Genomic DNA, 55,756 nt, shown 5'->3' with positions numbered 1-55,756 from the left:
TGAAACCGGTCGCCATCATCAGCAGGTAGATGATGCAGCCGAGGATCCACAGCAGCTCGCGCGGCGCCTTGTAGGAGCCGTAATAAAGCCCGCGGAAGATGTGGATGTAGACCGCGACGAAGAAGAACGAGGCGCCGTTGGAATGCATGTAGCGCAACAGCCAGCCCGAATTGACGTCGCGCATGATCTTCTCGACCGAATTGAAGGCGAGATTGGTGTCAGCGGTATAGTGCATGGCGAGCACGATACCGGTCAGGATCTGCGCCACCAGCATGATCGTGAGGATGCCGCCGAAGGTCCACGCATAGTTGAGGTTGCGCGGCACCGGATAGGCGATGAAGCTGTCATAGACCATGCGCGGCAGCGGCATGCGAGCGTCGAACCAGCGTTCGATACCGGTCTTGGGCGTATAGGTCGAGTGTCCCTCGCTCATCGAATTATCCCCTGCCTCAACCGATAAGGATTTTGGTATCGGAAATGAACTTGAATACCGGCACGGCCATGTTTTCCGGCGCCGGGCCTTTGCGGATGCGGCCGGCGGTATCGTACACCGAACCGTGGCACGGGCAGAACCAGCCGCCGAAATCGCCTTCCTGGCCAAGCGGAATGCACCCCAGATGCGTGCAGACCTGCACCATCACCATCCAGGCTTCCTTGCCGGGCGTGGTGCGGTTGGCATCGGTCGCCGGCGCATCGGCGGGCAGATTGGCGTTGCGGGCAATAGGATCCTTGAGATCGGCAAGGTTCACGGCTTCGCCGTCCTTCATCTCCTGCTCGGTGCGATTGCGCACCACGACCGGCTTGCCGCGCCATTTGACGATCAGCGACATGCCAGGCGTCAGCGAGGCGACATCAACCTCGACCGAGGCGAGCGCCAGCGTCGAGGCATCGGGGCGCATCTGGTCGATGAACGGCCAGGCAACGGCGCCTGCGCCAACGACTGCGGCCATGCCGGTGGCGACGTAGAGAAAATCACGACGGTTGGGATCCTGGGTGTCGGTTGCGCTCACGGGTGCCTGATCCTTTCGCCTCTTCCGAGCCGGCGGCCGAGCTTTGTCCCCGCTCCATCGCGCCGGCCCGACAGCGCATGGCGAACAAGCTAGCGAATTCCTCCGGCATTTGGATTTCGGTTTATGCGTGAAGCCCGTTTTTGTCCAGCGGGCTGAAGCCACAAGGGCAGATTGTCGCGGGGACAGAACAGCGCGTCAGTTGGCCAGATGCCCAAAGGTCGGCAAAGGCGGCTAAACAACAGGGAAATATCAGCAAATCCGAGGCTCCCCGCCTGTCTCGACAGGACAGGTTGCCGTGGTCTAGTCTCGCCGGCATGGCACATATTATCGACCGCGAGACCTGGACCAGGACGCCCGGCCGCTGGCAGGGCGAACTGCAATGCGGCGCCTACGGCTCCAACTCCTGCCTGATTTTCAACTATCAGGAAGAGATTGGCGGCGGCCCACGCCTGCACACGCATCCCTATTGTGAAATCTTCATCATCCGGCAAGGCACCGGCCTGTTCACGATCGGCGACCAGCAGATCGAGGCCACGGCCGGCCAGATCCTGATCGTCCCTCCCGATACGCCGCACAAATTCACCAATCTTGGCCCAGGCCCGCTCGAAACGACCGACATCCACGAAAACGGCAGCTTCATCACCGAATGGCTGGAATGATTGTTGCCGGCTGGTGACCTCTAGCTTGCACCGAGCCTGACCAGCACGGCCCTTGGGATATCGTATTCGCGGATGGCCGACTCATGCCGGCGCAGGCCGCAGAGTTCACGCTGGATGAAATAGGCGTGCACCGCCGCGGCAGCCTCCTTGAGCAGCCGCGGTCGCTGCTCCTCGTCGCCGTTGTTCTGACGGAGCTTGGCCAGCGTTTCCTCGACCCGTTGGCCGGCACGGCCGAGCGCTGCGGCCTTTTCAGCCAGTATCTCATGGCCGAGGGCGTCGAACGCGGCTTCGGCAGCCGAGGCGCCTAGGGATGGCGGACGCAGTGACATCTCAGCCTCCTTTTATGTCTTGAGAGAGCATCATGCGGTGCGTGACGAATTCTTCGCTCACCACCGGCTGGAAACCAAGCCGTTCATAGAACCCAAAGGCTTCTTGTGGCGCGCGGGTGTTCAGCACGGCAAAATGCTGACGTGCCCTGTCAATGACGGTCTCGACCAGCATGCGGCCAATGCCGCTGCGGCGATGACGCGCGCTGACGAACAGGTGCCTGACCCGGCCGTGGTCCCTGCCTTCGAAATAAGGATCGATGTTCAACCCGCACACACCAGCGAGTTCTCGGCCATGCCATGCACCAAACAGCGCCTCGCCTCGTTTCAGGAACTTGTTGCGGCCGCCCGCCCAGCCATCCGCCAGCCGCACCAGCATCCAGTAGCCTTCCAGCCGGCTCTCCTCCTTCAGCGCATCGAAGGCCGGCGCGGTTGGCCGCAGCCGCTTGAGGACGTAGCCGATATCAGGCGACGCTGCCATGCCCTACTCCGCCGGCCGTGTCTCTTCCAGCACGCTTTCCTCGTGGTAGAGGAAGCCGCCGGACTGCCGCTTCCACAGCCGCGCATAGAGCCCGTCGAGCGCCACCAGCTCGTCATGCGTGCCCTGTTCGACGATGCGGCCTCCGTCCAGCACCACAAGACGGTCGAGCGCGGCGATGGTCGACAGCCGGTGCGCTATGGCGATGACCGTCTTGTTCTCCATCAGCCTGGCCAGATTCTCCTGGATCGCCGCCTCGATGTCGGAATCGAGCGCCGAGGTCGCCTCGTCGAGGATCAGGATCGGCGCATCCTTGAGGAAGACGCGGGCGATCGCGACGCGCTGGCGCTGGCCGCCCGACAGTTTCACGCCGCGCTCGCCGACAAAAGCCTCGTAGCCGGTACGGTCCCGGTTGTCGCGCAGGCCCAATATGAACTCGTGCGCCTCGGCCTTCTTCGCCGCCGCGATCACCTCGGCGTCAGTTGCATCCGGCATGCCGAGCTTGATGTTGTCGCGTAGCGAGCGGTGGAACAGCGCCGTGTCCTGGCTGACCACGCCGATATTGGCGCGCAGCGAGTTCTGCGTCACCTCGGCGACGTCTTGCCCGTCGATCAGGATTTTCCCGCTCTCGAGGTCGTAGAGGCGCAGGATGAGATTGGCTAAGGTCGTCTTGCCCGCACCGGACGGCCCGACCAGCCCGACCTTCTCGCCAGGCTTGACCACAAGGTCGATGCCATTCAGCACGCCAAAACCCTTGCCGTAGTGGAACTCGACATTCTTCACCTCGATGCGGCCGCCGGCGACGACAAGCTCTTTCGCATCCGGCGCATCGACAAGGCCAAGCGGCTGCGAGATCAGCGCCTTGGAGTTTTCCAGGACGCCGAGATTTCGCAATATGCCGTTGAGCTGCATCATCACGCGCCCGAGCAGCATGTTGAGCCGCAAGACCAGCGACAGCGTGAACGCGACGGCGCCGACGGTGATCGACCCTTCGACCCAGAGATAGACGGCAAAGCAGCCAATCGCGGTGATCATGATGCCCGACAGCGTCGTCAGCGCCATGCGCACGCCGGTCAGCCGGCGGGTGAAGGGCCGTAGTGCATCGAGATAGATGTCGAAGCCGTTCTTGATGTAGCGGTCGTCGCCGTCGGCCGAGAATAGCTTCAGCGTCTGCACGTTGGAATAGGAATCGATGATGCGCCCATTGATCATCGAGCCAGCTTCAGCCGTGGCCTCGGCATGCCTGCGGATCGAGGGCAGATAGAGCTTGGCCAGCCAGGCGAACGCGAGGATCCAGATCACCACCAGCACGGCCAGGCGCAGATCCAGCCCGGCGACCAGCGCCAAGGTCGTCACCGTATAGATGAGCATGAACCAGATGACCTCGATGAAGCTCTCCATCAGGTCGCCGGTCGCCTGCCCCGCCTGCCAGACTTTTGTCGCGATACGGCCGGCGAAATCGTTCTGGAAGAAGGTGTAGGACTGGCGCGATACGTGCCGGTGCGCCTGCCAGCGCACCAGATTGTAGAAGCCCGGCGTGATCGTCTGTTCGTTGACCAGCGCCGACAGGCCGACGACGACGGTGCGGATGACCGCCACCACGACGATCATGAAAACAAGCTCAGGCCCGGCGGCGGTCCACAGCGCGTGCCAGCTGCGCTCGCCAGGAAGCTGGTCGAGAATATCGACCAGCCGCCCGACGAAGTAGAAAAGCCCGGCCTCGATCAGCGGCGCGATGCCGCCGATGACAAGCATGGCGAAGAAGGCGAACTTCGCCTGGCCGACATAGTGCCAGAGGAAGCCGCCGACGCTTGACGGTGGCCGAAGGTCCGCCGGCTCCCTGAACGGATAGACCCAGTCCTCGAACCAGCGATAGACGGCTGTCATCATGCTGACGTCATCACTCTGCGGCTTCACCCTTCACGCCGATGTCGTTGGCAACAGCGTCATTGGCGGCATCGACCGGACCGTCATCGAGCAGGAACCCGCCCGACTGGCGCTGCCAGAGCTGCGCGTAGAGCCCGCCGCTGGCGACGAGTTCCTCGTGCGACCCCTCCTCGATGACACGGCCCTTGTCGAGGACGACGAGCCTGTCCATCGCCGCGATGGTCGACAGCCGGTGCGCAATGGCGATGACGGTCTTGCCTTGCATGAGCTTGTAGAGATTCTCCTGGATGGCGGCCTCGGCTTCGGAATCCAGCGCCGACGTCGCTTCGTCAAGGATAAGTATCGGTGCGTCCTTCAACATAACGCGAGCAATGGCGATGCGTTGCCGCTGGCCGCCGGACAATTTGACGCCGCGGTCGCCGACATGAGCGTCGAGCCCTTTACGTCCGGTGTGATCCGAAAGCCTGCCGATAAACTCCAGCGCCTCGGCCCGCCCGGCTGCCTCGACAAGCATTTCCTCCGTCGCATCGGGCCGCCCGTAAAGAATGTTGTCGCGCACCGAACGATGCAGCAGCGAAGTGTCCTGCGTCACCATGCCGATCTGCGCGCGCAGCGAATCCTGCGTCACCGAAGCGATCTCCTGGCCGTCGATCAGGATCCGGCCGTTCTCGAGGTCGTAGAACCGCAACAGGAGATTGACCAGCGTCGACTTGCCCGCACCCGAGCGCCCGACAATGCCGACTTTCTCGCCGGGCTTCACCGTCAGCGACAGGTTCTCGATGACGCCCTTCTGCTTGCCATAGTGGAAACGAATGTCGTCGAAGCGGATCTCGCCCTTGGTGACGGCAATGTCCTTCGCCCCCGGCCGGTCTTCGACCAGGCGCGGCAGCGAGATCGAGGCGATGCCGTCTTGCACCGTGCCGATGTTCTCGAACAGGCTCGACATTTCCCACATGATCCACTGCGACATGCCCCACATACGGAGCACGAGGCCGATGACCACGGCGACGGCACCGATCGTCACCGCCTGGCCGAGCCACAGCCACAGCGCAAGCGCCGTCACCGAAAACAGGAGCAGCGCGTTGAGGATATAGAGCAGGCCGTAAAGCACCGTCACCAGCCGCATCGACCGGTAGACCGTGTCAAGGAAGCCTGCCATGCCTTCTCTCGCGAACGTTGCTTCGCGCCGTGCATGGGAAAACAACTTGACCGTCTGGATGTTGGTGTAGCTGTCGACGACGCGGCCGGTCATCGTCGAGCGCGCATTGGCCTGCGCCTCGCCGACCTTGCCCAGCTTCGGGATGATATAGCGCAACAACCCGATATAGCCGAGCAGCCAGACGCCGAGAGGTGCCGCCAGCCGCAAGTCGGCCGACCCGACGATGAACAGCATGCCGAGGAAGTAGACGATGACGTAATTGACCACCTCGATCACCTTGATGACGCATTCGCGCACGGCGAGTGCCGTCTGCATCAGCTTGGTGGCGATGCGGCCGGCGAATTCGTCCTGGTAGAAGCTCATCGACTGCTTCAAGAGATAACGATGCACCTGCCATCGGATGCGCATGGGGTAGTTGCCCATCAGCGTCTGCTGGTTGAGCAAAGAATGCAGCCATACTGTACCTGGCAGCGCGAACAGCACGACGAAGGCCATGCCGGCGAGCTTCCAGCTCTCGGTCTGCAGGAAGGTTTCGCGGTTCTGCCCGGACAGCCAGTCGACGATGTGGCCCATGAAGCCGAACATCCACACTTCCGCGATGGCAATCGCCGTCACCAGCACCGCGTCGACGATGATGTATGGCCAGGCGCCGCGCGTATAGTGCACGCAGAAGGCAACCAGCGTCTTCGGCGGCTCGACCGGTTCCGCTGCGGGGAACGGATCGAGCCTTCTTTCAAACCAGCTAAACATAGTGATGCTCACAAAACTTTTGTCCGCTCATGCGGCGCGGGAAAAATCCCCGGGGCGCTCCGCGTCCCCAGACCGTACGTCGGCGGGGACCGACGGCCCGGAATCACCCGGGCCATCGGTCCTGCTTCGCGCAATATAGGGACTTGCGGGCTTTTCACCGACAGAAGCCTTCGACTGAGCTGACGGCACGCCGCCAGCAGTCCGGTTTTTCGCGCCCGGCCGGATCAGCCGGATGATCCGGCGCACCAGCGACGGCCGGCTGTGGTCGGGAACCGCACGCGAGAAATCGACATCAGGCAACATGCCGCGATGCGGACGCCGGCGCGTCTCGGCATGAACCGCCGACGAATAGGTCTCGCCGACCAGCAACGCCCAGGTCGCCGTCTTGCGTTCGTGCAGGCTTCTTGAACCAGGTATCTTATAGGGATCGAACATCGGTCCGTCCTCCGTGTGAAAATAGACATAAAAAGGCGAAGCAATGTCATGCGCCGGCATTCGGCCGGAGGCACGGATTGCATCCGTCGAGACACGAGGATAGGCCTCGGTCGCGACATGCTCAGCTGGGGCGCTTGGCCCCTTTAACCGGTTGAAAAACATCGCAGGATTCCTTCGAGAGCCGAAAATTGGGTTCGGCGGGAATCGGTGCGATCAGATCTAAAAAATCAGGTAAATCGTCGTACCGAAACCGCCGGAAGGCAGGTAAGCCCACGGGAGGGGCGCTGGATGTGCATGGTCATCATGAAATACCCCTCCATCGGTTCGGGTTGACAATGCGTGCGGTATAATCGACTTCGCAGAAAATGGCCACCCGCAGGTCCAGCAATTTCCAAAACCAGCCACCCGCTGTGGCCGATCTGCCACTTATTAGAAAGACGCGGAAATGAACCACCGTCTCCGCATCGCCCTCTACCAGCCTGACATCGCCGGCAACACCGGAACTATCCTGCGCTTCGCCGCCTGCCTCGGCCTTGGCGTCGACATCATCGAACCAGCCGGGTTTCCGCTCTCCGACAAAGCGCTCAAGCGCGCCGGGATGGACTACCTCGAAATGGCTGCCCTGACCCGCCATGTCGACTGGAACGCCTTCGAGGATTGGCGCAAGGGCGAAGCCTGCCGGCTGGTGCTGCTCACCACCAAAGCCGCGACCCCCTATGCGGGCTTCAGCTTCGCCCAAGGCGACATCCTGCTGTTCGGCCGCGAATCCGCCGGCGTGCCGGATCCTGTCCATCAGGCGGCGGATGCGCGGCTGACGATCCCGATGCAGCCGGGCACGCGCAGCATCAACGTCGCGCTGTCGGTCGCCATGGTCGCCGGTGAAGCCATCCGGCAGCTCGGCTAGACCCTTCAGCGCGTTGTCGTCATCGCCAACGGCCGTTGCGTCTTGCATCATTCTCACCCAGGCGCACATCGCCTTCTCCTCAATTGCCCTATCGACGTTTCCTGGCTACAAGCTCAACTTAAGTTGAGGTCAAGCGGAAAATCGAGATGGCTCCGGTAAAGGAATTAACGGTCGGCCAGTTGGCGATGCGCAGCGGCGTGGCGGTGTCGGCGCTGCATTTCTACGAGGCGCGCGGGCTGATCCGCAGCCACCGCACGTCGGGCAACCAGCGGCGCTACGGCCGCGACGTGCTGCGGCGGGTGGCGATCATCCGGATCGCCCAGGAGGTCGGCATTTCGCTGGCCGAGATCGGCGCCGCACTTGAATCGCTCCCAGAAGGCCGCACCCCGACGCGCGAGGACTGGAACCTGTTGTCGACCGGCTGGCGCGACGACCTCGATCGCAAGATCACTCAGCTAAAGAAGCTGCGCGACGGCCTGACCGACTGCATCGGCTGCGGCTGCATGTCGATCGAAAAATGCCCGCTGCGAAACAGGGAAGATCGCTTGAGTGCGCAAGGGCCGGGCGCAAGGCGACTGCTGGTGGGATCCTAATCCGCCGCCGGCAGCCGCCGTATCGTGAATTCTATGACATCGCCCGGCCGTTCGAACCAGCTTTCGATCTCGGTCCAGTAGGCCTGCTTGGGAAAGCGTTCGAACCATTCCTTGGCTTTGAGCCGCGCATCGGGGCGCGGCAAGACAAAGGTCTCCCGCAAAAACCCGTCACGCGGCATGCGCTCGCGCTCGGCGCGTGAACGATCGAGCCTTTTCTTCAGGCCATGCAGCGGCGGTCTTGCCGGCGTGCGCATGAAAGAACTCCTGGGCCGAACAGATGACACTTGACCCTTGCCCCTAAGAGATTAGGGATCGCGCCCGGAAAAGGCTAGTGGTCCGATTCCAACATTCGCCTCCCTAATCCCCAAGCGCCGTTGCGAATGTTGGAATCACAAGGACCACTAGCAAGTTTATGTTTCTAGTAGAGTTTTCGAATTTGACATTTGCGTCGTGCCCTGCGCCACGCTGTCTGCAAATGTCAAATTCACTCCACTAGGTCCTTTGTCGGCTGCGACCGGAGACAGCATTTTGGAACGACCAGAAATACCGGCAGGCCTGCCAGCCGACATCGAACAGAAGAAGATGAAGGCCAGGCTCTGGTTCGAGACGCTGCGTGAGCGCGTTTGCACAACCTTCGAGCAGATCGAACAGGAACTGCAGGGACCACTGGCCGAATGGTCGCCCGGCCGCTTCGAAAAGACGCCGTGGGAACGCGACAATGGAAAGGGCGGCGGCGGCACCATGTCGATGATGCGGGGCCGCGTCTTCGAGAAGGTCGGCGTCCATACTTCGACCGTCTATGGCGAATTCTCGCCCGAATTCAGGAAGCAGATGCCCGGCGCCGAGGAAGACCCGAGCTTCTGGGCATCAGGCATTTCGTTGATCGCGCATCCCTGGAACCCCAACGTGCCGGCCGTGCACATGAACACCCGCATGGTCGTGACGTCGCGCCACTGGTTTGGCGGCGGCGCCGATCTGACGCCGGTGCTCGACCGCAACCGCACGGAAGATCACCCCGACACGGTCGCCTTCCATCGAGCCATGCAGTTCGCCTGCGAGAAGAATGCCGCGGTCGCCGACCACCCGAAGTTCAAGGCCTGGTGCGACGAGTATTTCTATCTGCCGCACCGCCACGAGCCGCGCGGCGTCGGCGGCATCTTTTTCGACTGGCTGCATTCGGGGGAGGAGAAAGGCGGCTGGAATGCCGATTTGAACTTCGTCCAGGATGTCGGGCGTTCTTTCCTTGTCGTCTACGGACACCTGGTTCGCGCCCATTTCAACGAGAACTGGACCGACGACGACCGCGACGAGCAGCTCATTCGCCGCGGCCGTTACGTCGAATTCAACCTTCTTCACGATCGCGGCACCATCTTCGGCCTGAAGACCGGCGGCAATGTCGCTTCGATCCTGTCCAGCCTGCCGCCGGAGGTCAGGTGGCCGTAAAAAATCGGTGAGCGAAACGTGAGCCGCATTGACGTCCCATTCGCCGAATCTGGGCAGCCAATGTGGCATCGCCATTATCTTTTTCGTCTAATAGGCAATTGAAATAAAACGACTATTTGTCGTTTCGGGCCGGGAAGCGCCGGCGGTTCAGTCCCGAACCGCGACACGACGCTACCGGACGGCCCTGAACAAGGCGGAGCATTTTCCAAACGGATGCCCGCATTTCCAGGAGTATTACATGCGAAAGCTCATTGTTTCGGCAGCCGCCGCTGCCCTTCTCGCTTCCGGCTCGATTGCCTTTGCCGCGGTCAAGCACACCACGGGCACGGTCAAGACCTATGATGGCACGGCCATGAGCCTCGTTCTGGACGATGGATCGACCTTTACGCTGCCCAAGACCTTCAAGGATCCTGGCCTGAAGGCCGGCGAAAAGGTCCGCGTTTCCTGGGACATGAGCGGCAAGAACAAGGTTGCCGAGTCCGTCAAGATCGTGAAGTGACCGGGACAAGACCGAACGGTCTCGCCTTGGCTTAGCCTGGCAAGAGGGGGCGGAGCAGCGCTGCTCCGCCCTTTTCGCACCCACGGCAACCAAAATGGTCGAACCGTGTTATGCTAGCTCCCCCGTGCGTGCCCCCGAAACCGACTGCTGTGACAGGGCGCGGAACAGAGATGGCGGAGCTTCGTGTGCCCATGAGAGGCACAGGCTCCAAGGAGGAAAGGAGAAAATCCCATGAAGGAATTCCATTGCGGCTCGCTGGTTCCCGGCTGTGAGTGGCACACGCGTGCCGGTGAGGAAGCCGAGGTCATGCGCCGCGCCGTCGACCATATGCGCGAGACACATGGCGAAACGGTCATTCGCGAGACGATGATCGAGGCGATCCGCTCGCGCATCGAGAAAGTTCGCGACGCGGCCTGAGCAGTCCTATCTGGCCTTCAAGGCTTCCGCGGCGCGCTCCAGCAGCGCGTCGCGATCGAGCGCAAAGCCGGACCCGATCCATTCCTTTTCCAGGTTTTTCAGGATCGCACCGAGTATTGGCCCCGGCGACGCGCCAAGCGCCGTCAGATCGCCGCCCTTGACTGGGAACACCGGTTTTTCCCATTTCAGCGCAAAAGCGAGCAGGCGCGAAAACCCGCCGGCCTGAACCAGCGCGTCATTGTCCTCGAGAGCCCGCGCTCGCGCCGACGCCAGCGACAGCCGCACGCGATCGAGAAAACCCTGGCGCTCGCCGGAATAGAGTTTCTTGGCCAGTTCCGCTTCGCTTGTCTTGGGCTCGACGGCAGCCGTCAGCGCCCAGTGGCGCAGGCGCTCCGCCTCAGTGGTCGAAAGTTTCAGCCGCTCGGCCAGTGTCTTCATCCTCGCCGCATCGGGCGGCACGATCGCCTCCAGCCTGAGCAGCGGGTCCGGCGCCCAGCCCAGATCCTTTTCTGTCTTGGTCAGCCCATGAATGGCATCGATGCCCCATTTCTCGCTTTCCGGCAGGGCGCTGGTGAGCACGCCGGCCTGGCGCATCCACAGCAAGGCGCGCGACGGATCTGGGGCCGATAACAACTTCTTCAGCTCGGACCAGATGCGTTCGGCCGAGAGATGGGCGAGACCGTCCTTGAGCCGGGCGCAGGCCTTCAATCCCTCGGCATCGGGCCGACCCTCGCCATACCAGGCGAAAAAGCGGAAGAAACGCAGGATGCGCAGATAGTCTTCGCGGATCCGCTGCTCGGCATCGCCAATGAAGCGCAGCCTTCGTGCCTCGATATCGCCGACGCCGCCAACCAGGTCGACCACCGTCCCGTCAGCCTCCGCATAGAGCGCGTTGATGGTGAAATCGCGCCGTTCGGCGTCGGCCTTCCAGTCGCGGCCGAACGACACTTTGGCGCGGCGGCCATCGGTCTCGATGTCGGCGCGCAGCGTTGTGACCTCATAGGGCGCGCCGCCGGCAATCACCGTGATCGTGCCGTGCTCAATGCCGGTCGGCACCGCCTTGAAGCCCGCCGCCTCGGCGCGGCGAACGGTTTCCTCGGGCAGGCAAGTGGTAGCAACGTCGATATCGGCGACCGGCTGCCCAATCAGTGCATTGCGCACCGCGCCGCCCGCGATGCGAGCTTCCTCGCCGCCTTGCGCCAGCACGGCAAGCAGCCGCTGCAGATGCTTTTCACCCAGCCAGTCGGCCTTGCCCGCCAGCGATATCGGATCACTCAAGCATAGAGCCTTTCATAGAGCGTGCGGATGATGCCGGCAGTGACGCCCCAGATGCGCTGGCCGCCATAGGGCATATCGTAGAAGAACCATTCCAGGTCGTTCCACATGCGGCTGTCCCTGGTGTGGTTGGCCGGATCCATCAGGAACGAAAGCGGCACTTCGAAGGCGGCGTCGACCTCGTCGGAATTGAGCGACAGCGTAAAACCGGGCTCGACGATCGCCAGCACCGGGGCGATGCGATAGCCGCTGCCGGCGACATAATCGGGCATGCGGCCGATGATCTCAATGCGGTCCTGGCCGAGCCCGATCTCCTCGAAGGTTTCGCGCAAGGCCGCTGCTTCCGGGGTCGCATCGGTGGGATCAATGGTGCCGCCGGGAAAAGCCACCTGCCCGGAATGGCTGCGCAGTTTTTCCGCCCGCTTGGTCAAAAGCACGGTCGCATCGCGTCCATGATCGACGACCGGGATCAGCACCGCGGCGTCGCGCAGCGCTTTGAGCTGCGTCAACCGTGGATGGCCGGGGTTGAAGCGATGATCGCCATAATCGTCGCCGGCATGGACTTCAGCTTGCGCCGCGACCCGCGCGCGAAAATCCGCTGTGGAAAACGGCGGCGGCCTCACCTGATCCATCATGCGCTCAGCCGCTTCAGTTTTTCCGCCGGCATGATCGGATAGATTTCGCCTTTCGAGCGCACGGCAAACATCGTCTTGCCGCCGATATCGATCTCCTCGCCATGCTCGACCAGTTCGTACATCACCGGCCGCGCCACCAGCGCTTCCAGCCTCCCGCGCACCAGCACATAGGGCTTCAGGCCGCCGGTCTCGTTCTCGTCGACGAAGCGCAGCGGATGGCCAGGTCCGGCCTCGACGACATCGCCGACATTGGTGCGGAAAGTGATGGTCTGCTCGGCGCCGGCGCCGGAAACATCCATTTCAACCGCGATGAAAGGCGCGTCCACGACGCGGATGCCGACCCGTTCGACCGGCGTCACCAGATAGGTCCTGCCATCCTCGTCCTTGCGCAGCACGCTGGAAAACAGCTGCACCAGCGGCATGCGGCCGATCGGCGTGCCGAGATAGAACCACGTTCCGTCTTGTTTGATCTCCATGTCGAGATCGCCGCAAAAGTCGGGATTCCAGCGCTCCACCGGCGCCGCGCCCTTGCCGGCGCGAGCCGCACGCGAGATCAACGCTTCGAGACCGCGCGCCTCGGTTGCGGCAGCAAGGCTGTGTTCGCGATGTTCGGAGCGTTCCGTCATGGTCACGAAATAGTCACTGTTGTTCCGCTTGTCAGCCTAAGTCTGTGATTTAAATTCATTCGTAGGCGCCAGGCGAAGCCGAATCGCGGCATTCTAAGGCTCTACAGTGCAAGCCGGTACTTCCAGCACAAGGATCGATGCGGCATGAGCGTAATGGTCAAGGAAAGCCCAATCAGCGAAAAGGACATGATCGCCCAGGCCGAGACGGCGCTGGCCGATATTTCCAGGGTGCGCGACGGCGTCGGCCGCGTCATTTTCGGCCAGGAAGTGGTGGTCGAGCGCACGCTGGTGGCGCTGCTTGCCGGCGGCCATGCGCTGCTGGTCGGCGTGCCCGGCCTTGCCAAGACCAAGCTGGTCGAAACGCTCGGTGTCGTGCTCGGCCTCGATTCGCGCCGCATCCAGTTCACACCCGACCTGATGCCGTCGGACATTCTCGGCTCAGAGGTGATGGAACAGGACGAGGCCGGCAAGCGCTCCTTCCGCTTCATCTCCGGCCCGATCTTCGCGCAATTGCTGATGGCCGACGAGATCAACCGCGCCTCGCCGCGCACCCAGTCGGCGCTGCTGCAGGCGATGCAGGAATATCACGTCACCATCGCCGGCATTCGCCACGACCTGCCCGCGCCCTTCCATGTACTGGCGACGCAAAACCCGCTGGAGCAGGAAGGCACCTATCCCCTGCCCGAAGCGCAGCTCGACCGCTTCCTGATGCAGGTCGACATCCTTTATCCCGAAATCGAGGCCGAGCGGCGCATCCTGCTCGAAACCACCGGCATCGAGGACGCCAAGGCGCAAAACGTGCTGCAGCCGGCGCGGCTGAGGGAAATCCAGACGCTGATCCGCCGTATGCCGGTGCCCGAAAGCGTCGTCGACGCCATCCTCAAACTGGTGCGTTCGGCGCGTCCCGGCCAGGGCAATGCCGAGACCGACAAGCATGTCGCCTGGGGTCCCGGCCCGCGCGCCAGCCAGGCGCTGACGCTGTGCGCCCGTGCGCGCGCGCTTTATGACGGGCGGCTGGCGCCGTCGGTGGACGACATCCGCGCGCTGGCCGAACCGGTGCTGCAGCACCGCATGGCGCTGACCTTTGCCGCCCGCGCCGAGGGCACGACTGTGCGCGACGTGGTGGCGAAACTGGCCAAAGGAATCTGATGGCACGTATCGGCGAAGTCCAGGCACCGGCAGCGACGCGCGACGCGCTCGCCAGGGGCCGGTTGCGGGCTTCGCTGGTGCCGGACCTGCTGGTCGAGGCACGCCGTATCGTCAATACGGTAATTGCCGGCTGGCATGGCCGCCGCAAGCGCGGCATCGGCGAGAATTTCTGGCAGTTCCGCCCCTATGTCGAAGGCGATTCCTCGCGCATCGACTGGCGCCGTTCGGCCCGGGACGACCACACCTATGTGCGCGACCGCGAATGGGAAGCAGCCCACACGGTGTGGCTTTGGGCCGACCCATCGCCCTCCATGCTCTACAAATCGACTGGCGCCAGCGTTTCCAAGGAATCGCGCGCGCTGGTGCTGGCACTGGCCATGGCCGAATTGCTATCTCGCAGCGGCGAGCGCATCGCATGGCCCGGCCTGACAGATCCGTTCACCGCCCGCAACGGCGCCGAGCGCATCGCAGCGCAATTGATGCACGCCGCGGACCTGCCAGCAAAGCCTGACCTGTCCGCCATCCGCCGCTTCTGCGACATCGTCGTCGTGAGCGATTTCCTCGACCCGGTCGAGGAGACCATGGAATGGCTCGATGTGCTGGCGCGGCATGGCGTGCGTGCGCATCTGATCGAGGTTGCCGATCCGGCGGAGGAGACCTTTCCTTATGCCGGCCGCACCGAATTCACCGATCCCGAGACCGGCGACAAGTTGACCGCCGGCCGCGCCGAAATGCTCGGCGACGAATACCGCCTGCTCTACACCGCCCGCCGCCAGGAGATGGCCAGCTGGTGCAAGCGCCTCGGCTGGAGCTACACCGTCAACCACACCGATCGCCTCGCTTCCGAGGCGCTGGTGCGCATCCACATGGCGATGACCGCCGATGGCGCATTCGTGGGAAGGGCCGGCGCATGAGCTGGCTGCCGCTCTCCTTTGGCGCTCCCATGGTGTTGTGGGGCCTGCTCGCGCTGCCGGTGATCTGGTGGCTGCTCAGGCTCACACCGCCCAAGCCGCAGTCCGAAATGTTTCCGCCGCTGAAGATCCTCGCTCGCGTGCTGAAGCGCGAGGAAACGCCGCAGCAGAGCCCGTGGTGGCTGACGCTGCTGCGGCTGTTGATGGCAGCCCTTGTCGTCGCGGCATTAGCCGAACCCGTTTTCAATCCGCGCGAAAAATTGCCGGCCGAGGGCGCCGCCCTGGCGCTCGTCATCGACAATGACTGGGCGAGTGCCGCCGACTGGGGCAAGCGCGTCGCCACCGCCCAGCGGCTGATCGCCGATGCCGGTTCGAACGGCGTACCGGTCGTCATCGCCTTCACCGCCGAAAAGCCGAACGCCGAGATCGGCCCCTTCGATGCCGCGGCTGCCCTCGACCGGCTGCGCGCCGCCAAGCCGAGGCCGATCCCAACCGACCGACCCGCCGTCTATGCCCGCGTCGCCGGCGTGCTGGAAACCTTGCCCGGCGCCAGCGTTGCCGTTCTCGCCGACGGCCTTGCGGCAAAGGGCGACGAGGCCGCCTTCAACACACTGCTGTCGAAAAATGCCGCCCGTGTCGTCTGGGCCAATTCCGACCGGCTGGCGCTGACTGGGCTCACTGGCGCCGAAAATCAGGTCGACGGCTTCGCCCTGACCGCCATCCGCGCGCCCGGCGACCCGGCGCCGGCACAAGTCACCGCCGGCGCCTTCGACGACAAGGGCCGCCGCATCGCCGACGCGACGCTGACCTTCGCGCCGGGTGAGACTACCGCCAGCGGCACGATGGCGGTGCCGTTCGAACTGCGCAACGACTTCGCCTCGATCGCGCTCGACGGCGAACGCCAGGCAGGTGCGGTGCGCGTGCTCGACGAAAGCTCCAAGCGCCGCCGCGTCGGACTTTTATCGCAGGCCGAGGCCGACCAGGCGCAGCCGCTTCTGTCGCCGCTCTATTACATCAGGCGCGCGCTGCAGCCTTTCGCCGATCTGGTCGAACCGTCGAGCGTCGATCTCGCCGACGCCATCCCGCAGCTTCTCGACCAGAAGCCGGCGATGATCGTCATGGCCGATATCGGTACCATTCCGCCGCAGGTCCATCAGCGGCTGGTCGACTGGGTCGACAATGGCGGCACGCTGGTGCGCTTTGCCGGTTCGCGGCTGGCCGCCGCCGGCAATGACGATGATCTGTTGCCGGTCAGGCTGCGCACCGGCGAGCGCTCGCTTGGCGGCGCGCTGTCATGGACGACGCCGCAGGCGGTGACCGAATTCCCGAAGAACGGCCCGTTCGCCGACCTCGCACCGCCGGCCGAGGTCACGGTGAGCCGGCAGGTGCTGGCCGAACCGACGCCGGACATCGTCGAACGCACCTGGGCAACCCTTGCCGATGGCACCCCGCTGGTGACCGGGTTGAAGAAGGGCAAGGGCACGCTGGTTCTGTTCCACATCACCCCGGAAGCGACATGGTCGACGCTGCCGATCTCCGGCAGCTTCGTCGAGATGCTGCGGCGCATCGTGCAGCTGTCGCGCAACCAGGGTGCGGCGGTTGCCAACGCCGAAGCCGCTGCTACGTCGCTGGCACCTTATCGCATGATAGCCGCCGACGGCACTTTGGTGCCGCCGACGCCGGACGCGCGACCGCTGGTCCCCGGCGCCGGCACGCTGCCGGTGACGTTCGAGAACCCGCCCGGCCTCTACGGCTCGGAAACCGGCGTTTTCGCCCACAATCTGCTCGAACCGGCCACCGCCTTCGCGCCGCTGGTGCGCCCGCAATTCACAGTGCCGGTGACCAATATCCAGTACGCTTTCGATGAATCGCGCGACCTCAAGGGATCGCTGGTCACAGCGGCACTTGCGCTTATGCTGCTCGACACGCTGGCGGTGTTCTGGATGGGCGGGCTGATGTCGCGCCGACCGCGCCGCGGCCGATCGGCCGCAGCAACGACGGCTGCGCTGCTGCTTGGCCTCGGCATGCTGTTTGGCCATGCCGACCTCGCCCACGCCGACGACGCCAAGCCCGGCGATGCCGCGGCAATCGAGGATATTGCCAAGACCCGCATCGCCTATGTGCTGACCGGTGTGCCCGGTGACGATTCGATCAGCCGCGCCGGGCTCGAAGGCCTGACCCGCTTCCTGATCGAGAAGACCGCGCTCGAGCCGGGCGCGCCGGCGGGCGTCGATATCTCGAAGGACGAGCTTTCCTTCTATCCGCTGATCTACTGGCCGATCGATCCTTCCGCGCCGATGCCGAGCCAAGCCGCGATCGCCCGCATCGACGCCTATATGCAGCAGGGCGGCACGGTGCTGTTCGACACGCGCGACCAGTTCGCCAACGGCATCGGTGCGGATTCGGCGAGCCCGGCGACGGAACGGTTGCGCGACATTCTCGGCAATCTCAACGTGCCGCCCCTGGAGCCGGTGCCCGCCGACCATGTGCTGACCAAATCCTTCTTCATCCTGCCCGAATTTCCCGGCCGCTTCTCCGGCAGCCCGCTCTGGGTGGAAGCCTCGCTCGAGGCCAGCAATGCCGAGAATCGGCCGGTACGCGTCGGCGACGGCGTCTCGCCGATCCTGATCACCGCCAATGATTTTGCCGGCGCCTGGGCCGTCGACGGGAATGGTGACCCGCTTTTGCCGACCGTGCCATCGGATCCGATGCAGCGCATCTATGCGCTGCGCGCCGGCGTCAACATCATGATGTACATGCTGACCGGCAACTACAAATCCGACCAGGTGCACGTGCCCATCCTGCTCGAACGGTTGGGGCAATAGGATGGCAGTATTGGCTAATTTCGTCTCGATCCTGTCTGGCGCCGGCGGCGCAGCCTCACCCTCACCCTCCCCCTTTTGGGGAGGCTCGGCTCGCTGTCGCAGCGAAGCGAAGACAGTGGGCCGGGGTGGGGGTGCAGCCAGCGCTCTGTCGCCTACCCCCACCCCGCTCCGCTACGCGGATCGACCCTCCCCACAAGAGGGAGGGTAAACGATGAACTGGTCGATTTCGTTCGAACCGCTGCTGTCCTGGCCCTTGCTGGCTTTGGTGCTCGCACCGCTGCTGGTGCTGGCCGCTGTCGGCTTGTGGTTTCGCCAGCGCGGCGCGATCTTCCGCTTCGCGGCGCTGATTGCGCTGGGCGCAGCACTCCTCAATCCGGTCTTCCTCGATGAGGAGCGCGAGGCGCTGAAGAGCGTCGTTGCCGTCATCGTCGACCGCAGCCAGAGCCAGGATATCGGCGACCGGACCAAACAGACCGACGAAGCGCTTGCCGGTTTGCAGCAGCGCCTTGGCCGCTTCAAGCAGTTCGACGTCCGCGTCGTCGAGGCCGGCAAGTCGGAAGCCGCCGACGAGCGCACCGAGACCAAGCTTTTTGCAGCGCTTGAAGGCGCCTTCCGCGACGTGCCGCCCTCGCGCATCGGTGGCGCCATCATGATCACCGATGGCGAGGTGCATGACGCACCGGCCGCCCCCGACTTCAATGCGCCGCTGCACGCGCTGATCACCGGCAACGAGCACGAGAAGGACCGCCGCATCCGCTTCGAGAACGCGCCGCGCTTCGGCCTCGTCGGCAAGCCGCTCGACATGACCTACCGCGTCATCGCCACCGACGGCGAAACCGGCCCGGTCGATGTCCGCGTCTCGGTAAATGGCGAGCAGGTCGCGGTCGAAGAGGCGACCATCGGCCAGGCGATGCCGCTGCAGGTGACCATCCCCGGCGCCGGCCGCAACATCGTCGAACTCTCCATCGACCGCGAGCCGGGTGAACTGACCGACGCCAACAACCGCGCCATCGCGCTGATCGACGGCATCCGCGAGAACTTGCGCGTGCTTTTGGTTTCCGGCGAACCGCATGCCGGCGAGCGCACGTGGCGCAATCTGCTGAAATCCGACGCCTCGGTCGATCTCGTCCATTTCACTATTTTGCGGCCGCCGGAAAAGCAGGACGGCACGCCGATCAACGAACTGTCGCTGATCGCCTTCCCGACCCGCGAGTTGTTCGTCGAGAAGATCAAGGATTTCGATCTCATCATCTTCGACCGCTACCAGCACCGCGACGTGCTGCCGATCCTCTATTACGACTACATCTCCGAATATGTCGAAAAGGGCGGCGCGCTGCTGATCGCCGCCGGGCCGGAATATGCCGGCGACGCCTCGATCGCCCGCACCCCGCTAATGTCGTCGCTGCCGGCAATGCCGACCGGCGAAGTCATCGACAAGGCCTTCTATCCGCGCCTCACCGATCTCGGCCAGCGCCATCCGGTGACGCGCGGCCTCGACGGCTCGGCGACCGAGCCGCCGCGCTGGAGCCGCTGGTTCCGCACCATCGGCGTACAGAACCCCGAAGGCGAAGTGGTGATGAAGGGCGCCGACAACCGCCCGCTGCTTCTGCTCGATCATAAGGGCGAAGGCCGCGTCGGCATGCTTCTGTCCGATCAGGGCTGGCTATGGGCGCGCGGCTTCGAGGGTGGCGGCCCGCATGTCCAGCTTTACCGCCGCATCGCCCACTGGCTGATGAAGGAACCTGAACTCGAGGAAGAGCGGCTGACTGCCGACGGCCGCGGCATGATGCTGGAAATCCGCCGCCAGACGATGAGCGACGATCCCGGCCCGGCGCAGGTGATCACCCCTTCGGGCAAGGCGCTGATCGTCAAGCTGGAGAAGTCCGAACCCGGCGTTTTCCTGGGCAGCATCGAGACCAAGGAGATCGGCCTCTACCAGATCGGCAATGGTGACCTGACCGCACTCGCCCATGTCGGCCCGGTCAACGCGCCGGAATTCTCCGACGTCGTCTCCACCGAGGACCGGTTGAAGGCTCCGACTGAGGCCACCGGCGGCAGCGTGCGCCGGCTGGCGGCCTCCTCCACCCTTGGCCAGATCACCGGCAGTGTCGCCCTGCCCTCCATCGTCCCGGTCCGCGCCTCCGGTGCGGCCTCGGGCGCAGACTGGATCGGCCTGCGCAGCACCGACGACAGCGTGCTCAAAGCCGTCTCGCGCGTACCCCTGTTCGGCGGCTTCCTCGGCCTTTGCCTGCTGCTGCTGGCCATGGGCGCGATGTGGTACAGAGAGGGACGGTAGCACCGCTTATCCTTCTCCCGGTTCACGGGGAGAAGGTGCCCGAAGGGCGGATGAGGGGCAGCGCGAGCCTGAGGTTGTTGGCAATCTCCTCGGCCCGCGCAAGCGAACTGTCATCGACTCGGCGCTGCCCCTCATTGTCCTGCCGGACATTTCTCCCCGTATAGTGACGGGGAGAAAGACGCTCAACCTACTCCTCCGGCTCCGTCGTAAACAGCAGCGGGTACCCCTTGGCCTTGGCCGCGTCGATGGCCCGTGTCGCCTTGGTCTCGGCCACATCCCTGGTGAAGACGGCAACGACGCAAACGCCGAGCCGGTGCGCGGTGATCATCACCCGGTTCGCCTGGTCTTCGCTGAGCTTGAACTCGCCCTTCAGCACCGTCACCACGAACTCGCGCGGCGTAAAATCGTCATTGATGAGGATGACCTTGTAGAGCTTCGGTCGCTCGGTCTGCGGCTTGGTCTTGGTCCGGGGTTTGGAGCTGATTTCAGGCATCGGGAACCGGTATCGCGCGAGGGGTCGCTCTCACTTTGTCATGGGGGAAAGCCGTCGTCCATTTTGATCGGCGCGCCAAACCGGCTTCCCGGAAGTGCTGCCGTTCACAAATTTAGGAACTGTGCGCTGCGGTTCAACGGCCCTGGCGGTCGGCGACGCGACGAGCCTGGAATTGCCGTGCGCTGGATGCCGCATCGGGCCTTGATCCGGCCGCCTTGTATTCGACCCAGGCGACCGCGAGCCAGCCGAAGAAGCAGGCCAGCGCCGCGCCGGTGATCACGGTCAGCAGCAGGCTTTGCCATGGTGTGATGTATTGCCAGCTGCTGGAGATTGCCGGTGCAAACAGCGACGGCTCCGTGCGCCCGCTCACCGGATCGGGCACCGGGCTGGCGGTGAACTGGATCAGCACCCTGACCATGGCCGAGGCCACAAGGCCGCCGATGGCCATCGAGCGCAGAATGGATGAAAGCCGCTTCTTCATGCGGGCTATCCTACCGGACCGGCATTGCAAACGGGTTAAAGTCCTGGGTGGCCGGCACCCATCAACGGGTAATCATGCTCTCACACGACAAGGCCGCTCCAGCCGGGGGGTGCTGGAGCGGCCTTGTTACAGACAAACCTGTTGGCTGTCTGGATCAGGCCTTCGGGGCGTCCGTCTTGACGACCTTCTTCGCCTTCTTGTGCTTCTTGACGGGCTTCTTGGCGACGACCTTCTTCACCGGGGGCTTGGCGGTCGTGGTCGCCGGAGCGGTGGTCGTGGAAGCAGCCGGAGCAGCGGTCGTGGTGGCAGCGGCATTGCCCAGAGCCGGCATTGCGAAAGCGAGAGCGACGGCGAGACCGGTGGCGGAGAGGATGGACTTTTTCATGGCTTCATTTCCTTCTTTGTGCGGGTCGAGTTTCGAGTGTCACTGAACCGGGTCGATCGGTGTCACTCCAAGCAGCTTCAAAGCGTTCGCGAGCATCCGGATACCCTGTGCCTGTTTCTTGTTGGCGCAGAACCGGTTTCCCTTTCTTTGCAGTGCTTTCGCCGCGGTGACCTGCGTTGCCGCGGCATGGGTTTCGAGGGCTTCGTCTACCTGGCGATTGAGATCGATGCAGCGCTCGCTCCTTGTGATCGGCGTCACCTTTGCGGTTGTGGCTCCGATCGCGGCTGTGACGAGCGGAATGCTGAGCAGCGCACCCATCAAGCTGATCGTGAACCTGTGCATCGGTAATGTCCGTTACTCCGGAGACTTCGCGTCGCAGCCGATGTCCTGACCGCCACGACACCCTTTATGCCCTTGATTTTTTTCGGGAGTTTTTCCGGATTATAGAATTTTGTTTCTGGATTGTTTCTGGCAAATCGGCTTTGCGGGCGATCATCGCCGCTGGCCAACATGTGGCCAGAATTCTATCGTGTGGGTGACGCCACAGAAGCAGACTCAGAAGGCAGCCGCCGACCGGCCGCCAGCAATGACAGGATCGCCGTGAAATCCGATGCGCACATACTGATCGTCGACGACGACAAGGGCATTCGCGACCTGCTTCAGGAATTCTTCCAGAAGCGCGGCCTGCGCACCACGGTTGCCGCCGACGGCGTCGAGATGGAAGACATACTGCGCCGCACGCAGGTAGACCTGATCGTGCTCGATGTGATGCTGCCAGGAAAGAGCGGGCTGGAACTCTGCCGCGACCTGCGCGCCAGCTACTCGACGCCGATCATCATGCTGACCGCGGTGACCGAGACCACCGACCGCGTCGTCGGCCTGGAAATGGGCGCCGACGACTATGTGCCCAAGCCCTTCGACCCGCGCGAGCTGCTGGCCCGTATCCGCGCCGTTTTGAGGCGCAATGGTGCTGCCGAGCCGAAGCGCGCCACCACCAAGCAGATCTATCATTTCGCCGGCTGGACGATGGACTGCTCGCGCCGCCGACTGATGGCGCCGGGCGACGTCAGGGTCGAGCTGACGATGGCGGAGTTCAACCTGTTGCAGACCTTCGTCAAAAGCGCGCAGCGCGTGCTCACCCGCGACCAGCTCATCGAGCTTTCCGGCGGCGACAGCGACTATTCCTTCGATCGCAGTATCGACATCCTAGTCAGCCGTCTCAGGCGCAAGATGGAAGACGACCCCAAGACGCCGAAACTGATCCTGACCGTGCGCAGCGGCGGCTACCAGTTCCTGCCCGAGACCACCTCCGAATGAGACGGTTCCTGCCGCAAACCCTGCCGGTCTGGGTTTTGCTCATCGTCATTGCCGGCCTGCTGATCAGCCAGGTCGCTACGCTCTATATCGTCTCGCGCGATCGCGCCGTCGCCAATGACGAGGTCGATCTCTACCGGCTTAACGACCGCGCCTATTCGCTGGTGCAGTTGATGCATGACGACACGCCGGAGCAGCGCAAGCTGACGGCCTCCGGTCTGTTCAACGCCACCTATGCGCTCACCGTTTCGGACACGCCCGCGGTCACCTCGTCGATCGCCGGCGACGACGAACTGGCCGAACTCGAGGACATCCTGGTCGGGCGGCTGTCGAAATTCGGCATCACCGACGCCCGCGTCCGGCGCGATCCGGCAACCCAGGCAGCCAACGCGCCTGGCGGTGTGGCCGTGACCAAGGATGTCGGCGCGGTGGAGCGCGACCTGTTATCGCTGGCGGCCAGCTTCGCCCAGAGCGACAAGCTGACGGCATCTGTCCGCTTCGCCGACGGCCAATGGCTGAATTTCACCGAGCCCAACACGCCGGTCGGACCGATATTGAGCTTCGACAGCCTGCCGCTCTATTCGCTGATCGCGGCCCTGGTGGTGATCATGTCGATCTGGTCGCTGCGCCGGCTGACGGCGCCCTACCGGATGATGGAAACGGCGGTCAACCGGATCGGCACGGACCTGAAGAGCCCCCCGATCGCCGAGACCGGCAGCCGCGAAATCCGCGCCGCTGCCAAGGCCGTCAACGCCATGCAGGTCCGGCTGCGCGACTATGTCGAGGATCGCGAACATTTGGCCGCCGCCCTCGCCCACGATCTGCGCACGCCGCTGACCCGCATGCGGCTGCGCCTCGAACTGCTGCGCAGATCGACGGCGCGCGAGGCGCTGGCCCACGACCTCGCCGACATCGAGAGCATCGCCAGCTCCGTCATCGACTTCGCCACCTTCGAAGTCACCGAGGAGAAGAGCGAGCGGATCGATTTCTGGTCGCTGGTTGAATCGATCGCGGACAGTTTCGAGGACGTCTCGTTCGACCATGACGGTGCAAGGCCCCGCGGCATGATCTGCATGGCGCGGCCGGTGGCGCTCAAGCGCTGCGTCAACAATCTGGTCCAGAATGCCGTGACCTACGGCAAGAAAGCCCATGTCAGCCTGCGGCAGTCGGACGGCACGGTCACACTGGTTATCCGCGACGAGGGGCCGGGCATACCGCAGGCGCAGCTCGATCAGGTGTTCGGTTCCTTCGTGCGGCTGGAGCAATCGCGCAACCGCCAGACCGGCGGCCTCGGCCTCGGCCTGACCATTGCCCGCAACATTGCGCGTGCCGCCGGCGGCGATATCAACCTGTCCAACCATCCCCGCGGCGGCCTACTGACGGAGCTCAGCCTGCCGCTGGCGGCATAAGGCAGCAGACTAGCGTCTCGATGGGCTTCCGGGCTGGATCAGCCAACCCAACCTTGCAATAGTGCGGCCGCTCGAACAGGAGGAGATCGCCGCATGTTTTACGCCATCCTGGCCTATCACGTCGAACAGACCATCCAGTCCCTGACGCCGCAGCAGGATGCGGCGCTGATGCACGACCTGCTCGAGGTCAATGCCAGGCTGACCCGCGAAGGCAAGCTTGGGCCGGCGGCAAGACTGGCCGCCACCGCCGAGGCCGTGACGCTGCGTGGTCCGGGCGACGGCATCGTCATCGACGGGCCGTTTGCCGAGACCAAGGAACAATTGCTGGGTCTTTATGTCCTCGACTGCGCCACGCAGGAGGCGGCGATTGCGGCTGCGCGCGACTTGCGCCGCGTGAATCCCTCGGCAGTCTACGAAATCCGGCCGATCACATTTTACCTTCCCGGCGTGACGTTTCCCGCTACGGAGGGCGATTTAAAGGAGGCCGCCAGCGGCTGAGAACTACCCCATGGCCGGTCAGGCAGAAGCGATCTCGTTACCCAGGCGAACCGTTTCGGCGACGAGAAGGTCGAGATCCTCGCGCCGGGTCCGGTGGTTGTTGATCGCCACCCTGAGGCAATGCCGGCCTTGCACCGTGGTATCGGAAATGGCGGCGGTTCCGTCTTCCTGCAGCCTCAGCATGATCTCGGTGTTGAGCGCTTTCGCGCGCTCGCCATCGAGACCATCCGCGCGATAGCGGAAGCAGACGATGTTGATGCTGGTCGGCGCCGTCAGTTCGAGCGCTGGTTCGGCCGCGATCAGCCCTGAGAGATACTGCCCCTGCGCAATGTTCTGGTCGATCAGGCGGCCGAATTTTTCGACGCCGTGTTCTCGCAACGCCATCCACACTTTGAGTGCCTTGAAGCCGCGTGACGTCTGCAGGCCGTAATCGTGCAGCCATTGGCCGGAGGCGAGGCCGCGCGGTGTCGATTCCAGATATTCCGGCGTCACCGCGAAGGTCTTGCGATGCGCCGAGGCATCCCGCACCAGCGCGCAGCCTGCCTCGAAAGGCGCATGCAGCCATTTGTGCGGATCGAGCGCGATGGAATCGGCCCATTCGATGCCGGCGACGCGATGTGCATTCTCAGGCGCGATCGCGATCAGCGCGCCGATGCAGCCGTCGACATGGAACCAGAGATCCTCCTCATGCGCCAGCTTGGCCAGCGCCTGCAGATCGTCGATGGCGCCGGTGTTGACAGTGCCGGCATTGCCGATGATGCAGGCCGGCTTGAACCCGGCCGCGCGATCTTCCGATATCGCCGCCCGCAAAGCTTCGATGTCGATGCGAAGTCCGGCGTCGCTGGCAATGCGCCGCAGCGCCTTGTTGCCGAGGCCGAGCGCTTCCATCCCCTTGCGGTGACAGGAATGGACCTGGTCCGAGCCATAGAAACGCAACGGCTTTTCGATGGCGGCAACGCCGTGCTCGCGCACGTCGATGCCGGCCTTGGTGTTGCGCGCCACGGTCAGCCCGATGATGTTGGCCATCGAACCGCCGCTGACCAGCGTGCCGCTGGCCGAAGCCGGCATGCCGGTCATCTGCTTGCACCAGTCGACCACCTGGCCGTCCATCAGGGCGGCGGCATGATTGCCGCCGCCGAGATTGGAGCCCTGGATTGCCGCCAGGAAATCGCCGATCGCGCCGGTAAAATTGCTCGACCCCATATACCAGGACCAGAAGCGCGGATGGATGTTGCCCATCGGATAGGGCATCACCTTGTCCACGACATCGCCATAGATGTCGGCAAGCGGGGTCGGCGATCGCGGAAGCGAGGCGGTGAAGAAATGCCTCACATCTCCAGGCATCTCCTGCCACACCGGCCGTTGCCTGACATCGCGCAGGTAAGCGACGGCATCGTCAACGATCCGATGCGACAGGCTTTGCACATCGGCCCAGTCCGAGGGGTCAAGCGTTTCCTCGGTACTGGTAGCCGAGTGTCCAGGCATCGCGTCCATGCAATTTGCTCCCGCGTCATCATGCCGGGAACTGGCAACCGGGCGTCGAGCGCGAGAGAGCAAGCTCTTCCGCATTCATCTCGGCCTCGATGCCGTCGAACAAAGGCGTGGTCATGTAGCGTTCACCGGTATCGGGAAGCATGCACAGGATCACCGATCCGGCCGGCGCTGTGCCGGCGATCTGGCGCGCCACGGCAAAAGCCGAACCGCCGGAGATGCCGGTGAAGATGCCTTCCTGCTGCGCCAGCGCCTTGGCCCATTTCATGCCCTCCGGCCCGGCGATCGGCATCACCTCGTCATAGAAGTTGCCATCGATGGCCTCCTGCAGGACGCTGGGAATGAAATCCGGCGTCCAACCCTGGATCGGGTGCGGTTCGAAAGCCGGATGGCTGGCGGCCGGCGCTCCGCCGGCGCCACGCATCTGCGGCTTGCCGCTGCCGACAAGCTGCGCATTAACCGGTTCGGTGAGCACGATCCGAGTCTCAGGCCGCTCGCGGCGCAGCACCCGCGCCACGCCGGCGACGGTGCCGCCGGTGCCGTAGCCGGTGACGAAATAGTCGAGCCGCGAGCCGGCGAAATCGTTGGCGATCTCGCGTCCCGTGGTTGCTTCATGGATGTCGGCGTTGGCCTTGGTCTCGAACTGGCGGGCCAGGAACCAGCCATTGGCTTCGGCCAGTTCCACCGCCTTCTTGTACATGCCGAAGCCTTTCTCGGCGCGTGGCGTCAGCACCACCTTGGCGCCCAGCATCCGCATCAGCTTGCGGCGCTCGACCGAGAAACTGTCGGCCATCGTCACCACCAGCTTGTAGCCCTTCTGCGCACAGACCATGGCAAGACCGATGCCCGTGTTGCCGCTCGTCGCCTCGACGATGGTCTGTCCCGGCTTGAGCGCGCCGGTGCGTTCACCTTCCTCGATGATGTTGAGCGCCAGCCGGTCCTTCACCGACGCAGCCGGATTGAAGAACTCGGCCTTGACGTAGATGGTCGCATGCGCCGGGCCGAGATTATTGACGCGGATGACCGGCGTGTCGCCGACCGTATCGAGAATGCTGTCGAAAAGGCGGCCGCGGCCTGCCGTGGTTCTGATTTTCTGCTGATGCAACATGGGTAAACTCCTGGTTCTTGCTCACGGGCCGGTTACACACCGGCGGTTTGGGCGACGAGGTTTCGACACCTTGCCGCACTACAGGTCTTTGAAGTGCCACAATGTGGAAAGCACCACATTCGGCACACAATCTGCGAGCCGGGTGTGCACTTTGTCGCGTTCGGTGATAAAATAAGGTCCGGTGGGCAAGCGTGGGAAAAGGCGTGGAAACAGGCATGGAATCGAGCCAGGCAAGCACCCGGAAAGGCCTGTCTCTGCGGCTTTTCGGCCCGCTGGCGATTGTGCGCGACGCCGCTCCGGTGCCCTTGCCGGCATCGCGCAAGCTGCGCGCGCTGCTGGCCTATCTGGCGCTGGCGCCCCATCCGGTCGGACGTGGCAAGCTCTGCGAGTTGCTGTGGGACGTTCCAAATGACCCCAGGGGTGAGCTTCGCTGGTGCCTGAGCAAGCTGCGGGCCGCGCTCGACGAACCGGGCCGCGGCCGGATCGTAACCGTGGATGATACGATCGCGCTTGATCTCGACGGTATCTCGGTCGACGTGCTGGATGTTGGCGCGGCAACTGCCGCAGGCATCGAAACGCTCGAGCCGACGCGACTGCAGTTGCTCTCCGGCCTGTTCGTCGGCGACTTCCTCGAAGGGCTGGAGATCGACCGCTGCCCTCTCTTCAACAGCTGGCTGACCGCGCAGCGCCGCCGTTTCGGTTCCTGCCACGCGGCTATACTGGAATGTCTGGTCAAGACGCTCCCGGCCGATTCCGAAGACGTCTCCGCTCATCTCGAAAAATGGCTGGAATTGACCCCGTTCGACAGCAGCGCCCATGTCGCACTCCTGGTGAGGCTGGCGCGGCGCGGCCAGTTCGGCGCCTGCGAAGATCATCTTGCCGCTGCGGCGGAGTTGTTCCAGTCGGAAGAACTGGATTTCGGCCCGGTGCGCAATGCGTGGCTGTCCATCCGCAGCGAACGGCCCTGCGCGATTTTGCCGGCACAACCGGCAGCTCCGCCCGGGCCGAACCAGGCGTCAATCATGCTTGCCGGTTCAGAAGCCGCGACGCCGCACAAGGCTTCGCTGGCCGTGATGCCATTTGCCGAAGACGCCGCTAGCGGCGTTCGTGGCGGGCTGGCCGATGGCTTGACCCACGACATCATCACCCGCCTCGCCAAGCTCAGGGACTTCTTTGTCATCGCCCGGGGCTCGGTCTTTGCGCTGGCGGAAAAGAACATCGCGCCGGAAGATGCCGGCCGAAGGCTGAATGTCGACTATGTCGCCACCGGCACGGTGCGCAGCTTGACCGGCCGCCTGATCGTCACCGTCGAGCTCGTCGAGGTCCGCACAGCCAGGATCGTCTGGGCCGAGACCTTCGAGCGCAAGCCCGACGATCTTTTCGCCGTGCTTGACGATATCGGCAACAGCATCGTGGCCTCGGTCTCATCCGAGATCGAGACCGTCGAGCGCAACCGCGCCATGCTGAAAGCGCCCAATTCACTTAACGCCTGGGAGGCCTACCATCGCGGCCTCTGGCACATGTATCGCTTCACCCGCAGCGAGAACGACCTCGCACGGCATTTCTTCGACATTGCTGTCAGGCAGGATCCGACCTTCACCCGCGCCTATGCCGGCCTCTCCTTCACCCACTGGCAGAGCGCCTTCCAGCGCTGGGGCGACCGCGACCAGGACAGCGTGCTTGCCTTTGAGGCGGCCGGCCAGAGCCTTTTGGTCGACGATCATAATCCCGCCGCGCACTGGGCGATGGGCCGGGCGCTGTGGCTGCGCGGCGAGGGTGACGCGTCCGTGCTCGAACTGCAAAGAGCCGTCGACCTCAGCCCGAACTTCGCGCTTGGCCACTATGCGCTGTCCTTCGTGCATTCTCAGTCGGGCGACCCGCACGCGGCGATCGGATCGTCGGATCATTCGCGCCATCTGTCGCCGTTCGACCCGATGCTGTTCGGCATGCTGGGCGCACGCGCCATGGCGCATGTCCGCCTCGGCCAGTTCGACGAGGCAGCCGAATGGGCGCTGAAAGCGGCTGCCCGCCCCAACGCCCATGTCATCATCCTGTCGATCGCCGCTCACTGCCTGGCGTTGGCTGGGCGGCTGGACGAGGCGAAAAACTTCGCCGCCGCCATCCGCAAGACGCTTCCGGACTACCGTGCGGACGACTTCATCCACACCTTCCGCTTCGACCGGGATGCCACAGCCCTGTTCAAGCTCGGCGCCACGCGCATCGGTCTGGCTTAGAGCATGATCCCAAAAAGTGGGTACCGGTTTTTGGAAAAGATCATGCTCCAACAAAGGGTTAGATCATGATGAGATTTCAACCAAATCTCATCATGATCTAGCGCCGCAACACCGCGCTCAGCACGTCGCGTATGCCGATCGCCCCGACAAAGCGCGACTGGTCGTCGAACAGCGCCACGGGTGCCGTCTGCGAGCGGTGCATGGCCAGCATCACCGTCTTCAGCGAGGTCCCGGGATTGGCCCAGAACACTTGCGCCGTCTCCTCCGGCTGCGCCTCGACATCGGCGCATGAAACCCATACCGCCGGTTTGCCGTCGCGTTCCGCCGCCGCCACCAGCCCGTGCTCGTCGATCTTGAAACGCGTCGTCTTGCGCCGGTCGAGCCACACCCAGCCATTATCGCCGTGCTCGAGGTCGCGGCTGTCGCGCATGACGTTCCAGGCGGTCAGCACCGACAACGGATTCACATTGGCGATGAAGTCGCGGACATAGTCATTGGCGGGCTTGAGCACGATGTCTTCCGGCGCCCCGGTCTGCACGATGCGCCCGCCTTCCATGATGGTGATATGGGTGCCGATCTTCAGCGCCTCTTCCAGATCATGGCTGACGAAGATGATGGTCTTCTTCAGCTCCGCCTGCAGCTGCAGCAATTCGTCCTGCAGCTTGGTGCGGATCAGCGGATCGAGCGCCGAGAACGGCTCGTCCATCAGCAGGATCGGCGCCTCGGTGGCGAAGGCACGGGCCAGGCCGACGCGCTGCTGCATGCCGCCGGACAGTTCATGCGCGTATTTCTTCGACCACTGGTCGAGATTGACCAGTTTCAGCTGGCGTTGCACGCGCTCCTTGCGCTCTTGCTCCGGCACGCCGGCAAGTTCGAGGCCAAGGCCGACATTCTCCTCCACCGTACGCCAAGGCAGCAGGCCAAACTGCTGGAACACCATCGCCACCTGCTTCTGGCGCAGCCGCCGCAGCGTCGCCTGATCGCAGGTCACGACATCGACGATATTGTCCCCGTCCCTGACCAGCACCTGGCCGCGCGACACCACATTCAGCCGGTTGACTGCCCGCAGCAGGGTCGACTTGCCCGAGCCGGACAGGCCCATCAGCACCGAGATTTCGCCCTCATGGACGGTCAGGCTGGCGCCGGCGCAACCCAGCACATTGCCGGTCTTTTCGAGGATTTCGGCGCGCGTGGCGCCGCCATCGATCAGCGCCAGCGAACCGGCCTGGTCGGACCCGAAGACGATATCGACATTTTTGAAATCGACGGCGACGGTCATTTCTTGCCTCCAACGCCGATACGCGTCATTCGGTCGAGCACGATGGCGAGTACGACAATCGCGAGGCCCGCCTCGAGCCCGAGATCGATGCGGCGCGAGCCGAGCGCGCGGTTGATTTCAGTGCCGAGGCCGCCGGCGCCGATCAGTGCTGCAAACACCACCATCGACAGCGACAGCATGATCGATTGCGTCAGCCCGGCCATGATGGTCGGCAAGGCCGAGGGCAGCTCGACCTTCCAAAGCAATTGCTGTTTGGTGGCGCCGAACGCCTCGCCTGCCTCGATGATCGACTTCGGCACCGAGACGACGCCGAGATGGGTGAGCCGGACCGCAGTCGGGATGACGAAGATGATGGTGACGATGAGGCCGGGCGCGTTGCCGAGACCGAACAGGGTCAGGACCGGGATCAGGTAGACGAAGGTCGGCAGCGTCTGCATCAAGTCGAGCACCGGCAGCATGATGCGGTAGACCTTCGGCTTGTGCGCGGCCCAGATGCCGAGCGGCACGCCGATGGCCATCGCCATGGCGGCGGCCGCCACGACCAGCACCAGCGTCTGCACCGTCTGCTTCCAGAGGTTCTGGTTGATGATGAAGATCAGGCCGAGAAAGACGCCTATGGCCAGCGGGCGCGAGCGCTGCAGCAGCCAGGCGATGATGGCGATGATCAGCGCCAGCAGCACCGGCGGCACCATCAAAAGGATGCCAACCAGCCCGTCGAGCAGGAAATTGAGGCCATTCGAGAAGGCCCTGAACACGGTGTCGAAATTGTCGGTGAGGAAACCGAAGAACGCCTTTCCCCAGGCGCCGATCGGTATCTTGTGATCGACCATGAATTTCGAAATCGGATCCATATCGCCCCTCTCATGCGAGAGACCGCCTGCTTCCGGCCTCCGCTCTCATTAGGTCATCTTCTCACAGGATATGAAAAAGGGCAGCCTTTTCTAGATTGGCTGCCCTTCCTGGTTCGGCTTGGCCGAATTAGTCGGCTCAGCTTCCGAGCGCGGTCTTGACCGCCGCTGCCGCATCGCCGCCATCGAAGGTGGTGACGCCGGCAATCCACGGCGCAACCGCGTCAGGGTGCTTCTTCAGCCAGTCGGCTGCGACCGTGTTGGCGTCGCCGCCCTTCAGGATCGCGTCCATCATCTCGCCTTCCATGTCCAGGTTGAACTTCAGGTTGGCGATGAACTTGCCGGCATTCGGGCATTCGGTGGTGTAGCCCTTGCGCACATTGGTGTAGACGGTGGCGGCGCCGAAGCCGCTGTCGCCCATGCCGTCGAGATAGGTGAGCTTCATGGCGCCCATCACCGGATGCGGCGTCCAGCCGAGGAACGCGATCCACTCATTGTTCTTGATCGACTGCTCGGCCTGCGTCAGCATGCCGGCTTCCGAGGACTCGACCAGCTCGAAGCCTTCGAGATTGTCCTTCGGGTTCTTGATCATGTCGAGGATGATGCGGTTGCCGTCATTGCCCGCCTCGATGCCGTAAATCTTGCCGTTGAACTTGTCCTTGAACTTGCCGATGTCGGTCAGCGACTTGACGCCGGCCTCCGCGACATAGGTCGGTACGACGATGCCGTAGCCGGCGCCGGTCAGGTTGGTGCCGATCGTCTCGACCGAACCATCGGCGGTGTAGTCCTTGATGTCGTTGGTCATCGACGGCATCCAGTTGCCGAGGAAGACGTCGAGATCCTTGTTTTTCAGCGACGCCATGGTCACCGGTACCGATAGCTGGATCGTCTGCGGCTCGTAGCCGAGCGCGGTGAGCAGCACCGAAGCGACGCCGGTGGTTGCCTGGATGTCGGTCCAGCCGACATCGGAAAGGCGCACCGCCTTGCAGCTCTCCGGATCGCCGGCAAGTGCAGCGCTCGTGGACAGAAAAGTCGCCAGGCCGAGGCCGGCGACGAAGGTGTTCATACGCGACATTGGCAGTCTCCCATTGTGATTCTTTGGCGAAGCGTAGTTACGGTTTCTCTGCCCGCCTTGTTTCGTCAGCCAAACACCATTCTGGTGTGGTTTCAAGCGCTAAGACAATCACGATCAACGGCGCGGACTGGCCAAACAGCGACACGCCCGCCGCTTTTTCGATTGCAGACGGCTTTTCCCATCAAATGCAGCGGTGCCCTCTCCCCGCGCCGCGCCAACTCGGCTTAAAAGGACGGCATGGCCAAGCTCTACTTCCACTATGCGACGATGAATGCCGGCAAAACGACAATGCTGCTGCAGGCGTCCTACAATTATCGCGAACGCGGTATGACGACGATGCTGTTCGTCGCCGGCCACTACAGAAAGGGCGACACCGGGCTGATCTCGTCGCGCATCGGCCTGGAGACGGAGGCCGAGATGTTCCGCGACGGCGACGATCTCTACGCTCGCGTCGCCGAGCATCACGAACATACGACGGTGCATTGCATCTTTGTCGACGAGGCGCAATTTCTCGAGGAAGAGCAGGTCTGGCAGCTCGCCCGTATCGCCGACCGGCTGAACATCCCGGTGATGTGCTACGGCCTGCGCACCGATTTCCAGGGCAATCTGTTTTCCGGTTCGCGAGCGCTTCTCGCCATCGCAGACGATCTGCGCGAAGTGCGCACCATCTGCCGCTGCGGCCGCAAGGCGACGATGGTCGTGCGTCTCGGCGCTGACGGCAAGGTGGCCAGACAAGGCGAACAGGTGGCGATCGGCAAGGACGTCTATATCTCGCTCTGCCGCCGCCACTGGGAAGAGGAAATGGGCCGCGCCGCGCCCGACGATTTCATTGGCTTCACCAGAGGCTGAACGGCCGGGACAACATGAAAATTCTGCAGTTCACAGTTGATTGCCCGTTTCCGCCGGTCTCCGGCGGAGAGATCCGGAACGCCGCCAATGCACGCGCCCTGGCATCGATGGGCGAGGTCCTGACGGTAAGCCTGACTGGCGCCCCGGCACCCTCCACACCGCCGAACATCCGTCACCGGATCATCGAGGCAGCGCGCGGCAGGGCGCCCTGGGGCAGGCGCAGCCCGCACCCGACCGTGCATATGATGCCGGACGACGAGCTGGCCGAAGCCGACGCCATCTGGAGGGAATTCGCGCCCGATCTCGTGGTGATCGAGGAGATCGTGCTTTCGCAGCTGCTGACGCTGGCGCCGAAGCATCGCGCGCGCACCGTCCTTGACCAGCACAACATTGATTCTCGGACGGTGTCCGACCGGATCGCCGGCCTGACGCTGTGGCAGCAAATTCGAGACTGGCGCCAAAACAGGCGAAGGAAGGCAGAGGCGCGCGAAGCCGACAGCTGTGCGGCTGCCGTGGCCGACCAGGTCTGGGTTTGTTCGCGGGCCGACGAAGCGCTGCTGTCCGCTCTCGGCCCTGTCAACGACATCAGGCTCGTCGCCAACCCCATTCCGGACGAAAGCGTGCTTTCCCTGCCGATTGCTGCCGAGCGCTTCAGTGAACTCAGCCTGTGTTTCATAGGCCATCTCGGCTATTTCCCCAACATCGACGCCGTCAAGCAGATCGGCCGCGCGATGGCGCCGCGCCTCGCCGCCTCCGGCCGGCCCTGGTCGATCACCGTCGCCGGCAGAAACCCGCGCGATGTGGTGCGCGGTCTATGCACCAGGCATGGTCTGCGGTTGATCGAGAACCCGCCGCATCTGCCGGAATTGCTTGGGCGTGCCGGCTATGCGCCGATCCCGCTGCGCTTCGGCGGCGGAACCCGCATCAAGGTGCTGGAGGCGATGGCGGCGGGCCTTGTCGTCGCCGCCACAGAAAAGGCCGTCGAAGGGCTTGGGCTGCAGGCGGGCAGGCATTTCCTATCCAGCGACGACGCCGGCGAATTGGCGTCGAAAATCATCGGTCTCGCGACACGCCCGCAAGCGGCCGCCGAGATGGCGGAGATCGGCCGCGCTTTCGTGCGCGACAACCATTCGTCGGCGGCGATTGAAAAGCAGGTCAAGCAGGCGGCTGCGGCGATCCCGCGCACGGATTGAGCCCGGTCCGCTATCAGCCGCCATACTGCGTTTGTTAACGCCTGCTGCCTATTTTGCCCTCAACAAGAGCCAGCCGAGACCCGCCATGCTTCGAGCCATTTCATCAGCCCTTGTCATTTACTTGGCCGGTATCCTCGCCGCGCAGGCCGACGGCGATGCAGCACGTGGCAAGAAAGTATTCTACCGCTGCATGGCCTGTCACGAGGCAGCAAGCGACCGCGACAAGGTCGGCCCGCATCTCCTCGGTATCGTCGGCCGCACCGCCGGCACCGCCCAGAATTTCAACTATTCGCAGGCCATGAAGGACGCCGGCGCGGCCGGCCTGGTCTGGGACGAAGCCAACCTCAAAGCCTATCTTGGCGCTCCCAAGCTGAAAGTACCCGGCAACAGGATGGGCTTCTCCGGCTTGAGCAGCGACGAGGACATCGCCAACGTAATCGCCTATCTGAAGGCCGATCCGAAGCCTTGAACGGCCCGATGCGTAGCGTGATCTCGCGCTGCAACTCATTGGGCCCTCTGTCGAATTCAGGACACCCACACTGTCGGAGACCGACTTCTCCGCAGCCGTCAAAGTTCAATGACAGTTGAACAATACTTGGCCGGCTGGTTAATCACGCCATGACCCCGCCTTCATTGCCTTTCAAGACGACCGCGTATTTTTTTGTTTTCGGGGCGGGTCTTGTCTTGCGTCTTTCAATCCCCTGATACCCCACATATATTCGCCGCTGTTCGCAGCCAGCGACCGGAAGCCGAAGCGGGAGGCCCCTATGGCGACATTGCAGAATTTCGATGCCGAAATTGCCAAGACCAGGCAGGTCGTGCAGGACATGCGCTCCAAGATCGAGCAGTCCGGCACGGTGCTTGATACGCTGGCAACCGCCGACAAGAAGATCGGCGACGCCAATTTCGACATCGAGAATGCCCGCATCGAGGACGTGCTGAAGCAGCAGAAGGTGATGGAAGGCAACATTGCCGACCTGATCATTGGGCTGGAAGACGCCACCAACGTCTTCGGCACTGAATTCGAGAGCATGAAGAACTACACCGGCTGGGAAAGCTTCGTCGGTGTCTTCTCGGCGCAACGCAAGCAGCGCATGCGCACCGACCGCGTCCGCAACATGTCGCTGGCCGGCAATCTGCAGGAGCTTCTGGTCAAGTCCGACACCATCGTCGGCATCCTGAAAGCGCAGAAAGAGGTCCTCGACCAGCGCTACAAGACCTCGGAAAACAGCCTGTCGCAGGTGATCGAGCGCCGCAAGGTCACCATGACCAACCTCGAGGCGGTGCAGAAGCGCATCGAGGAGGTCAATCCGCTGCTGCTCGACATCGAAAACAAGATCGCCGCTTCTACCAGTCAGAAGGAGCGCACGCAGCTTGAGGGCGAGCGCTCGAAACTGGCGACCGAATACAATGAAAAGCAAGCCAAGGAGCAGGAGCTTCTGGCCGAGAGCCAGACGCTGGAACGCTACACCTCGATGTTCCAGACCTTCGTCGATTCGCTCAACAATCAGATCGCAGCGCAGTCGACGCTGATCAACAAGCTGACCATCGATACCGAGCAGCGCATCGTGCTCTACAAGGCACTGGAAGATTCCTTGAAGACCGCCGCCCAGCAGGATGTCGCCCACAAGATCAACACGCTGGGCAACCAGGTTGACAACACAGCCGAAGAGACCATGGCCGGCATTGGTGCCGCCTCGCAAAAGCACATCGGCGATCTCCTCGAAATGCACGAGAAGAACATGGTCGCCAGCTCCGACATCCAGCGCCGCAAGAAGCTCGCCGACGACGCCTTCGCCCGCCGTTTCGACGACGTGATGAAGAAGCACAATTCGGCCAACTACGTGCAGTCGTAAGGAGCGGCTGCACGCGGGCACACCGGCATGACTCCCGAAAACGAAGCGGCGGCGCGCTATTTTTCCGCCATCACGGCGGCACTCAGCGGCCTCGAAGTGTTCATGCGCGACGACCGCTCGCCGCTTTACCGGCACGGCATCGTCGCCAAGATTGTCGCCGAATACATTGCCCGGCTGGACAAATCGTTTTCCTGCTGGCGCAACCGGCTCGGCTTCATGGACACGTTCCGCATTTCGCGCGCCGACAGCGGCTATCCCGTCTTCCAGAACCTGCTCGAACTGGAAAACGACCGCCGCCAGGCCGAGGCGCGGCTGGCCAACATTCCGCTGGCCGGCGAATTGCGCGAGGAAATGGCCGACTTCATCCTGCGCCACAAGGAATTCCCCGAAGCGCTGCAGAAGTCGATGGCCGAGCGGCTCTATCTCGAGGACGTCAAGAGCGAACAGACTTTTGGCCCGTTCTCGCTGGCGCAGACGGCCAAGGTCTCGGTCAATCCAAAGACCGGGCGCCCCTATTACCTCGTGCACTGGGCGAGCTTCGACGGCAGCGCCAACCTGCCGCTGGTCTACATGGTGACGGTGGAGGATTCCTCCGAAAGCATGATCCGGCAGCTCGTTGACAGCAACGGCAAGCTCAATGAACGGGTCGACATCCCGCTGCCGGTGGACGGCCTGCTCAACCCCGAACTCGCCCATCGCTTCGACGATTTCACCGAGAAGAATTCCGCCTACACGCTTTCGCCCGCAACGATTGCGGTCAATCTCGACAAGGATTTCGAGCCGCTGCACCCTAAGCAGCTGCGCCGCGTCGTGCTCGGCCCCTTTTATTCCGCAGGCATTACGGACAACAATTCGACCGTGACCGAGGTGCTGGCCAAGGTGCGCAAACCGGAAAATGCCTGGCTGCTCACCTGGACCATCCAGGAGGTCTACTCCAAGGGCGAGAAACCCGGCCGCAAGGGGCTGTTTTCGAGCGATAAGACGACGCAGGAATTCTTTATCAACACCGACGATCTCGAAGCCGCGCGCCAGGGTGTGTCGAGTTACGAGAACCACGCCCTGATCCCGCACGAAGCCTATCAAGCACTCTACGCCGCCGGCGAAGCTCAAAAGATCTTTTCCGGCTACAAGGTTCACATCCTGTCAAATGGGCAGGTGATTTCAGATGTGTAAGAGTCTCGCTTGTGACGCCAATCGCCAAGCTGAGCCGAGGCCTGGCCGATGATGCCAGCGGTCCTCGCAAAGAAGAAACAGCTTGATGCTCTGAGGAAGACTGTCCGGGCCGGCGCGCTGGACGGTCTGGAGCACAGCCAGCGCATCGACATCACCTACACGTCCAATGCGATCGAAGGCAACACGCTGACTGCCGGGGAAACAGCCCTGGTGCTCGAGAAGGGCATCACGATCAGCGGCAAGCCTCTTAAGGACCATCTAGAGGCAGTCGATCATGCGCGAGCACTGAACTGGGTGCTGGAAATCGCCTCGCAACGCGACATGCCGATAATCGAGGCCGATATCCGTAACCTCCACCACCTGGTTGTCGCGAATTCCAGGCCCGAGATTGCAGGCAGCTATGCCGACAGCGCCCGCTATGTGAATACCGATGCCGGTGTTCACAATTTTCCGACGCCGACGGAAGTCCCGGCCCTCATGGAAGCTTTTTCCCATTGGCTGGGCGCGGCACGCAACACACCGAAGACCGCCTTCGAAGCGCATAGACGGTTCGTCGGCATTCATCCTTTCAACGACGGGAATGGTCGTACGGCACGTCTGTTGATGAACCTCATTCTGGCGCGCGCCGGCTATCCGCCGGTAGCGATTCGTCCCGAGGACCGTCCGGCCTACATTGCCGCCCTTGAGATCGATCAACGCGGCGGCGGCCATGCCGCCTTCGACAAGTTGCTTTTGGACAGGCTGGACCAGACGTTGGATATGTATCTCGACGCCGCTCGCCAGGCGCGCGATTCGTCGGCCAGCAAAAGTATTCCTATGAGGAGCTGACCATGGACACCGGCCTGACCACCATTCCGGAAGCGGCTATCGAAAAGCACCGCGCAACCGCGCAAAGCTTCATCACTCGCGTCGTCGTGCTGGAGGATCCTTCACGCGAATCCGGCACCGCGCTTGCCGGCACCAATCGCCGCTTCGTCTCGACAGTCTCGATCGGCTCGGTGCGCCGTACCCGCGAGGTCGAGCTTACCAAGACCGTCGCCGCGATCCATCCCGACGACCAGTTGATGAGCATCCCGCAGCACACGCTTTTGTTTCGCGCCCGCCGCGGCCTGGCGATTGCGCTCGCCATTTCCGATGTCTTCGCCGAAGGCTCCGACCTTGAAAGCCTGCAGGCCAAGAACACCCGCGCACCGCTCGAAGGCGATGAAGCCGCGACCTTCAAGAAGCTTCTGTCAGCCTCTGCTTACGTTTCGGCCTTCAGCCTTGCCTCCTATCTGTTCCAGCTGATCGACAGCGATGGCGAGGCGCCCAACGATATCCCCGAACCCGACTTCCTGTTCGACACGCCGCAGGACGCGGTGAAGTCGATCGTGGCTGGGTTGGACAAGGCGATCACCGGGTCGAAGGACGATGGCGACCTGACGACCCGGGCGCGTGCTTTCGCCCGTGTTGCCATTGACGGGCTCTTGGCCCGTAAAGGCCGCTTCGACGGCATCGGCCCGTTCGAGAACGCCCATATCCGCATCGACGCCGACGATTTCACCCTCGACGGCTTCGACGTCGCGCCCGGCAAGCGCTCCAAGCCGCTGGTGATGACCTTCAAGAAGCCGGAAGAGGTCGTCGGCAACCACATTGCCAAATACCAGTCGGTCAAGCTCGCCAAGATGCTGATGGCCTACGATTTCGAGCGCGAGCTGAACCCGTTCGTCGAACTCGGGGGCTTCCTCTTCACCTTCATCGGCGACGGCGCGCCGGGCACCGGCAAGACGACGCTGATCCAGATGATCGCCGGCCTCGTCAACAATTATTGTCAGGTTGCCGGCTATCCCTTCGCCTATGAGAATTTCGGCGTCGACCAGATCTCGTCCTACCAGGGCAAATCCGGCCAGAATTGCCGCCAGTTCATCAACAATGTCTTGAACCCACGCGTCATCGGTTTCGGCACCGTCGACGACATCGACCAGGTGGCGGCCCGCCGCTCCGACGACCGCGCCTCGGCCGGCCAACAGGAAATCACCGGCGTCTTGATGGACGCCTTTGCCGGCGCCGGCACGGTGGTGCGCGGCAATTGCTCGTTCGGCATGTTTTCCAACTATCCCGAAAATGTCGACGATGCGCTGCGCCAGCGCGCCGGGGCCCGCTGGCTGGTCGACGGCCCACAGAGCCGCGACGACTATATCGACATCTTCGTCCTGCTTGCCGGCAAGAACCACAAGATCCCACTCGGCGACCACAAGCTCTACGCCGCGCAGGAGATCCAGCGCGCGGTGACCGAAGCCTATGAGGAGCACGAGAAGCCTCAGGAAGACGGGCTGATGAAGGTCTATGAGCGCTACATGAAGGAGAATGGCGCGCCGAAATCGATGGCCGACATCGGCACTTATCTGCACCTGATCAAGGATGCCGAGCCGCGCTTCACCGGCCGAGCCATCAAGAACGTCACCGACGCCATCAAGATGCGCGCCATGGACATCGAGCTGCCCGACGACTGGTTCGAGAAGCCGGAAGTCTTCATGCACAAGGGCTACGACGAAAAGAAGGCCATGATCGAGGAACTGCGGGGGCCGTTCTCGATGGACATGGTCATGCAGGAGATCAACCGCTACGCCGACTCGGAGTTCCGCTATTCCGACAAATCCGACGACGCCGCGGTGGAGAAGCTGCTGCGCGACGCACGCCTGCGCGAACGGGCGGGGCGCGAGATGGAGGAGATGAAGAAGAAGGGGCTCTGGAATGCGTGAACTTCCTTCGCTGCCCGCGGGTGTTGAAAGGCTTGGCGCTAACGCTGACGCCCCCCTCTCCCCGTCCTTCACGCGGCGAGGGCAAGGGTGAGGGGCGGCGCATGCGTGGACCAGAGATCGCTCCGACCATACTGGCAGCTATCGAACAGCGCCTCGATCGGGACATCCGGACCAATGATCTTCGATTTATTGACGCCAAAGGCCATGGGGAGACATGTCCTTGAATGCTAGCGCTGCCCCTCACCCTTACCCTCTCCCCGTGAAGAACGGGGAGAGGGAGGCGTCAGCGTTGGCGCTTCGCCACAACAGGCAACGCCGCTCGGAACGTTCTGCATGAGCCACGCCAAAAAACCCGACCTTCTCCGCGACAATGAGCTGATCTACGGCCGCTTGCTCACCGTCGACGAGTCGCACCTCATCCAGCGCTACAACAAGGCGCTTGTTGCCTTCGGCCTCAAGCCCACCAAGCTGAAGAGCTTCCAGATCGACCGCACCGGCTTCTCGCCCGAAGTGGCCGAGGAATGCGACGATTACGATTATCTCGACCCCAATGAGGTCAACCGCCGCTTCATCATCCTGACGCCTTCGCAGATCGATCTGCCGGTGGTGCACACCGCCTTTTCCAACACCTCGCAGCTGATGTTCGAGTTCATGTCCAAGAACCAGCGCGCCATCGATGCGCTGACCATCAAGGATGTCATCTACGGCGAGATCGAGGATTCCGTTCCCCTGGTCAACGACATCGAGGATCTGCTGTCGATCAGCCAGGTCGAGTTCCGGGTGCTTTCGGCCGAGGACGTGCTGGGCAAGGCCGCCGAACTCGGCAAGCTGGTCGACCGGCTGAAGCAGGAGCCCGATGCCTGGCGCGACAACACCATGCTGAGCCGTATGGTGGAGCTGGCGAAGGTCTGCGGCGATATCCGTGAGAATGCGCTGGTGCCCGACCAGGTGATCTTCCGCCACAACGCCTACTGGACCAGCCATTTCGGCGGCGTCTACGTCTTCGTCGATCCTGATATGACCACCGTCATCGGCGACCCGGCCGCCCCCGGCTTTCGCCGTTCGCGGCCCTGGCAGGTCAGCTATCTCTCGATCAACGATGCCGACAAGGTGTTCAAGTTCCTGGCCAGCACCGGCCGCATCGAATTGCCGCGCGCGTCATGGGTCGAAAGCTCGGGCTATCTCGAGCATCGCGCCGAGATGGTGGTGCGCTCTCTCATCCGCGACACAGAGCCGAACCGCAATTTGACCGAGGTCGACAAGGTCTGGCTGCAGACCTGGATCCATGGCCATGCCGATCTGATCACCAAGGACGGCAATTTCCCCTTTCTCAACGCCGCCAAGCGTGAGATCGCCCAGCTCGGCCATCTCAAGATCGAGGATGTGTTTCCGCAACAGCGCTTCCTGGTCGTGCGTGGCAAGCCCGACCATCCCGACGCCTGGCTGACCAACCAGCTGATCTCGGATTTCGTGCCGCAGGACTTTGTCTCGCGTTACGTCTTCAACAAGCCGGGCTTCTACAAGGACTATGACGGCTACAGCGACGCCTGGCGGTCGCATGTTGTGGACGTTCTGAAAACCACATATTTGAAAGACAAAGTGGCGTTTCGCACGCGCCTTTACGGCCTGACTGACTGAGGGGTGAACGAGAGCCATGCTTGATCCGATCGTGAATTTCTTCACCCGCATCTTCCAATGGATCGGCCGCGGCATCGGCCTCGTCATCGGCGCGATCCTGTGGCCGTTCCTCTGGGCTGGGCGCTGGTATACGCAGCGCGGCTGGATCCTGAAGGCTGTGGTCGGCCTCGCGCTTCTGGTATTGATCGGCCTCTACGCCAATTTCTTCTACGCCACCCAGTGGTGGAACAAGTTCGATCCCAACTACGTCGACAAATACACCTTCGAGAACCGCAACATTTCCGCCGGCGAACAGGTCGCCGCCGGCGCCGGCACCGACACCGCCAAGACCTGCGGCAATTCGGGCATCGCCCAGGTGGCGGCCGACCTGACGGACTTCAACGTCAACCAGAATGCCTGGATCTCGTCGATGATCCTCTACAAACTCGGCCTGTTCGGCATCGACTGGGACAACACGCCGTTCATGGACAACAAGGCCTCGTTCCAGCGCGGCATCAACCAGGCGGTGCGGCGTACCGCCACCGAGCTTGCCGACAATCTCGGCCGTGTTCGCACCACATCGCAGATCGACGGCGACCTGCAGGATGCGCGCGGCAATCTGCAGTTCGACGAGGAGACCTGGTATTTCGGCCTCAACCCGTTCGGCCCCAAGACGCCGACGCCGAGCTATTATCGCGATGCCGTCACCAAGCTACGCTCCTTCAACGCCCGCCTCGGCAGCTGCCAGGCGACGTTCGATGCCCGCGCCGACAATCTGAAGCAGTATATCGACCGCATCTCCTCCGACATCGGTTCCACCTCCGCGATCCTCAAGGAGCGCGCCGAAAACCATAACAATGGCTGGTTCGACTTCCGCGCCGACGACCGCTTCTGGTTCGCCTATGGCCAGCTCTATGCCTATTACGGCCTGATGAAGGGCGCCCAGGCCGACTTCGAGGACGTCATCAAGGAAAAGCATCTCGGCAATCTGTGGGACACGATGGATGCGCAATTCGTCTCGGCCCTGCGCATCCAGCCCTTCATCATCGCCAATGGCCGCGAGGATGGCTGGATCATGCCGACGCACCTGACGACGATGGGTTTCTACGTGCTTCGCGTGCGCTCCAACATGGTCGAGATCAGCAACGTCCTGACTCAGTAGCGTCCACAGCTTTCCCGGCGAGCGATGGCGAATTTGCGCCGTCGCCTCTGTCGCATTCCGTGCATTGGGCGGCTGTTTTGAGACGGCGGAACGTCGCGTCCTCTGGCTTCTATACGGCGCGGCAACGGAGCCAGGAAGAACCGGCGACAGGTCGGCCGGCCGCGGAGACACTTTCTTCATAGGAAACATAGTTGCATGCAAGTTGACGCCGCGGGAGCGACAGGGTTAGAACATGCCCGCGCCCTGGTTCAACATGCCTGCGAGTGAGATCAAACCCGTCCCCTCCACCGTCCAATCCGAAGGAAAGCCGTCATGGCCGAAGTGAAGTCCGACATCGAGATCGCGCGCGGCGCCAAGAAAAAGCAGATCCAGGAGATCGGCGCCAAGATCGGCATCCCGACCGAGCACCTTTTGCCCTACGGCCACGACAAGGCGAAGATTTCGGCCGAATTCATCAAATCGGTGAAGGGCAACAAGGACGGCAAGCTGATCCTCGTCACCGCCATCAACCCGACGCCGGCCGGCGAAGGCAAGACGACCACCACCGTCGGCCTCGGTGATGGCCTCAACCGCATCGGCAAGAAGGCGATCGTCTGCATCCGCGAGGCTTCGCTCGGCCCGAATTTCGGCGTCAAGGGCGGTGCCGCCGGCGGCGGCTACGCGCAGGTCGTGCCGATGGAGGACATGAACCTCCACTTCACCGGCGACTTCCACGCCATCACCACGGCGCACAATCTTCTGTCGGCGCTGATCGACAACCACATCTACTGGGGCAATGAGCTCGGCATCGACACCCGCCGCGTCGCCTGGCGCCGCGTCATGGACATGAACGACCGGGCGCTGCGCGAAATCATCTGCTCGCTCGGCGGCGTCGCCAACGGTTATCCGCGCGAGGCAGGCTTCGACATCACCGTCGCCTCTGAAGTGATGGCTATCCTGTGCCTGTCCACCGACCTCAAGGATCTGGAAAAGCGCCTCGGCGACATCATCGTCGCCTACCGCCGCGACAAGACGCCGGTCTATGCCCGCGACCTCAAGGCCGACGGCGCCATGGCGGTGCTGCTGAAGGACGCCATGCAGCCAAACCTGGTGCAGACGCTGGAGAACAACCCTGCCTTCGTGCATGGCGGCCCGTTCGCCAACATCGCGCATGGCTGCAACTCGGTGGTCGCCACCACCACGGCGCTGAAGCTCGCCGACTACGTCGTCACCGAAGCCGGCTTCGGCGCCGACCTCGGAGCCGAAAAATTCTTCGACATCAAGTGCCGCAAGGCGGGTTTGAAGCCGGCGGCTGCCGTCATCGTCGCCACCGTGCGCGCCATGAAGATGAATGGCGGCGTCAAGAAGGAAGACCTCGGCAAGGAAAACATCGAGGCAGTCAAGAAGGGCTGCCTCAATCTGGGCCGCCACATCGAGAATGTGAAACAGTTCGGCGTGCCTGCGATCGTGGCGATCAATCATTTCACCACCGATACCGAGGTGGAAATCCAGGCGATGAAGGATTTCGTCGCCTCGCTCGGCGCCGAGGCGATCCTGTGCAAGCATTGGGCCAATGGCTCTGCCGGCATTGAGGAGTTGGCGCGCAAGGTCGTCGAGATCGCCGAATCCGGCGCCTCGCAGTTCGCGCCGCTCTATCCCGACGCAATGCCGCTGTTCGAGAAGATCAACACCATCGTCCAGCGCATCTATCGCGGCGACGAGGCGATCGCCGACAAGTCGGTGCGCGACCAGCTGCATGCCTGGGAGCAGGCCGGCTACGGGCACCTGCCGGTCTGCATGGCCAAGACCCAATATTCCTTCTCGACCGACCCGAACCTGCGCGGCGCGCCGACCGGGCACACCGTGCCGGTGCGCGAGGTCAGGCTTTCGGCGGGCGCCGGCTTCGTCGTCGTCATCTGCGGCGAGGTCATGACCATGCCCGGCCTGCCCAAGGCGCCGTCCTCGGAAAAAATCTTCCTCAACGAGATCGGCCAGATCGAAGGCCTGTTTTGAAATTTCGAGATCGTTGCGAGATCCAAGAAGGGCGGCCACTGGCCGCCCTTTTGCTTTTCGGGGACAGATTTGCCTATGCAGCGTTGCGCGCCAGCGCGCGCTGGTTGGACGCATAGGGCGTGTCGCGTTCGGGCAAAGCACCGGTCTTCAGGCAATCGATCCATTCGGCGGTCTTGAGCACGGCCGCAAAGCGCGACTGCAGGATGATGGACACCACGCGGTGGATCTCCTCGGCCGAGGCGTAGCCGGCGCTGTTGGCGTAAGGCAGCGAACCGGTGGCGTCGGACAGGAACTCGACCGCAAAGCCGACATGCGCGGCGTGGATGATGCTCGACAGGTCGCAATTATGCGTCATGTAGCCGATCACCGTTATCGTATCGACGGTATTGGCGCGCAGCCACGCCTCGAGGTCGGTGCCGGCAAAGGCGCTAGGCAGTGACTTCTCGACATAGTGGTCGCGGCTTCGCCGGGCGATCTCGGGATGCAGTTCGCCGCCATGGCTGCCCTTGGCGAATACTGGCGAGGTCTCGGGCGCCATCTGCTTGACGACCACCACCTTCACGCCGGCCGCAGCGGCGGCATCCATAGCGCGCGCGACATTGACGACGCTGTCGCGGAACGGCGGATACTGGATGGCGAGGTTGCCGCCATCATAATCGTTCTGGACATCGATGACGATGAGCGCGCGGCGCGGCGTGATATTGGCGGACATGGTGTTCTCCTTCGGGCTTGAATGGGATAGGTCGAAAATAGGCGGATCGCCCGACTGCCAAAAGTGGCCCGATTGACATCATTCGAAAGAATTAGGACAATTCGCTTTTCGCTTGCTGGAAACACGCATGGCCGACCCGATCATTGCCGTTCTCGCCTTTGACGGCATCAGCCCGTTCCACCTCTCCGTGCCGTGCGTGGTGTTCGGCACCGACCGCACCAAGCTTGGCTTGCCGCGTTTCGACTTTCGCGTCTGCGCGCTCGACGATGGAGCGATCCACACCGATGCCGGGCTGACCATCGCGGTGCCGTATGGCCTTTCCGCATTCGACGATGCCGACATCGTCATCATTCCGAGCTGGAAGGATCTCGAGGCCCCACTTCCGCCGCCGCTCCTGGCAGCGCTCACCCACGCGCACCGGCGCGGTGCGGTGATCGTCGGCCTCTGTCTCGGCACCTTCGCCATTGCCGCCGCCGGGCTGCTTGCGGGCCGGCGTGCGACGACACATTGGGCCTCCACCGACCGGCTGCAAACATTATACCCGGACATCGAAGTCGACGCCGACGTGCTCTATGTCGACGACGGCGACATCGTCACCTCGGCCGGCGTCGCCGCCGGGCTCGATTGCTGCCTGCACATTGTGCGCGCCCGCTATGGCGCAGAGGTAGCGCTGCGGCTGGCCAGGCACATCGTGCTGTCGCCGCACCGGCAGGGTGGGCAAGCGCAGTTCATCGAGCGCCCGCTGGCGAAAACCCCGGCCACCGACCGCTTCACCCTGGCGCTCGACACGGTGCGGGCAACGCTCGGACAAACGCACAACCTCGACCGCGTCGCGGAGGCCGCGGGCCTGACCCGGCGCACTTTCACCCGCCGTTTCCAGAAATCGATCGGCACCAGCTTTGGCGAATGGTTGGCCGGCCAACGCATCGAACTGGCGCAACAGCTGCTGGAGGCGACGGAAAAATCGATGGACATGGTGGCCTTCGAAGCCGGCTTCGGCAGCGCCACCTCGCTGCGCCAGCATTTCGCCGCACGGCTCAAGACGTCACCGGCCCAATACCGGCGTGAATTCTCGCGGCGAGCCGGTCCGGACGAGCGTACGGCACGCACGGCTTCATACTGACCGCCCACGACGAGTTCAGCCCCGCTTGACCGCCCGCGCCGGATTGCCGACCACCGTGGTGTTGTCAGGCACGTCGCGCGTCACCACCGCGCCGGCGCCGACTATGACGCCATTGCCGATGCTGATGCCGCCGAGGATGATGGCGCTGCCGCCGATCCAGGCGTCATTGCCGATGGTGACCGGCCGGGCAATCTCCAGTCCCGACTGACGGCCCGCGGCCTCCTTGTGGTGCTCGGCGCAGTAGATCTGCACATTGGGGCCGAGAAGCGTCCGGCTTCCGATACGCACCGGCGCGGTGTCGAGGATGGTGCAGCCGGCATTGAGGAAGGCGCCGTCGCCGAGATGGATGTTGAAACCGTAGGCGCAGTGGAACGGCGCCTCGATGCGGCCGCCCTCGCCCGTGCTGCCGAGCAGCACCGATAGCGCTGGACCGATATTGCCGCGTTGCTGGGGCGGTATCGTATTATGCTCGAACACCGCATCGCGCGCGATCACCCGCAGCGCCTCCAGTTCGTCGTCGATGCAGGTGTACCATTCGCCTGCAATCATCCTTGTGCGTTCGCTATCGGCCATCACAGCGACTCCGTCCCTTCGTCGTGTTCGACTGTTTACCAAAGTACAATGCTCACTGATGGAAGAAGCACCATCGCCTACTCTCGTCAAACGCAGGACCTATGCTAGCTTGCCCTCGTGGGCCAGTCCCGGGCCTGCTTTCGAGGGGATCGACATGCTCTATTTGCTTGCACTTCTGATCGGCGTCATTGCCGGTCTTCGCGCCATGACCGCGCCGGCCGCGATCGCCTGGGGCGCGTATCTCGGCTGGCTGCCGGTGGCCGGCACCTGGGCAAGTTTCATGGGCCATTGGGCCGCCGTCGGTATCTTCACCATCCTCGCCATCGTCGAACTGGTCACCGACCAGCTGCCCTCGACGCCGAGCCGCAAGGTGCCGCAGCAATTCGGCGCCCGCATCCTGCTTGGCGCCTTCAGCGGCGCGGTGATCGGCGCCACTGCCGGTTCCACCATTGGCGGCCTGATTGCCGGCGCCATCGGTGCCGTCATCGGCACCTATGGCGGCGCCGAAGCGCGCGGCCGGTTGGCCGCCGCCTTCGGCAAGGATTTGCCTGCCGCCCTCATCGAGGACGCGGTGGCGATCATCGGCGGCCTGCTGATCGTGGCGGCGGTGGTATGACTGCCCAAGCCTCAGACGCCAAGACATACGACGCCATCATCATCGGCGCCGGACAGGCCGGCCCTCCTCTCGCCGGCCGGCTGACGTCAGCCGGCATGAGCGTGGCGCTGATCGAGCGCAAGCTGGTCGGCGGCACCTGCGTCAACACCGGCTGCACGCCGACCAAGACCATGGTCGCCAGCGCCTATGCCGCGCATCTGGCGCGGCGTGCCGCGGACTACGGCGTGACGTTCTCAGGCCCTGTCGGCGTGGACTACAAGAGGATCAAGGCGCGCAAGGACAAGGTCACCAACGACTCCCGCAGCAATCTGGAGACGTGGATCGCCGGCATGAAGGGCTGCACGCTTTATCGCGGCCATGCCCGCTTCGAATCCGCCAACACCGTGCGTGTCGGCGACGACCTTCTGACCGCCGAAAAGATCTTCCTCAACACCGGCGGCCGCGCCTCGGTGCCCGACCTGCCGGGCGTCAACGACGTCGACTACCTCACCAACTCCTCGATGATGGATCTCGATGTTTTGCCGCGCCATCTCATCGTCGTCGGCGGCAGCTACATCTCTCTTGAATTCGCGCAGATGTTTCGCCGCTTCGGCTCTGAAGTCACCGTCATCGAGAAGAGTTCGCGCCTGACCGGCCGCGAGGACGAGGACGTGTCGGCGGCCATCCTATCGATCCTCGAAAACGAAGCCATAGAAGTCCATGTCGGCGCCGACGACATCCGCTTTGCCAGACAGGGCAAGGACATCGCCGTGACCTTCTCATCCGGCAAGCCGCCGGCGGTCGGCTCGCATGTGCTTCTGGCACTCGGCCGCACCCCCAACACCGACGATCTTGGCCTCGACAAGGCCGGCGTCGCGGTCGATCTGCGCGGCTTCGTCACCGTCGACGACCAGCTGCGCACCAGCGTGCCCGGCATCTGGGCAATGGGCGACTGCAACGGCAAGGGCGCCTTCACCCACACCTCCTACAACGATTATGAGATCGTCGCCGCCAATCTGCTCGACGACGATCCGCGCAAGGTCAGCGACCGCATCGAGGCCTATGCGCTCTACATCGATCCGCCGCTCGGCCGCTGCGGCATGACCGAGGCGGCGGTGAAGAAATCCGGGCGCAAGGCGCTGGTCGGCCAGCGGCCGATGACCCGCGTCGGCCGCGCCATCGAAAAGGGCGAGACGCAAGGTTTCATGAAGATCCTGGTCGATGCCGACACCAGGCAAATCCTCGGCTGCTCCGTGCTCGGCCCCGGCGGCGACGAGGCGGTGCACTGCGTGCTCGACCTGATGTACGCCAAGGCGCCGGTCGATACGCTGGCGCGCGCCGTGCATATCCACCCCAACGTCTCGGAGCTGTTGCCAACCATCGCCCAGGAGCTGAAGCCGCTCGCCTGACATGACTCCGCGTCAAGCTCAGCGCTTTCTGCATTGGTGCGTTGCAGCAATGTGCATTGCGCGCGGCAAGGCTTCTCGTTCAGTCTGAATTGAACCGATTCAGTCTGGATTTTCCATGCCTTTGCCGATCCTTGCGCTTGCCATTGCGTCCTTTTGCATCGGCACCACCGAATTCGTCATCATGGGCCTGTTGCCGGAGGTTGCGGCCGATCTCGGAGTGTCGATCCCCTCGGCCGGCCTGCTGGTCACCGGCTATGCGCTGGGCGTCGTCTTCGGCGCACCCATCGTCGCCATGGCCACCGCGCATCTGCCGCGCAAGCCGGTGCTGGTCGCGCTGACGGCGATGTTCGTCGTCGGCAATCTGCTCTGCGCCATTGCGCCCAATTACTGGCTTCTGATGGCCGCGCGCGTCTTCACCGCGTTCGGTCATGGCGCCTTTTTCGGCATTGGTTCCGTCGTTGCCGCCAGCCTGGTGCCGCGCAACAAGCGCGCCAGCGCCATGGCGATGATGTTCGCGGGATTGACGCTCTCCAACATTCTCGGCGTTCCTGCCGGCACCGCGCTTGGCGAAGCCTTCGGCTGGCGCTCCACCTTCTTCGCCGTCGTCGGCATCGGCCTGATCTCTGTTGCCGCCATCGCCTGGCTGGTGCCATCCAATGTCGTCGAACCGAGCGGCGGCGGCCTGCGCAGCGAACTGCGCGTGCTGGGCAAGCTGCAGGTCTGGCTCGCCATGCTGATCGCCTCGCTGGCCTCGGCCAGCCTGTTTGCCGTCTTCACCTACATCAAGCCCTACCTTACCGATGTCTCCGGCCTGTCGACCTCCGCGGTCACCTGGGTCCTGCTGCTGTTCGGCGCCGGCATGACCATAGGCAACATCATCGGCGGCCGGCTGGCCGACTGGAAATTGATGTCGACGGTCATCGGCACGCTGCTTTTGATGGCAGTTCTGTTTGTCGGCTTCATGCAGTACGGCGCGATCGCCAGCGTCGCCATCGGCATCGTCTTCTTGTGGGGACTGCTGATCTTCGTCGTCGTGCCGCCGCTGCAGATCCGCGTCGTCGAAGCGGCTTCGGAAGGGCCGAACCTCGCCGCCACGCTCAACCAGGGCGCATTCAATGTCGGCAATGCCAGCGGCGCCTGGATCGGCGGCGTGGCTCTGTCGGCCGGCGTTTCCTATGCTCATTTGCCGCTGGTCGGCGCGGTGCTGGCCCTGCTGGCGGTCAGCGTAGCCGTTGTCTCGCAGGCGCTCGAAGGATCGGCGCCGATAAGGCCGGTTCCGGCCGCCGCCGAATAATTCCATTGCGCCCATGGCGGCGCGAACTGGACCAATCGACAGCCCTTCGGCAAAAGTGCATGTGTTCTGCCTCTTATCCTGGAGGCATCCCATGCAGAAATCGATCGAACGCATCGCCGGCGATACCGAAGGCGTTTCCTACGAATTCCCGGTGTTCCGCTTCGCCGGCGCCGACAAGGCAGCACCTTCGGCCTATCTGCAGGCAGCACTCCACGCCGGTGAATTGCCTGGTGTCGTCGCCATCGACGCGCTGATGCCGGCGCTGAACAAGGCCGAAGCGGAAGGCCGCATCAAGGGCAGCATCACGGTCGTGCCCTGGGCCAATCCGATCGGCCGCGCGCAATATCATTTCGGCGAGCACCAGGGCCGCTTTCATCTCGGCACCCGCAACAATTTCAACCGCGGCTTTCCGTTGCTCGCAGCACCGGACGCCAAGCTTTTGCCCGACACCACGCTTGGCACCCCCGACCAGCGATTGAAGACCCGTCTGGTGCAGCTGTCGCTCGGCCACGACATCGTGCTCGACCTGCATTGCGATGACGAGGGCCTTGCCTATCTCTACGTCCACGCCAGCCTGTGGCCGGCGATGGCCGATTGCGCCGCCGCCATGGGTATCGACGCCGTGGTGTTGTGGAGCGAGGACACCGACGGCACCTTCGAGGGCGCCACGATCATGCCCTACCAGAACGTCCCCGCCAACGTGGCGAAGCTCGACCGCCGCGTTGCCACCACGGTAGAATACCGTGGCATGCTGGATGTCGACGGCGCGCTGGCAAGTTCCGATGCCGAAGGCCTTTACCGGCTGCTGGCGGCGCGCGGCGTCATCGCCGATACCGCCCTTCCCGCACCCGGCGCGTTCAAGGGCCTCGTCGCGCCGCTGGATAACATCGACATGATGCCGGCGCCCCGGGCCGGCGCCATCCTCTACGACGTCAAGCCCGGCGACCGCGTCGCCAAGGGCGCGCGCCTCGCCACCATCGTCCACACACCGGGCGAGGCCGGCGGCCGCACCGAAGTGCTGGCGCCGCAGGACGGCGTCATCCTGACCCGCCGCTCGCGCCGCATCATCCGCGCCGGCGAGGATCTCTTGAAGCTGGTCGGCGACAAGAAGAGCGCCGACGCGAGGTCAGGCACGCTGGAGGACTGAGCTAACCCGAAATCGCCAGCCGCGCCTTGGTCTCCAGCCATTCGGCCATCTGCCGGTACGGCACCGGGCCGTGGCTGACACGGGCGACACCAAGCTCGGCCAGGCGCTGGCGCGGCGGCACGTGCGCCAGCGCGATGATGTTGACCGGCAATGCCGTCGCCTTGCACAGCGCCTCGATCAGACCCTCGTCGCCGAGCCCCGGCGCAAAGAAGCCGCTCGCTCCTGCCTTTTCATAAGCGTGCGCCCGCTCGATGGCCTGGTCGAGCAGCACGCTGTCATGCACATCCGGCTTGGCCTTGAGGAAAATGTCGGTACGGGCGTTGATAAAGGCGGGAATGCCGGAAGCCTTCACCGCCGCCGCTGCCGCCTCGATGCGCTTCACCTGTATGGCGATGTCGTGCAGACCGGCGCCGCCGACGATCTGGTCCTCGAAATTGAAACCGATGGCGCCGGCCTGCAGGGCACGTGTCACCGTCTGGGCGACAGTCACCGGCTCGACGCCGTAGCCGCCTTCGAGGTCCATGGTCACCGGCAGGTCGACTGCCGCCACGATGCGCTTGATGTTGTCCAGCGCCAGCTCCAGCGGAATTTTCTCGCCATCGGCATAACCAAAAGCAGCCGCGACCGGCCAGCTTCCGGTGGCGATCGCCTTGGCGCCCGCCTTCTCGACGATCTTGGCCGAGCCCGGATCCCAGGCATTGTAGAGAACGATCGGGTTGCCCCTGACGTGGAGCGCATGGAACCTGCGTGCGCGCTCGATCTGCTCGGTCATTGCTGTCTTCCCGTCTTTCCGATGTTGGACGAACAGTCTAGGCAGGACCCCAAGCCTTGGCGATGTGCCATGGGCTGCGGAAGCGGCGGCCACAAACAGGCCTTTCAAACCTGTTGCGCATCCGGCTTTTCGCCGCTATGGATTTCGCCCATGAACATGCGCTCGATCAAGACCATTTGGTGGTGGGCTCGCTGACAGCGGCCTGTTCGAACGCGTGCGCGTGAAAATAGAGGGTGGCCGCAACGGAATGTCCGGGCGGCCATTTGTTTTTTCAAAGCCATTCCCGGGTCCGTTGCCCCAACAAGCCATATGGAGACGGCAATGACGATGAAGGCTCTGGAAAACGGCGCGGAAAGCTTCGTGACCGCAGGTGGTGTCACCATCACCCGCGAACGCCACGACAAGCCTTACGCCGGTGCGATCGATGCCTATGTCGATGGCTTGAACTCGCGCCGTGGTGCGGTGTTTTCCTCGAATTACGAATATCCGGGCCGCTACACACGCTGGGATACGGCCATCATCGATCCGCCGCTGGTGATTTCCGCGCGTGGCCGCGCCATGCGCATCGAGGCGCTGAATGGCCGTGGCGAAGTGCTGCTGCCGGTGATCGGCAAGACGCTGGCCGGCGTTGCCGAGGTGACGATTGCTGAAACCTCGAAAAAGCTGATCCGCCTCGATGTCGCCAAGCCCGGCCGCGTCTTCACAGAGGAAGAGCGCAGCCGCGTCCCCTCTGTGTTTACTGTGCTGCGCGCCATCACCGCTCTGTTCAAGACCGATGAAGACGCCAATCTCGGCCTTTACGGCGCCTTCGGTTACGACCTCGCCTTCCAGTTCGATCCAGTCGACTACAAGCTTGAGCGCAAACAGAGCCAGCGCGATCTCGTGCTGTTCCTGCCTGACGAGATCCTGGTCGTCGACCATTATTCGACCAAGGCCTGGACCGACCGCTACGACTATTCCGGCGACGGTTTTTCAACCGAGGGGCTGCCGCGCGACGAAATTGCCGAACCGTTCAAGACCGCCGACCGCATCCCGCCGCGCGGCGACCATGAGCCGGGCGAATATGCCAATCTGGTGCGCAAGGCGATGGACAGTTTCAAGCGCGGCGACCTGTTCGAGGTCGTGCCCGGGCAGATGTTCTACGAACGCTGCGAGACGCAGCCTTCCGAAATCTCGCGCAAGCTAAAGTCGATCAACCCGTCGCCCTATTCCTTCTTCATCAATCTCGGCGAAAACGAGTATCTGATCGGCGCCTCGCCCGAAATGTTCGTGCGCGTCAATGGCCGCCGCGTCGAGACCTGCCCGATATCCGGCACCATCAAGCGCGGCGACGACGCCATTTCCGATAGCGAGCAGATCCTGAAGCTGCTCAACTCCAAGAAGGATGAATCCGAGCTGACAATGTGCTCGGACGTCGACCGCAACGACAAGTCCAGGGTCTGCGATCCGGGCTCGGTGCGCGTCATCGGCCGCCGCCAGATCGAAATGTATTCGCGCCTGATCCACACCGTCGATCACATCGAAGGGCGCCTGCGCGAAGGCATGGATGCCTTCGACGCCTTCCTGTCGCATGCCTGGGCGGTCACCGTCACCGGCGCGCCGAAACTGTGGGCCATGCGCTTCATCGAGCAGAACGAAAAGAGCCCGCGAGCCTGGTATGGCGGCGCCATCGGCATGGTCAATTTCAACGGCGACATGAACACCGGCCTGACGCTCCGCACCATCCGCATCAAGGACGGCATTGCCGAGGTGCGAGCAGGCGCCACGTTGCTCTTCGACAGCATCCCCGAGGAAGAAGAAGCCGAAACCGAACTGAAGGCATCCGCCATGCTCTCCGCCATTCGCGACGCCAAATTGGGCAATGCCGCAGGCGCCGAACGCACCACCGCGCGCGTCGGCGACGGCGTCAACATCCTGCTCGTCGACCACGAAGACTCCTTTGTCCACACACTGGCCAACTATTTCCGCCAGACCGGTGCCAATGTCTCGACCGTGCGTTCGCCGGTGCCGGAAGAAGTCTTCGAACGGCTGAAGCCCGATCTCGTCGTGCTGTCGCCCGGACCGGGCACGCCGAAGGATTTCGACTGCGCCGCGACCATCAAGAACGCCCGCGCCCGCGACCTGCCGATCTTCGGTGTCTGCCTTGGCCTGCAGGCGCTGGCCGAGGCCTATGGCGGCGAACTCAGGCAGTTGCACGTGCCGATGCACGGCAAGCCGTCGCGCATCCGCGTCTCCAAGCCCGGAATCATCTTCTCCGGCCTGCCCAAGGAAGTGACCGTCGGCCGCTACCACTCGATCTTTGCCGATCCGGTGCGACTGCCCGACGATTTCATCGTCACCGCCGAGACCGAGGATGGCATCATCATGGCCTTCGAACACCGCAAGGAGCCGATCGCCGCCGTCCAGTTCCATCCGGAATCGATCATGACGCTCGGCCACAATGCCGGCATGCGCATCATCGAAAACATCGTTGCGCATCTGCCGCGCAAGGCCAAGGAAAAGGCCGCTTAGAAACGATGGCGGCAACGGACAACATGGCGGCGATCGCAGCGAAAGCAGCGGCCAGGCAAAGGATCGCCAGCCTTGCCTTCTGGTCGATTGTCATCGCCTGCGTGGTGCTCGCGCTCAAGCTTGCCGCCTGGTACGTCACCGGCTC

55 protein-coding genes (2 of these 55 only partly in view) are annotated in these 55,756 nt (G+C 63.3%); 31 read left to right on the top strand and 24 right to left on the bottom strand.

The window, feature by feature from the left end:
* On the bottom strand, positions 1-433 hold the start of the coding sequence (locus NKI15_RS19235) for a cytochrome b (RefSeq protein WP_023670028.1). Its footprint begins 911 nt before the window's first position; only the first 433 of its 1,344 coding nucleotides appear in the window; its start codon is at positions 431-433; the stop codon falls past the left edge of the window.
* 16 nt (positions 434-449) lie between these two features.
* Complete coding sequence (gene petA / locus NKI15_RS19230) at positions 450-1,010, bottom strand: ubiquinol-cytochrome c reductase iron-sulfur subunit (RefSeq protein WP_023670027.1); 561 nt, start codon at positions 1,008-1,010, stop codon at positions 450-452.
* Between the two features lie 314 nt (positions 1,011-1,324).
* Between petA and NKI15_RS19225 the strand changes: the two genes are divergently transcribed.
* Positions 1,325-1,669: a cupin domain-containing protein gene (locus NKI15_RS19225; protein ID WP_023724965.1), complete on the top strand. Its 345-nt coding sequence runs from the start codon at positions 1,325-1,327 to the stop codon at positions 1,667-1,669.
* 20 nt (positions 1,670-1,689) lie between these two features.
* On the opposite strand, the gene NKI15_RS19220 is transcribed toward NKI15_RS19225, so the two are convergent.
* The 5 genes from NKI15_RS19220 to NKI15_RS19200 are packed head-to-tail and all read right to left on the bottom strand — an operon-like array spanning position 1,690 to position 6,704.
* Positions 1,690-1,998: a DUF6665 family protein gene (locus NKI15_RS19220; protein ID WP_023670023.1), complete on the bottom strand. Its 309-nt coding sequence runs from the start codon at positions 1,996-1,998 to the stop codon at positions 1,690-1,692.
* Between the two features lies 1 nt (position 1,999).
* Positions 2,000-2,476, bottom strand: coding sequence for a GNAT family N-acetyltransferase (locus tag NKI15_RS19215; protein WP_023733361.1), 477 nt, complete (start codon positions 2,474-2,476; stop codon positions 2,000-2,002).
* Between the two features lie 3 nt (positions 2,477-2,479).
* On the bottom strand, positions 2,480-4,363 hold the full coding sequence (locus NKI15_RS19210; RefSeq protein ID WP_352886610.1) for an ABC transporter ATP-binding protein: 1,884 nt from the start codon (positions 4,361-4,363) through the stop codon (positions 2,480-2,482).
* 10 nt (positions 4,364-4,373) lie between these two features.
* Entirely contained in the window at positions 4,374-6,269 is a 1,896-nt protein-coding gene (locus NKI15_RS19205) for an ABC transporter ATP-binding protein (protein WP_352740677.1), read from the bottom strand.
* A 27-nt stretch (positions 6,270-6,296) separates the two neighbouring features.
* Complete coding sequence (locus NKI15_RS19200) at positions 6,297-6,704, bottom strand: hypothetical protein (protein WP_023744285.1); 408 nt, start codon at positions 6,702-6,704, stop codon at positions 6,297-6,299.
* A gap of 445 nt (positions 6,705-7,149) precedes the next feature.
* Here NKI15_RS19200 and NKI15_RS19195 point away from each other — a divergent pair, with 445 nt between their 5' ends.
* Both NKI15_RS19195 and soxR read left to right on the top strand, forming a co-directional pair.
* Entirely contained in the window at positions 7,150-7,608 is a 459-nt protein-coding gene (locus NKI15_RS19195; protein ID WP_023814986.1) for a tRNA (cytidine(34)-2'-O)-methyltransferase, read from the top strand.
* A gap of 146 nt (positions 7,609-7,754) precedes the next feature.
* The gene (gene soxR / locus NKI15_RS19190; protein ID WP_352886606.1) at positions 7,755-8,201 is read left to right on the top strand and encodes a redox-sensitive transcriptional activator SoxR; all 447 of its coding nucleotides are present in this window, start codon (positions 7,755-7,757) and stop codon (positions 8,199-8,201) included.
* Here soxR and NKI15_RS19185 read toward each other — a convergent pair.
* Positions 8,198-8,455, bottom strand: a complete 258-nt coding sequence (locus NKI15_RS19185; protein WP_023683688.1) for a hypothetical protein — start codon at positions 8,453-8,455, stop codon at positions 8,198-8,200. The genes soxR and NKI15_RS19185 overlap by 4 nt on opposite strands.
* A gap of 274 nt (positions 8,456-8,729) precedes the next feature.
* Here NKI15_RS19185 and hemF point away from each other — a divergent pair, with 274 nt between their 5' ends.
* From hemF to NKI15_RS19170, 3 genes are all read left to right on the top strand, one after another.
* Positions 8,730-9,644, top strand: coding sequence for an oxygen-dependent coproporphyrinogen oxidase (gene hemF, locus NKI15_RS19180; RefSeq protein WP_352886603.1), 915 nt, complete (start codon positions 8,730-8,732; stop codon positions 9,642-9,644).
* Between the two features lie 238 nt (positions 9,645-9,882).
* A complete protein-coding gene (locus NKI15_RS19175) occupies positions 9,883-10,143 on the top strand; it encodes a DUF1344 domain-containing protein (RefSeq protein ID WP_023670014.1) in 261 nt (86 codons plus the stop codon).
* A 231-nt stretch (positions 10,144-10,374) separates the two neighbouring features.
* Positions 10,375-10,560, top strand: a complete 186-nt coding sequence (locus tag NKI15_RS19170; protein WP_023670013.1) for a DUF1059 domain-containing protein — start codon at positions 10,375-10,377, stop codon at positions 10,558-10,560.
* Positions 10,561-10,566: 6 nt separating this feature from the next.
* On the opposite strand, the gene NKI15_RS19165 is transcribed toward NKI15_RS19170, so the two are convergent.
* From NKI15_RS19165 to NKI15_RS19155, 3 genes are read right to left on the bottom strand one after another with little or no spacing between them, the layout of a single operon-like run.
* The gene (locus NKI15_RS19165; RefSeq protein WP_031195887.1) at positions 10,567-11,838 is read right to left on the bottom strand and encodes a CCA tRNA nucleotidyltransferase; all 1,272 of its coding nucleotides are present in this window, start codon (positions 11,836-11,838) and stop codon (positions 10,567-10,569) included.
* Entirely contained in the window at positions 11,835-12,467 is a 633-nt protein-coding gene (locus NKI15_RS19160) for a CoA pyrophosphatase (protein WP_023705920.1), read from the bottom strand. Before NKI15_RS19160 ends, NKI15_RS19165 begins: the two co-directional genes overlap by 4 nt.
* The gene (locus tag NKI15_RS19155; RefSeq protein ID WP_023670010.1) at positions 12,467-13,096 is read right to left on the bottom strand and encodes a DUF1285 domain-containing protein; all 630 of its coding nucleotides are present in this window, start codon (positions 13,094-13,096) and stop codon (positions 12,467-12,469) included. The genes NKI15_RS19160 and NKI15_RS19155 overlap by 1 nt, the downstream gene beginning before the upstream one ends.
* A gap of 144 nt (positions 13,097-13,240) precedes the next feature.
* Between NKI15_RS19155 and NKI15_RS19150 the strand changes: the two genes are divergently transcribed.
* The 4 genes from NKI15_RS19150 (at position 13,241) to NKI15_RS19135 (ending at position 20,277) form a co-directional block, all read left to right on the top strand.
* Positions 13,241-14,245 carry an AAA family ATPase gene (locus NKI15_RS19150; protein WP_023670009.1) on the top strand — a complete coding sequence of 335 codons (1,005 nt, stop codon included), beginning with the start codon at positions 13,241-13,243 and terminating at the stop codon, positions 14,243-14,245.
* Positions 14,245-15,159, top strand: a complete 915-nt coding sequence (locus NKI15_RS19145) for a DUF58 domain-containing protein (RefSeq protein WP_023683683.1) — start codon at positions 14,245-14,247, stop codon at positions 15,157-15,159. Before NKI15_RS19150 ends, NKI15_RS19145 begins: the two co-directional genes overlap by 1 nt.
* A complete protein-coding gene (locus tag NKI15_RS19140) occupies positions 15,156-17,981 on the top strand; it encodes a DUF4159 domain-containing protein (protein ID WP_023686149.1) in 2,826 nt (941 codons plus the stop codon). The genes NKI15_RS19145 and NKI15_RS19140 overlap by 4 nt, the downstream gene beginning before the upstream one ends.
* Before the next feature lie 211 nt (positions 17,982-18,192).
* Positions 18,193-20,277 (top strand): membrane protein, encoded by a 2,085-nt coding sequence (locus NKI15_RS19135; RefSeq protein WP_023748150.1) that lies wholly within the window; start codon positions 18,193-18,195, stop codon positions 20,275-20,277.
* Positions 20,278-20,464: 187 nt separating this feature from the next.
* On the opposite strand, the gene clpS is transcribed toward NKI15_RS19135, so the two are convergent.
* The 4 genes from clpS to NKI15_RS19115 all read right to left on the bottom strand — a co-directional run bounded on the left by clpS (position 20,465) and on the right by NKI15_RS19115 (position 21,978).
* Complete coding sequence (gene clpS, locus NKI15_RS19130) at positions 20,465-20,770, bottom strand: ATP-dependent Clp protease adapter ClpS (RefSeq protein ID WP_023683679.1); 306 nt, start codon at positions 20,768-20,770, stop codon at positions 20,465-20,467.
* A gap of 133 nt (positions 20,771-20,903) precedes the next feature.
* A complete protein-coding gene (locus NKI15_RS19125; RefSeq protein ID WP_023705924.1) occupies positions 20,904-21,251 on the bottom strand; it encodes a hypothetical protein in 348 nt (115 codons plus the stop codon).
* 154 nt (positions 21,252-21,405) lie between these two features.
* On the bottom strand, positions 21,406-21,636 hold the full coding sequence (locus NKI15_RS19120) for a hypothetical protein (RefSeq protein WP_023670004.1): 231 nt from the start codon (positions 21,634-21,636) through the stop codon (positions 21,406-21,408).
* Between the two features lie 39 nt (positions 21,637-21,675).
* Entirely contained in the window at positions 21,676-21,978 is a 303-nt protein-coding gene (locus NKI15_RS19115) for a hypothetical protein (RefSeq protein WP_023705925.1), read from the bottom strand.
* 258 nt (positions 21,979-22,236) lie between these two features.
* On the opposite strand from NKI15_RS19115, the gene NKI15_RS19110 reads away from it, so the two are divergent.
* The 3 genes from NKI15_RS19110 to NKI15_RS19100 all read left to right on the top strand — a co-directional run bounded on the left by NKI15_RS19110 (position 22,237) and on the right by NKI15_RS19100 (position 24,857).
* Positions 22,237-22,953, top strand: a complete 717-nt coding sequence (locus tag NKI15_RS19110; RefSeq protein ID WP_023670002.1) for a response regulator — start codon at positions 22,237-22,239, stop codon at positions 22,951-22,953.
* The gene (locus NKI15_RS19105) at positions 22,950-24,359 is read left to right on the top strand and encodes an ATP-binding protein (protein ID WP_352513949.1); all 1,410 of its coding nucleotides are present in this window, start codon (positions 22,950-22,952) and stop codon (positions 24,357-24,359) included. Before NKI15_RS19110 ends, NKI15_RS19105 begins: the two co-directional genes overlap by 4 nt.
* A gap of 93 nt (positions 24,360-24,452) precedes the next feature.
* Entirely contained in the window at positions 24,453-24,857 is a 405-nt protein-coding gene (locus NKI15_RS19100) for a YciI family protein (protein ID WP_023711129.1), read from the top strand.
* An 18-nt stretch (positions 24,858-24,875) separates the two neighbouring features.
* On the opposite strand, the gene NKI15_RS19095 is transcribed toward NKI15_RS19100, so the two are convergent.
* Both NKI15_RS19095 and NKI15_RS19090 read right to left on the bottom strand, forming a co-directional pair.
* Positions 24,876-26,351: a pyridoxal phosphate-dependent decarboxylase family protein gene (locus tag NKI15_RS19095; protein WP_352513950.1), complete on the bottom strand. Its 1,476-nt coding sequence runs from the start codon at positions 26,349-26,351 to the stop codon at positions 24,876-24,878.
* Positions 26,352-26,370: 19 nt separating this feature from the next.
* Entirely contained in the window at positions 26,371-27,456 is a 1,086-nt protein-coding gene (locus NKI15_RS19090; protein WP_352513951.1) for a PLP-dependent cysteine synthase family protein, read from the bottom strand.
* Positions 27,457-27,671: 215 nt separating this feature from the next.
* Between NKI15_RS19090 and NKI15_RS19085 the strand changes: the two genes are divergently transcribed.
* The gene (locus NKI15_RS19085; RefSeq protein WP_352513952.1) at positions 27,672-29,690 is read left to right on the top strand and encodes a transcriptional regulator; all 2,019 of its coding nucleotides are present in this window, start codon (positions 27,672-27,674) and stop codon (positions 29,688-29,690) included.
* 97 nt (positions 29,691-29,787) lie between these two features.
* Here the strand turns inward: NKI15_RS19085 and choV are convergent, their stop codons facing one another.
* The 3 genes from choV to NKI15_RS19070 all read right to left on the bottom strand — a co-directional run bounded on the left by choV (position 29,788) and on the right by NKI15_RS19070 (position 32,892).
* The gene (choV, locus tag NKI15_RS19080; RefSeq protein WP_023749796.1) at positions 29,788-30,969 is read right to left on the bottom strand and encodes a choline ABC transporter ATP-binding protein; all 1,182 of its coding nucleotides are present in this window, start codon (positions 30,967-30,969) and stop codon (positions 29,788-29,790) included.
* Complete coding sequence (gene choW / locus NKI15_RS19075) at positions 30,966-31,820, bottom strand: choline ABC transporter permease subunit (protein ID WP_023669995.1); 855 nt, start codon at positions 31,818-31,820, stop codon at positions 30,966-30,968. Before choW ends, choV begins: the two co-directional genes overlap by 4 nt.
* Positions 31,821-31,956: 136 nt before the next feature.
* Positions 31,957-32,892, bottom strand: coding sequence for a choline ABC transporter substrate-binding protein (locus NKI15_RS19070; protein WP_023686157.1), 936 nt, complete (start codon positions 32,890-32,892; stop codon positions 31,957-31,959).
* Positions 32,893-33,129: 237 nt separating this feature from the next.
* On the opposite strand from NKI15_RS19070, the gene NKI15_RS19065 reads away from it, so the two are divergent.
* The 7 genes from NKI15_RS19065 to NKI15_RS19035 all read left to right on the top strand — a co-directional run bounded on the left by NKI15_RS19065 (position 33,130) and on the right by NKI15_RS19035 (position 40,704).
* The gene (locus NKI15_RS19065; protein WP_023683669.1) at positions 33,130-33,741 is read left to right on the top strand and encodes a thymidine kinase; all 612 of its coding nucleotides are present in this window, start codon (positions 33,130-33,132) and stop codon (positions 33,739-33,741) included.
* A 14-nt stretch (positions 33,742-33,755) separates the two neighbouring features.
* Complete coding sequence (locus NKI15_RS19060; RefSeq protein ID WP_023749797.1) at positions 33,756-34,934, top strand: glycosyltransferase; 1,179 nt, start codon at positions 33,756-33,758, stop codon at positions 34,932-34,934.
* A gap of 85 nt (positions 34,935-35,019) precedes the next feature.
* On the top strand, positions 35,020-35,403 hold the full coding sequence (locus tag NKI15_RS19055; protein WP_023749798.1) for a c-type cytochrome: 384 nt from the start codon (positions 35,020-35,022) through the stop codon (positions 35,401-35,403).
* A 298-nt stretch (positions 35,404-35,701) separates the two neighbouring features.
* The gene (locus tag NKI15_RS19050) at positions 35,702-36,790 is read left to right on the top strand and encodes a coiled-coil domain-containing protein (protein WP_023749799.1); all 1,089 of its coding nucleotides are present in this window, start codon (positions 35,702-35,704) and stop codon (positions 36,788-36,790) included.
* Positions 36,791-36,817: 27 nt separating this feature from the next.
* Positions 36,818-37,963 carry a hypothetical protein gene (locus NKI15_RS19045; RefSeq protein ID WP_023749800.1) on the top strand — a complete coding sequence of 382 codons (1,146 nt, stop codon included), beginning with the start codon at positions 36,818-36,820 and terminating at the stop codon, positions 37,961-37,963.
* 48 nt (positions 37,964-38,011) lie between these two features.
* Positions 38,012-38,791, top strand: a complete 780-nt coding sequence (locus NKI15_RS19040; RefSeq protein WP_023749801.1) for a Fic family protein — start codon at positions 38,012-38,014, stop codon at positions 38,789-38,791.
* 2 nt (positions 38,792-38,793) lie between these two features.
* On the top strand, positions 38,794-40,704 hold the full coding sequence (locus tag NKI15_RS19035; protein WP_352886591.1) for an AAA family ATPase: 1,911 nt from the start codon (positions 38,794-38,796) through the stop codon (positions 40,702-40,704).
* Between the two features lie 68 nt (positions 40,705-40,772).
* Here the strand turns inward: NKI15_RS19035 and NKI15_RS19030 are convergent, their stop codons facing one another.
* Positions 40,773-40,910, bottom strand: coding sequence for a hypothetical protein (locus NKI15_RS19030; protein ID WP_023701543.1), 138 nt, complete (start codon positions 40,908-40,910; stop codon positions 40,773-40,775).
* Between the two features lie 127 nt (positions 40,911-41,037).
* Between NKI15_RS19030 and NKI15_RS19025 the strand changes: the two genes are divergently transcribed.
* The 3 genes from NKI15_RS19025 to NKI15_RS19015 all read left to right on the top strand — a co-directional run bounded on the left by NKI15_RS19025 (position 41,038) and on the right by NKI15_RS19015 (position 45,475).
* A complete protein-coding gene (locus NKI15_RS19025) occupies positions 41,038-42,342 on the top strand; it encodes a DUF6638 family protein (protein ID WP_352886589.1) in 1,305 nt (434 codons plus the stop codon).
* Between the two features lie 16 nt (positions 42,343-42,358).
* Positions 42,359-43,483 (top strand): DUF2333 family protein, encoded by a 1,125-nt coding sequence (locus NKI15_RS19020; RefSeq protein WP_023686165.1) that lies wholly within the window; start codon positions 42,359-42,361, stop codon positions 43,481-43,483.
* A 312-nt stretch (positions 43,484-43,795) separates the two neighbouring features.
* A complete protein-coding gene (locus NKI15_RS19015) occupies positions 43,796-45,475 on the top strand; it encodes a formate--tetrahydrofolate ligase (RefSeq protein WP_023686166.1) in 1,680 nt (559 codons plus the stop codon).
* A 73-nt stretch (positions 45,476-45,548) separates the two neighbouring features.
* On the opposite strand, the gene NKI15_RS19010 is transcribed toward NKI15_RS19015, so the two are convergent.
* Positions 45,549-46,187 carry an isochorismatase family protein gene (locus NKI15_RS19010; RefSeq protein ID WP_352513954.1) on the bottom strand — a complete coding sequence of 213 codons (639 nt, stop codon included), beginning with the start codon at positions 46,185-46,187 and terminating at the stop codon, positions 45,549-45,551.
* Positions 46,188-46,314: 127 nt separating this feature from the next.
* On the opposite strand from NKI15_RS19010, the gene NKI15_RS19005 reads away from it, so the two are divergent.
* On the top strand, positions 46,315-47,310 hold the full coding sequence (locus NKI15_RS19005) for a helix-turn-helix domain-containing protein (protein ID WP_352513955.1): 996 nt from the start codon (positions 46,315-46,317) through the stop codon (positions 47,308-47,310).
* A gap of 15 nt (positions 47,311-47,325) precedes the next feature.
* Here NKI15_RS19005 and NKI15_RS19000 read toward each other — a convergent pair whose 3' ends face one another.
* Positions 47,326-47,883, bottom strand: coding sequence for a sugar O-acetyltransferase (locus NKI15_RS19000; protein ID WP_352459830.1), 558 nt, complete (start codon positions 47,881-47,883; stop codon positions 47,326-47,328).
* Between the two features lie 154 nt (positions 47,884-48,037).
* Here NKI15_RS19000 and NKI15_RS18995 point away from each other — a divergent pair, with 154 nt between their 5' ends.
* From NKI15_RS18995 to NKI15_RS18980, 4 genes are all read left to right on the top strand, one after another.
* Complete coding sequence (locus NKI15_RS18995) at positions 48,038-48,499, top strand: membrane protein (RefSeq protein WP_023695827.1); 462 nt, start codon at positions 48,038-48,040, stop codon at positions 48,497-48,499.
* The gene (locus NKI15_RS18990; RefSeq protein ID WP_352886585.1) at positions 48,496-49,887 is read left to right on the top strand and encodes an FAD-containing oxidoreductase; all 1,392 of its coding nucleotides are present in this window, start codon (positions 48,496-48,498) and stop codon (positions 49,885-49,887) included. The genes NKI15_RS18995 and NKI15_RS18990 overlap by 4 nt, the downstream gene beginning before the upstream one ends.
* Before the next feature lie 115 nt (positions 49,888-50,002).
* On the top strand, positions 50,003-51,181 hold the full coding sequence (locus NKI15_RS18985; protein ID WP_352513956.1) for an MFS transporter: 1,179 nt from the start codon (positions 50,003-50,005) through the stop codon (positions 51,179-51,181).
* A 91-nt stretch (positions 51,182-51,272) separates the two neighbouring features.
* Positions 51,273-52,328: a succinylglutamate desuccinylase/aspartoacylase family protein gene (locus NKI15_RS18980; protein ID WP_352513957.1), complete on the top strand. Its 1,056-nt coding sequence runs from the start codon at positions 51,273-51,275 to the stop codon at positions 52,326-52,328.
* A gap of 1 nt (position 52,329) precedes the next feature.
* Here NKI15_RS18980 and NKI15_RS18975 read toward each other — a convergent pair whose 3' ends face one another.
* A complete protein-coding gene (locus NKI15_RS18975; RefSeq protein WP_352513958.1) occupies positions 52,330-53,100 on the bottom strand; it encodes an isocitrate lyase/PEP mutase family protein in 771 nt (256 codons plus the stop codon).
* 321 nt (positions 53,101-53,421) lie between these two features.
* Between NKI15_RS18975 and NKI15_RS18970 the strand changes: the two genes are divergently transcribed.
* Positions 53,422-55,611 (top strand): anthranilate synthase, encoded by a 2,190-nt coding sequence (locus NKI15_RS18970; RefSeq protein ID WP_023669977.1) that lies wholly within the window; start codon positions 53,422-53,424, stop codon positions 55,609-55,611.
* Positions 55,612-55,634: 23 nt separating this feature from the next.
* Positions 55,635-55,756 carry the beginning of a cation diffusion facilitator family transporter gene (locus NKI15_RS18965; protein ID WP_196813813.1) on the top strand. Its footprint extends 808 nt past the window's final position, so 122 of the gene's 930 nt are visible here — the first part of the coding sequence; the start codon lies at positions 55,635-55,637; the stop codon falls past the right edge of the window.

The sequence above is a fragment of the Mesorhizobium sp. M0862 genome (assembly GCF_040319795.1).
GTDB lineage: Bacteria > Pseudomonadota > Alphaproteobacteria > Rhizobiales > Rhizobiaceae > Mesorhizobium.
This window is presented reverse-complemented; position numbering and strand designations above follow the sequence as displayed.

Coding starts and splice junctions, on each gene's coding strand:
- NKI15_RS19020 (WP_023686165.1), top strand. CDS start 42,359: ATGCTTGATCCGATCGTGAATTTCTTCACCCGCATCTTCCAATGGATC.
- NKI15_RS18985 (WP_352513956.1), top strand. CDS start 50,003: ATGCCTTTGCCGATCCTTGCGCTTGCCATTGCGTCCTTTTGCATCGGC.
- NKI15_RS19125 (WP_023705924.1), bottom strand. CDS start 21,251: ATGAAGAAGCGGCTTTCATCCATTCTGCGCTCGATGGCCATCGGCGGC.
- NKI15_RS19195 (WP_023814986.1), top strand. CDS start 7,150: ATGAACCACCGTCTCCGCATCGCCCTCTACCAGCCTGACATCGCCGGC.
- NKI15_RS19090 (WP_352513951.1), bottom strand. CDS start 27,456: ATGTTGCATCAGCAGAAAATCAGAACCACGGCAGGCCGCGGCCGCCTT.
- NKI15_RS19105 (WP_352513949.1), top strand. CDS start 22,950: ATGAGACGGTTCCTGCCGCAAACCCTGCCGGTCTGGGTTTTGCTCATC.
- NKI15_RS19035 (WP_352886591.1), top strand. CDS start 38,794: ATGGACACCGGCCTGACCACCATTCCGGAAGCGGCTATCGAAAAGCAC.
- NKI15_RS19155 (WP_023670010.1), bottom strand. CDS start 13,096: ATGACGGAACGCTCCGAACATCGCGAACACAGCCTTGCTGCCGCAACC.
- NKI15_RS19010 (WP_352513954.1), bottom strand. CDS start 46,187: ATGTCCGCCAATATCACGCCGCGCCGCGCGCTCATCGTCATCGATGTC.
- NKI15_RS18980 (WP_352513957.1), top strand. CDS start 51,273: ATGCAGAAATCGATCGAACGCATCGCCGGCGATACCGAAGGCGTTTCC.
- NKI15_RS19000 (WP_352459830.1), bottom strand. CDS start 47,883: ATGGCCGATAGCGAACGCACAAGGATGATTGCAGGCGAATGGTACACC.
- NKI15_RS19160 (WP_023705920.1), bottom strand. CDS start 12,467: ATGGATCAGGTGAGGCCGCCGCCGTTTTCCACAGCGGATTTTCGCGCG.
- NKI15_RS19085 (WP_352513952.1), top strand. CDS start 27,672: ATGGAATCGAGCCAGGCAAGCACCCGGAAAGGCCTGTCTCTGCGGCTT.
- NKI15_RS19115 (WP_023705925.1), bottom strand. CDS start 21,978: ATGCACAGGTTCACGATCAGCTTGATGGGTGCGCTGCTCAGCATTCCG.
- NKI15_RS19170 (WP_023670013.1), top strand. CDS start 10,375: ATGAAGGAATTCCATTGCGGCTCGCTGGTTCCCGGCTGTGAGTGGCAC.
- NKI15_RS19100 (WP_023711129.1), top strand. CDS start 24,453: ATGTTTTACGCCATCCTGGCCTATCACGTCGAACAGACCATCCAGTCC.
- NKI15_RS19050 (WP_023749799.1), top strand. CDS start 35,702: ATGGCGACATTGCAGAATTTCGATGCCGAAATTGCCAAGACCAGGCAG.
- NKI15_RS19070 (WP_023686157.1), bottom strand. CDS start 32,892: ATGTCGCGTATGAACACCTTCGTCGCCGGCCTCGGCCTGGCGACTTTT.
- NKI15_RS19055 (WP_023749798.1), top strand. CDS start 35,020: ATGCTTCGAGCCATTTCATCAGCCCTTGTCATTTACTTGGCCGGTATC.
- NKI15_RS19060 (WP_023749797.1), top strand. CDS start 33,756: ATGAAAATTCTGCAGTTCACAGTTGATTGCCCGTTTCCGCCGGTCTCC.
- NKI15_RS18970 (WP_023669977.1), top strand. CDS start 53,422: ATGACGATGAAGGCTCTGGAAAACGGCGCGGAAAGCTTCGTGACCGCA.
- NKI15_RS19065 (WP_023683669.1), top strand. CDS start 33,130: ATGGCCAAGCTCTACTTCCACTATGCGACGATGAATGCCGGCAAAACG.
- NKI15_RS18990 (WP_352886585.1), top strand. CDS start 48,496: ATGACTGCCCAAGCCTCAGACGCCAAGACATACGACGCCATCATCATC.
- clpS (WP_023683679.1), bottom strand. CDS start 20,770: ATGCCTGAAATCAGCTCCAAACCCCGGACCAAGACCAAGCCGCAGACC.
- soxR (WP_352886606.1), top strand. CDS start 7,755: ATGGCTCCGGTAAAGGAATTAACGGTCGGCCAGTTGGCGATGCGCAGC.
- choV (WP_023749796.1), bottom strand. CDS start 30,969: ATGACCGTCGCCGTCGATTTCAAAAATGTCGATATCGTCTTCGGGTCC.
- NKI15_RS18995 (WP_023695827.1), top strand. CDS start 48,038: ATGCTCTATTTGCTTGCACTTCTGATCGGCGTCATTGCCGGTCTTCGC.
- NKI15_RS19030 (WP_023701543.1), bottom strand. CDS start 40,910: ATGGCCTTTGGCGTCAATAAATCGAAGATCATTGGTCCGGATGTCCCG.
- NKI15_RS19220 (WP_023670023.1), bottom strand. CDS start 1,998: ATGTCACTGCGTCCGCCATCCCTAGGCGCCTCGGCTGCCGAAGCCGCG.
- NKI15_RS19145 (WP_023683683.1), top strand. CDS start 14,245: ATGGCACGTATCGGCGAAGTCCAGGCACCGGCAGCGACGCGCGACGCG.
- NKI15_RS19225 (WP_023724965.1), top strand. CDS start 1,325: ATGGCACATATTATCGACCGCGAGACCTGGACCAGGACGCCCGGCCGC.
- NKI15_RS19140 (WP_023686149.1), top strand. CDS start 15,156: ATGAGCTGGCTGCCGCTCTCCTTTGGCGCTCCCATGGTGTTGTGGGGC.
- NKI15_RS19040 (WP_023749801.1), top strand. CDS start 38,012: ATGATGCCAGCGGTCCTCGCAAAGAAGAAACAGCTTGATGCTCTGAGG.
- NKI15_RS19205 (WP_352740677.1), bottom strand. CDS start 6,269: ATGTTTAGCTGGTTTGAAAGAAGGCTCGATCCGTTCCCCGCAGCGGAA.
- NKI15_RS19135 (WP_023748150.1), top strand. CDS start 18,193: ATGAACTGGTCGATTTCGTTCGAACCGCTGCTGTCCTGGCCCTTGCTG.
- NKI15_RS19015 (WP_023686166.1), top strand. CDS start 43,796: ATGGCCGAAGTGAAGTCCGACATCGAGATCGCGCGCGGCGCCAAGAAA.
- NKI15_RS19210 (WP_352886610.1), bottom strand. CDS start 4,363: ATGATGACAGCCGTCTATCGCTGGTTCGAGGACTGGGTCTATCCGTTC.
- NKI15_RS19150 (WP_023670009.1), top strand. CDS start 13,241: ATGAGCGTAATGGTCAAGGAAAGCCCAATCAGCGAAAAGGACATGATC.
- NKI15_RS19045 (WP_023749800.1), top strand. CDS start 36,818: ATGACTCCCGAAAACGAAGCGGCGGCGCGCTATTTTTCCGCCATCACG.
- NKI15_RS19175 (WP_023670014.1), top strand. CDS start 9,883: ATGCGAAAGCTCATTGTTTCGGCAGCCGCCGCTGCCCTTCTCGCTTCC.
- NKI15_RS19095 (WP_352513950.1), bottom strand. CDS start 26,351: ATGGACGCGATGCCTGGACACTCGGCTACCAGTACCGAGGAAACGCTT.
- NKI15_RS19120 (WP_023670004.1), bottom strand. CDS start 21,636: ATGAAAAAGTCCATCCTCTCCGCCACCGGTCTCGCCGTCGCTCTCGCT.
- NKI15_RS19215 (WP_023733361.1), bottom strand. CDS start 2,476: ATGGCAGCGTCGCCTGATATCGGCTACGTCCTCAAGCGGCTGCGGCCA.
- NKI15_RS19200 (WP_023744285.1), bottom strand. CDS start 6,704: ATGTTCGATCCCTATAAGATACCTGGTTCAAGAAGCCTGCACGAACGC.
- NKI15_RS19025 (WP_352886589.1), top strand. CDS start 41,038: ATGAGCCACGCCAAAAAACCCGACCTTCTCCGCGACAATGAGCTGATC.
- NKI15_RS19185 (WP_023683688.1), bottom strand. CDS start 8,455: ATGCGCACGCCGGCAAGACCGCCGCTGCATGGCCTGAAGAAAAGGCTC.
- choW (WP_023669995.1), bottom strand. CDS start 31,820: ATGGATCCGATTTCGAAATTCATGGTCGATCACAAGATACCGATCGGC.
- NKI15_RS19005 (WP_352513955.1), top strand. CDS start 46,315: ATGGCCGACCCGATCATTGCCGTTCTCGCCTTTGACGGCATCAGCCCG.
- NKI15_RS18975 (WP_352513958.1), bottom strand. CDS start 53,100: ATGACCGAGCAGATCGAGCGCGCACGCAGGTTCCATGCGCTCCACGTC.